Origin of the sequence: Pseudomonas farris, from assembly GCF_019145235.1 — a bacterium.
Lineage (GTDB): Bacteria > Pseudomonadota > Gammaproteobacteria > Pseudomonadales > Pseudomonadaceae > Aquipseudomonas > Aquipseudomonas farris.
Genome location: NZ_JAHSTV010000012.1, coordinates 1 through 56,030, shown reverse-complemented (window position 1 = coordinate 56,030; position 56,030 = coordinate 1). Strand labels below are relative to the sequence as shown.

Genomic DNA, 56,030 nt, shown 5'->3' with positions numbered 1-56,030 from the left:
GTGCTTGTCGCACAGGGTCCGCAGGCCTTCGAGGAAGCCCGGTGCCGGCGGTACGCAGTTCATGTTGCCGGCCACTGGCTCGACGATGATGCAGGCCACGTCCTGGCCGACTTCGGCGAGCATGGTTTCTACCGCGTCGATGTCGTTGAACGGCAGGGTCAGGGTGTGTTTGGCGAACGCCGCCGGTACACCGGCAGAACTCGGCACGCCTTGGGTCAGGGCGCCGGAACCGGCCTTGACCAGCAGGCTGTCGGAGTGACCGTGGTAGCAACCTTCGAATTTGATGATGCTGTCACGGCCGGTGAAGCCACGGGCCAGGCGGATGGCGCTCATCGTCGCTTCGGTGCCGGAGCTGACCATGCGCACCATTTCCATCGACGGCACGATCGAGCAGACCAGATCGGCCATTTCGGTTTCCATCGCGGTCGGGGCGCCGTAGGACAGGCCGTGTTCCAACTGTTTGCGCACCGCGTCCAGCACGTCCGGATGGCTGTGGCCGAGAATCATCGGCCCCCAGGAACCGACGTAATCCACATAACGCTTGTCGTCTTCGTCGGTGACGTAGGCGCCTTCGGCGTGTTTGAAGAACAGCGGCGTGCCGCCAACACTCTTGAACGCACGAACAGGCGAGTTCACGCCTCCGGGAATGTGTTTCTGGGCATTGGCAAACAGGGTTTCGGAACGAGACATGATCGGGCTCTCAGAAAATCAGGATTTGAATAATTCATTAAAGGCGCGGGCGCGGCGCGTTACTTCAGCCGTGTTCTCGGCGCCAAACAGACCATGCACCACCGCCAGCAAGTCGACCCCGTGGGCCACCAGTGGCGTAGCGTTGTCCAGAGTAATGCCGCCGATCGCGCAGATTGGCAGGTGCAGTTTGCCGCGAGCCTGATCGAGCAGATCGAGGCTGCAGGCCGGTGCGCCGGGCTTGGTGTTGGAGTTGAAGAAGCGGCCGAAGGCGACGTAGCTGGCGCCTTCTTTGGCGGCTTGTTCGGCGAGTTCGAGTTGCGCGTGGCAGGTCGAACCGATGATCGCCTGACGACCGAGCAGTGCGCGAACCGGCATCAGCGGGCCATCGGTCTGGCCCAGGTGCACGCCGACATTCAAGCGTGCGGCCAGTTCGGCGTCGTCGTTGATGATCAGATGGGTCTTGTAGCGTTCGCACAGATCGCGCAGGGCTTCGGCCTCACGCAGGCGGCGGGCTTCGTCGCTGCTCTTGTCGCGGTATTGCAGCAGGGTGACGCCGCCTTCAAGCGCCGCCTCCACGTACGAAAGAAATTTCCCGGCCAGTAACTGGCTGTCGGTAATGGCGTACAGGCCACGTAGTTTCATCGGACAAGCCTCACCGCAATACTAATAAAAAGTTACGAACAGAAGTCCAGTGGCAAGCGGCGCGGCACGAACTGGCCTTTGCCCAGCTGCTCCGCATCACGCAAGGTGCGCCAAGTGTAGTCAAGCGCGCTCTGTACGGCACTGGCAAGGTGTTCACCCTGGGCCAGGCGACCGGCGAGGGCGCTGGCCAGCGTGCAACCGGAACCGTGATAGCTGCCGGGCAAGCGCTGGCAGGTAAAGGTTTCGCGGCGACCGTCGCGGCTGTACAGGCGATTGTGTATCTCGTGTTCGTCGCCATGACCGCCGGTGATCAGCAGGTGTTTGACGAACGGCAGGAGTTTTTCAGCGCACTCGTCCGCGGTGCCTTCGGGCAGTTCTGCGAGGATGCGGGCTTCGGGAAGGTTGGGGGTGGCAATGATCGACAGCGGCAACAGGCGTTCGCGCATGGCGTAGCCGACCTCGTCCTTGCCCAGTCGTCCACCGCCACCGGCGCGCAGCACCGGGTCGCAGACCACCGGCAAATGCGGGTGCGCTGAAAGCAGTTCGACCACGGTGTCGACCATTTCCAGGGAACCGAGCATGCCCAGTTTGACGGCGGCGACTTCGGAGTCGTTGAGCACGGCGTTGGCTTGGGCCAGCACCCACTCGCGATCGAGAACGCGGAAGTCAGTGACGTTGACGGTGTCTTGCACGGTCAGGGCGGTGACGGCCGGAGCCGCATGACAGCCCTGAGCGAGCAGGGCTTCGATATCTGCCTGCAAGCCGGCGCCACCACTTGGGTCGTGGCCGGAGAGACAGAGGACAACGGGGCGAGAGCTGTAGATATTCATGGTGCGCGAGCTTACCACCAAACATGTTTTTTCGGGTGTTGTGGCCGCCATCGCGGCCGATACATTGTGGTGGGGGGGCTTGCCCTCGTTCGGCTGCGAAGCGGTCGTAAACCGGCCGATGCGGTGTTCCTGGCAGAAGGCAAAGGGGGCGCTTCGCACCCCAACAGGGGCAAGCCCCCTCGCCACAAGTAATCGCTACGCGCTGAGGCATTGTCACAACCTGACCAAGCCAACAGCTCTAACTCAATGCATAGAGCTGGAACGCTTGTTCTAGAGCCTTTGCAGGAAAAATTTCAATGGTGTTCAATGGCCATCAACGGCTATGCTAGAGTGGATCCAAACCAATAACAGGTAATACCGGTTTTACGTCTACTCAAAAGGAATGGGGGGCTTCCTGACAGAACCGGACAGGCCACGCTGGGGCTTAAATGCGCTATTTGCTGATGTTGCTGTTGTGCTTGCCCCTCCTGGCGAGCGCCGTCGAATTCGACGAGTTCACCCAGAGCCTTCCCCTGGGCCGAACGATGCAGGTTTATGAAGACGCGGGCGGTCAGGCGACCATCGCCGATGTCCGTGCGCAAGCGGCGGCCGGGCAGTTCAACCCTCACGATAAAGCCACCCTCAACGCCGGTTATTCGCGTTCGGTGTTCTGGCTGAAAATCGACTTGCAGTACCGCCCGACCAACCCGTCGGCACAACAGACCTGGTTGCTGGAGTTGGCCTATCCGCCCCTCGATCACCTCGATCTCTACTTGCCCGATGCTGGCGGTGACTATCAATTGGTCCGACAGACTGGCGATGCATTGCCGTTTACCACTCGCGAGATCCGCCAGAACAACTATCTGTTCGATCTGAACTTCGCGCCTGGGCAGGCGCAAACCGTGTACCTGCGTCTGCAAAGCGAAGGGTCGGTTCAGGCGCCCGTCACTTTGTGGTCGAGCACCGCTTACCTCGAACAGCAGCCGACCCGGCTCTATGTGCTGGGGCTGATTTACGGTGTGTTGCTGGGGATGCTGGTCTACAACCTGTTCATCTATCTCAGCGTGCGCGACACCAGCTACCTCTATTACATCGTCTATATCGCCTCGTTCGGCTTGTATCAGCTGTCGGTGAATGGCGCGGCCGTGGAGTATTTCTGGCCAAACAATCCGTGGTGGGCCAACGCTGCGACGCCGTTCTTCATCGGCTGTTCAGGATTGTTCGGCAGCCAGTTCGCCCGCAGCTTCTTGCAGACGGCCACCCACAGTCGCTGGCTCGACCGTTTGCTGCTGGTGTTGATTGCGTTCAGCGCGCTGGTGGTCGGGTTGTCATTGATGACCAGTTACGCCCTGGCCCTGCGTCTGGCGACATTGCTGGCATTGGTCTTTACTGTGGTGATTTTCGCCGCCGGGATTTTCGCCTGGTGGCGTGGCCTGCGGGTCGCGCGGTATTTCATCATTGCCTGGTCGGCGTTCCTGCTTGGGGGCATCGTCAATACCCTGATGGTGCTGGGTTATTTGCCCAACGTATTCCTGACCATGTACGCCAGTCAGATCGGCTCGGCGATCGAAGTGGCGCTGCTGTCCCTGGCCTTGGCCGATCGCATCAACGCCATGCGCGAGCAACAGGCTCAGACGCTGTTCGATGCCGGCCAGAAGCTCGAAGTGCTGAACCAGCAACTGGCTCACAGTAACAAGCTCAAGGACGAATTCCTCGCCACCCTGACCCACGAACTGCGCACACCCATGAACGGTGTTATCGGTTCGCTGGAGTTGATGCAGACCGTCGAGATGAACCCTGAGCTGGAGCAATATCAGCAAACGGCTGCCGGTTCGGCGCGGGACATGATGCGCATGGTCAATGGCATCCTCACACTGACCGAATTACAGGCCGGCAAGCTCAAGGTCTACCCGGACACATTCAGTTTGCGCGGTGTGGTCGAGGCCTTGCGCCTGCAGTTCGATGGCAATGCATCGAGCAAGTCGCTGGACTTCAAGGTCGAGGTTGCACCGGGGCTGCCGGATCGCTTGCACGGCGACAGCGGCAAGCTGACGCAATGCCTGGAATGCCTGCTGGATAACGCGATCAAATTCACCCGGATCGGCGGATTGGCGCTGCGGGTGACGGGCAAACCTGTGGCGCCCGATCGGCTGGCGCTGTCCTTTGCGGTGATCGACACCGGCATTGGTTTTACCGATTTGGACGAGGCAACGCTGTATCAACGCTTCTTCCAGCTCGACGGCTCGATGACCCGTGAATACGGTGGTTTGGGCGTTGGCCTGGCCATTTGTCGGCAACTGGTCGAATTGCTCGGCGGGCGCCTGAGCCACCGCTCGGAACCGGGACGCGGCAGTCGCTTCCAGCTGGACGTCGAATTCGAGCTGCCGATGGAATCTGCGCCTTCGATTATCCGGCAAACCTCCCACCTGCGTTTGCCCCAGGACTGCACGGTGTTGCTGGTCGACGACAACAGCATCAATCAATTGGTGATGCGTGGCATGTTGCTCAAGCTTGGGTTCCGCGTGCGCACCGCCGACAGTGGCATCGCTGCGCTTGATCACTTGCAGCGTGAAACCGTTGATGCGGTGCTGCTCGATTGTCAGCTGCCGCCACTGGATGGCGCCTCGATCTGCAGCCGGATCCGCGCCTTGCCGGGTTGCGCCGAATTACCCGTGTTCATGATTGCCCTGAGTGCGGACCGGGCCTATTGCCCGAGCGACACCTTGGTCGACTACCTGAGCAAACCGGTGAAATTCGCGGATCTGCAGGCGGCGCTTTATCGGCGGGTGCTCTGTCCGGGGCAAGGCGAAAGCGCCGACAGTTAGGCAGATATGCCACTTTGTTCAACCTCGGGGCGGTGCTTAACTGAAAGTCCCTTGGCTGACCAAAGGAGCCCCGTCATGAACCTGCATCAGTTCGCCGAAACCCACGAAGTCACCAACCAGCCTCCATCGCTGGACGGCACCAACCTCTATCGCATCGACCTGCCGTTGCAGGAGTGGTCGCGGCGTTTCGATGCCGGTTGGGCCGAGTCGCGGATCGACGCTTACGGCGCATTGGCCGGCGGGCCGCTGATGGAGGCGGGGTTTGCGGCCAATCAGAACAAACCGGTGTTCGTCAGCCATGACCGCTACGGCTATCGCATCGATTTGGTGGAATTTCACCCGGCTTACCACGAGTTGATGCGCACGGCGGTGGAGCATGGCCTGACAGGCTTGCCCTGGACCGATCCGCAACCGGGCGCCCACGTTGCCCGCGCGTCCATGACGTATTTGCACAGTCAGGCTGAAGCCGGCAGCGGTTGCCCGCTGACCATGACCTTCGCCAGTGTCCCGGCGATGCGCCTGCAACCGGATCTGGCCGAACAATGGCTGCCGAAAATCCTCGCCACCGAATACGACCCGCGCAACGTGGGCATGGCCCACAAGGCCGGGGTCACCATCGGCATGGCCATGACCGAGAAACAGGGCGGCACCGACGTGCGAGCCAACACCACCAAGGCTTATCCGGTCGGCGCCAGTGGGCCCGGTCAGGCGTATGAACTGGTGGGCCACAAGTGGTTCTGCTCGGCGCCGATGTGCGACGCCTTCCTGACCCTGGCCCAGACCGACAAAGGCTTGACCTGTTTCCTGCTGCCGCGTCATCGACCAGACGACACACGCAATCAGTTCTACATCCAGCGGCTGAAGAACAAACTCGGCAACTGGTCCAATGCCTCCAGCGAGGTGGAATTCCGTGGCGCCCTGGCCTGGATGGTCGGCGAAGAGGGGCGAGGTGTTCCAACCATCATCGAAATGGTTGCCATGACCCGCTTCGATTGCATGGTCGGCTCCAGCGCGCTGATGCGCCAGGCGTTGACCCAGGCCAGCCATCACTGCGCCCACCGCAAGGTCGGTGGCAAGTTGCTGAGCGAGCAACCCTTGATGCAAAACGTACTGGCCGACCTGGCCCTGGAAAGCGAAGCGGCGTTGGCCTTGAGTTTGCGCATGGGCCGGTCGCTGGATCATCTGGATGACGAGCACGAAGCAAAATTCGCCCGACTGGTGACGGCGGTGGGCAAGTACTGGATCTGCAAACGCGCGCCCGCGATGATCAATGAGGCTGCCGAATGCATGGGCGGCGCCGGTTATGTCGAAGAAAGCATCTTGCCGCGTTTGTATCGTGAGGCCCCGGTTAACTCGACGTGGGAAGGTTCCGGCAACGTGCAATGCCTCGACGTGTTGCGCGCATTGTCGAAAGAGCCGGGCGTGCTTGATGTGCTGTTCAGCGAATTGGGCGACGGTCATGGCGACAAACGTCTGGCCGCGCATATCAGCCAATTGCAGGCGGCGTTCAAGGACACCGCCGAAATTCAATACCGCGCCCGCCAGCTCACCGAAGACATCGCCTTGGGGCTTCAGGCCAAGCTGTTGCTGGAGGCGGGGAATGCGGCGGTCAGTGATGCCTTCATCGCCAGTCGCCTCGGGTCGGCCGGTCGGGTGTATGGAACGTTGCCGCGCGGGCTGGATGTGGAAGCGATTGTGGCCCGGTCGACCCCGCAAGGGTTCTGACCACAATTTGATCAACAGCACTGAAACCTGTGGGAGCGGGCTTGCCCGCTCCCACAGGGTTTATCTGTATCTCAGAATTGATGTGCAGCCAACACGCCACTGTTCCCGTGAAGCGACGATGCAGGCAAGATGAAGGTCTGCAAGTCAGAACACAGGAAGCTGATCGTGACCGAAGCGTTTATTGTCGTTCAAACCGCCGAGCAAGCCGTGGATCGGCTTGCTGCCTTGCACGAGCGTGCAACCACAGCGCTGAATCAGGCGCTCAAGCGTTATCTCAAGGATCGCGTCGAGCCGGACGCAGAGCAGCGTGCTCTGTTTCGTTATCCCGAGTTGCGTCTGACCTACCTTTGCCAGGGCGAAGTCCCACAGACCACTCGCGCCTATGCCAAGGTTCAACTGCCGGGAACCTACAGCGTCACCGTCACTCATCCCCGCGCTTTCCGCAAATACCTGCTGGAACAACTTGTCCCGTTGATGCACGACTTCACCGTGACCGTGGAAGTCGGCGTCAGTCAGCAGAACATTCCGTATCCGTATGTGGTCGAGCAGGGCGATGAGCTGGCCGGCTCCGGCGTCACGGCGGCGGTGCTGGCGCGCGTGTTCCCGAGTACGGATTTGTCGGCCGCCACCGATGGCATTGCCGATGGTTTGTACGATTGGGAAAACACCGACCCGTTGCCCCTGGCCCTGTTCGACGCCGCGCGAGTGGATTTCTCCCTGCGCCGACTGGTGCATTACACCGGCAGCGACTGGCGCCATGTGCAGCCGTGGATTCTGCTGACCAACTACCACCGCTACGTCGACCAGTTCATCGTTCATGGCCTTGAGCAACTGCGCAACGATCCGCGTTTTGTGCGCATGGTGTTGCCGGGCAACGTGATCATCGAAAAGAGCATGGACCACGGCGAAGCGTCGGCGATTGCCGCGGGCGTGGTCTGGCATCGTTACCAGATGCCGGCCTATCACCTGATCGCCAGCGACGGCCATGGCGTGACCCTGGTGAACATCGGCGTCGGCCCGTCCAACGCCAAGAACATCACCGACCACCTGGCGGTGCTGCGTCCGCATTGCTGGCTGATGATCGGCCACTGTGGCGGCTTGCGTCAGTCGCAGACTATTGGCGATTATGTGCTGGCCCACGCTTACATGCGCCGCGACGGGATTCTCGACCGTGTCGTGCCGCCGAACATTCCGATTCCGGCCCTGGCCGAAGTGCAGATGGCGTTGCAGCAAGCGGCGGCCAACATCACCGGTGAGAAGGGCGATGAGCTGAAGAAGCGTCTGCGTACCGGCACCGTGTTGACCTACGACGACCGTAACTGGGAACTGCGCTGGGCGCAGGAACGTCCGCTGATCAACCTGTCTCGCGCCGTGGCGGTGGACATGGAAAGCGGCACCATCGCCGCGCAGGGTTACCGCTTGCGGGTGCCATACGGCACATTGCTCTGCGTATCGGACAAACCGTTGCACAGCGAAATCAAACTGCCGGGTTCGGCCAACGCCTTCTATGAACGCGCGGTCAGCCAGCACTTGAAGATTGGCATCGAAGCGGTGGATCTGTTGCGCACCGAGCTCAACTCGCTGCACTCGCGCAAACTGCGCAGCTTCGACGAGCCGCCGTTCCGCTGATTGTCTCATGGTCATTTAGCGGTTGGGGCACTAGCATTAGCAGCCCTGACCGTTAGATGTTCTTCTCGCCATGTCTCGTCCTCCACGTCCCGTTTCCCGTCGCCCTGGCGTGAAGCCTGCGCCATCCTCTTCAGCCCCGCGCCGTGTCGCCAAAGCGCCGCCGGCCGAGCCGAAGCTGATTCTGTTCAACAAACCTTTCGATGTGCTGACGCAATTCAGCGACGGCGAAGGGCGGGCGACGCTCAAGGATTTTATCGAGATTCCGGGAATTTATCCGGCAGGGCGGCTGGACCGTGACAGCGAAGGCTTGCTGTTGCTGACCAATGACGGTCAGCTTCAGGCGCGAATTGCCGACCCGAAACACAAACTGGCCAAGACTTACTGGGTGCAAGTGGAAGGTGAGCCAACCGCTGTGCAGTTGCAGCGATTGCGCGATGGCGTCGAACTGAACGACGGCATGACATTGCCGGCCGAAGCGCGACAGCTGGATGAGCCCGAACTGTGGCCGCGCAACCCGCCAGTGCGCTTTCGTAAAAGCGTGCCGACCAGTTGGCTGGAGCTGGTGATTCGCGAAGGGCGCAACCGTCAGGTACGGCGCATGACCGCGGCGGTCGGCTTGCCGACGTTGCGTCTGGTGCGGGTCAGAATCGGCGACTGGTCGATCGAAGGGCTCGATCAGGGCCAGTGGAAGGAAGTGCCGGCGCGCTTATAGAGTGCCGGATTCGATCAGGCCGATCACCACGCTTTTGATCACGAACGCGGCCACGCCCAGCCCCAGTACGAAGAACAGAATAAACGAGCCGAAGCGCCCGGCCTTGGATTTTTTCGCCAGATCCCAGACGATGAAACCCATGAAAATGATCAGGATGCTGACCAGGCCAGTCATCATCCACTCTTCGAGTACTGCAGGATCCATCGAACATCTCCAGCGCGGGTGGGGCTAAAAGGCGCTGGAGTATACGCCATGGCGGATTGGCGGAGCATTGACCTGCGTCGGTGTGTCGCAGCTATTCGTCGCCCAGAGCACTCTTGTAGGAGCTGTCGAGTGAAACGAGGCTGCGATCTTTTGATCTTGTTTTTAAAAAGCAAAATCAAAAGATCGCAGCCTCGTTTCACTCGACAGCTCCTACAGAAGCGGGTTTCAGCTGCGCAAATGAGTCAGCGGCAACTCGGTGCTGTTGAGCACCTGATTCAACACAAAACTTGACCGCACACTAGTCACCCCTTCAATCCGGGTCAGATGCCCCAGCAGCAGTTTCTGATAGTGGTCCATGTCCGGCACCACTACCTTGAGCTGATAATCCGCATCCATTCCCGTCACCAGGCTGCATTCCAGCACTTGCGGCAAGGTGCGAATGGCGGCTTCGAAGTTCTCGAAACGCTCGGGTGTATGGCGGTCCATGCCGATCAGCACGTAGGCGGTCAGGCTCAGGCCGAGCATCTTGCGGTCCAGCAAGGCGACCTGGCGGGTGATGTAACCGTCGTCTTCCAGTTGCTTGACCCGCCGCGAGCAAGGCGAAGGCGACAGGCCGATGCGTTCAGCCAGCTCCTGATTGGAGATGCGCGCGTCGCGCTGTAATTCCGCCAAAATACTCAGGTCGTATCGGTCGAGTTTGCTCATCAATCAGGCCTTTGTCATAACTATTGCGGCGGATTATCTATCCTGAGTTAAAAATTGCGCAAGTGATGTTTATTTGAGCAATCTTCGCAATCCTCTGTCGTCGCTCCGGGCCTATTCTTATCACCAGAATCACTGCTCGGACAAACAGTCCAATGCGGCTCGCCCAATCAGGCCAGCTGCGGTCGCCACCCCCACCGGGGATGTGTTGGCCCCCGAGCTACACACTGTCCAGAAGACGGCGTGAGGTGAGCCGACGTCATAAGCGTCGAGCACGGACGAAGTTCTCAAAGGGAGGCCGACGGGTCTCCCTTTTTTATTGCCCGGAATTCATGGGCGACCCTCAATAAATAAGTTGCGTGACTGATAACCTGTTGCAGAACCGGCCTGTGCTTTCCCAGTCTTACGTACAGGCCCTAACCCGCAGTGAGGAAAAGCATGAAGTCGCGCATCTGGCGTTTGGCCGGTGTTGGTTTGCTGTGTGTGAGTGTCACTGCGCAATCGCTTGCCGACGAGCCGCAAATCCGTGGGCCCGATGGCGGCCAGCGCGGACCGGATCATCAAGGAAAGGGCCGGGGCCATGACGGTAACAACCAGCCCCGGCCGCAGAACAACGAAATCATTCGTGGCGACAACAGCCGCAAGTTCGAACTCCACGACCAGAATCAGGGCGGCGAGCGGCAGAACCGTCCCTCGCACGATCCCAATACTCAGGGCCGACCGCCGCAACAACCCAGTAACAATCTGCCGATTCAGGGCCGGCCCGACACCGTGCGCCAGACCCAGGAACCCCGGCGTGGCTACTATCAGGACGAACCACGGCGCAACAATGACAACCGGAATTGGCAGACTGGCGGTCAGGGCTCACGTCATGATGATCGTCGCTGGCCCGGTCGCCCGGATGGGCGCGGCAATGGCTGGGGCCCCGGCCCGCAGTATCGTCCGGGGTACGTGATCGACCGCTCCCCGGAGCGCAACTACCGCGTGCCGTATCGTGGCCAGGATTATTTCTATTCCGGTGGTTACTGGTATCGCCCGCACGGCCCACGTTACGTGGTGGTTCAGCCGCCTCGCGGGATTCGGGTCAGCTACTTGCCCGATTACGCGCGTGAAGTGTGGATCGGCGGTGCGTTGTTGTTCCTGGCGGCCGGTGCGTATTACGCCTATCAGGAGAGCACTCGGGATTACGTCGTGGTCGAACCACCCGTGCAGCCGCAACCGGTGAACACTGGTTATGACGTGGTGGCGTATCCGGCCAACGGCCAGTCGCCAGAGGAGGTCAGTCGGGACGGTTACGAGTGCTATCGCTGGGCCGTGGAGCAGAGCGGTTTCGATCCGCGCGCCGTCACCTATCAACCGGATCCGTCGGTGGTGCAAGCCTACCGACAGGCCCAGGGCAACTGTCTGAGTAGTCGCGGTTATCAGGTGAGTTACTGAGCCCTGGCGGCGTTCACCACTTCCTGTGGGTCGGCGTGCACCAGCACTTCGGCTCGCGGGTAGGCGGAGTGAATCGCCTCGGCGGCTTGATCGCTGATGCCGTGGGCAACTGACAGAGTCAGCTCCCCCGGCAATTCCAGATGTAACTGTACGAACCACTGGTTGCCGGAGATTCGTGTGCGCAGGTCATGTGCGCCCAAAACCCCCGGTACGCTGCAGGCCAGTTCAAGCATGTGCTGGCTGACATCCGGCGGCAGCTCTTCATCCATCAGCACCGCAAAACTTTCCCGGGCGATATGAATGGCGCTCCAGAGGATGTAGGCCGCGATCCCCAATCCGAACCAGGGGTCGACTTGATGCCAGCCAAACCCGGCCAGCACCAGCGCCACCAGAATGCTGCCGTTGAGCAGCAGGTCCGAGCGGTAATGCAAGGAGTCGGCACTCACGGCGTTGGAACCGGTTGCCTTGATCACCCGATGCTGCAACATCAGCAGGGCCACGGTCAGGGCGAGGGAGAACACAATCACTCCGATGCTGAGCCACGCTGCGCCTATCGGCTCCGGATGTTTCAATCGTTCAATCGCCTGCAAGGCGATCAGCACCGCACTGCCGCCAATGAACAGCGCCTGAGCCATACCCGCCAATGATTCGGCCTTGCCATGCCCGTAACGATGATCGTCGTCGGCCGGGCGCAAGGCGTAATGCACGGCCAGCAGATTGAGCAGCGAGCTGACGCCATCGAGTGCCGAGTCGGTCAGCCCGGCGAGCATGCTCACCGAGCCGCTCAGCCACCAGGCGATGGCTTTGGCGACGATCAGCGTGCACGCCACCGCCACCGAGGCGCGCGTCGCCAGCCGCAGCAGGCGGGCGTGTTCGGTACTGGTGGTCATAGGTGTGGCTGTTCCTTTAAGTGTCCTTTCGAACGCATGAATTATGCGGCCGGTTGCAGGCCGAACATGGCCAGTTGCTGGGCGCTGCCCTTGTGCTGGATCAGGCGTGGATCGTCCAGCGGGAAGCTGCGGCCCAACTCAGTTTCGAGAATAGTCTGCAACTTGTGGTTATCGACCTTGCCATCGACACCGATGGCTTCCTTGAGTTTTTCCGGAGCCACCTGAGCAGTCCGGCCTGGCTCGAAGTAAATGGCGCCCGTGGCGAAGTCCACCGCAAAGGCGATCAGGCCTGGGATGATGTAAAACAGCAGACCCACGGCATCCAGCGCGGCGATGGCCGGGTCGATCTTGCCGTCGATCTGACCGCGACGATCCGGGTAGAAAATCGAGCCGCAGGCCGTTACCTGGGTCAGCAAGGTCGCGACCAATACACCGCCGATCAAGCGAAAGGGAGCACGCATATGAAATCTCCTGGGTTATTACAAAACGAAGGGGTGCCTGTATGAATTAGGACCGTGATAAACACCAAGCAGTTCGCCGTTATACTCGCCGCTCTGTTTGGGAGCCAGCATGATTTCTTTGCCGATTGATGAAGTTTTACCCGCCCTGCGTGAAGCCCTCGCTACACGCCACGAAGCCGTGCTCGAAGCACCGCCCGGCGCCGGTAAAACCACCCGCGTGCCCTTGGCCTTGCTCGATGAGTCGTGGCTGGCCGGGCAGACCATTCTGATGCTCGAACCGCGCCGGTTGGCCGCGCGGGCGGCGGCGGAGCGGTTGGCCAGTGAACTGGGCGAGAAGGTTGGTGAAACCGTTGGCTACCGGATTCGTCTCGACAGCAAAGTCGGCCCCAACACCCGCATCGAAGTGGTCACCGAAGGCATCCTCACCCGGCGCTTGCAGGATGACCCGGCGCTGGAAGGCGTGGGCTTGCTGATTTTCGATGAGTTCCACGAACGCAGTCTCGATGCCGACCTGGCGTTGGCCCTGAGCCTCAATGGCCGGGAGCTGTTTCGTGACGATCAACCGCTGAAAATCCTCTTGATGTCGGCAACCCTTGAAGGCGAACGCCTGGCCGGGTTGCTGGACGATGCGCCGATTCTGCGCAGCGAAGGTCGCATGTACCCGGTGGCGATGCGCTGGGGTCGACCGTTTCAACCGGGTGAATTCATCGAGCCACGGTTGGTGCAGACCGTCCTTGAAGCCTTGAATGATGAAACTGGCAGCGTACTGGTGTTCCTGCCAGGGCAGGCGGAAATCCGTCGGGTGCATCAGCAACTCGCCGATGCACTGGGCGATAGCACACAGGTTTTGCTCTGCCCGTTGCATGGTGAATTGGACCTCGCCGCCCAACGCGCCGCGATCGATCCGGCGCCCGCCGGCAAACGCAAAGTGGTGCTGGCCACCAACATCGCCGAGACCAGCCTGACCATCAACGGTGTGCGCGTGGTGATCGATGCGGGGTTGGCGCGTGTGCCGCGTTTCGACCCCGGCAGCGGCATGACTCGCCTGGATACTCAGCGCATTTCCAAAGCGAGTGCCACGCAGCGCGCGGGCCGGGCAGGGCGCCTGGAGCCCGGCGTGTGTTATCGGTTGTGGTCGCAGGATCAGCACGAGCAACTGGCGGCTTACGCCAGTGCGGAAATTCTCTCGGCGGACCTCGCCGGGCTGGCCTTGCAACTGGGGCGTTGGGGCGTGACGCCGAGTCAATTGGTGTGGCTCGATGTCCCTCCGGCAGCGGCTTATGCACAGGCTCAAGATCTGCTTGAACGTTTGGGCGCGCTGGAGGGCGAGGCGCTGACCCGTCATGGTCAGGCGATGGCTGAACTGCCGGCTCATCCTCGCATCGCGCATTTGCTGTTACGCGGTCAGGCGCTAGGCTTGGCCGACATGGCCTGTGATGTCGCGGCACTGCTCGGCGAGCGGGATATCTTGCGTGGCGCTGGCGCGGATCTGCACAGCCGATTGGTGCTGTTGTCCGGCGAAGAACGGGCCGCACGCGGCGCTCAGGGTGGCGTGCAACGTGCCCGGCAACTGGCGCGGCAGTATCGCGGTTACCTGCGGGGTAAAGCGTCGGAACCGGTCGGCGATCCGGATCATCCGCGCTGGCTCGGTGCGCTGTTGGCGTTGGCCTATCCCGACCGCGTAGCCCAGCAGCGGCGGGCCGGTGGCGCTGAATATCGATTGGCCAACGGTCGTGCGGCGCTGTTTGCTGAAGCGGACAGCTTGATGAAGCAACCGTGGCTGGTGATCGCCGATCTGGGCAGTCGCCAAGGCCAGCGTGAGGAGCGGATTTATCTGGCGACGGATTTCGATCCAGCGTTGTTCGATTCAGTGCTGGCCGAGCAGGTGCGTTGCGTCGATCAACTGGATTGGGATGAGCGCGAAGGCGTGCTGCGGGCCGAGCGTCAGCGCAAGGTTGGCGAATTGATTCTTAGCCGTGAGCCGCTAACCGGGCTCGACGAAAGCGCCCGCTGTCAGGCGCTGGTGAACCTGGTGCGGCGCAAAGGTCTGGAACTATTGCCGTGGACTCCGGAACTGCGTCAGTGGCAGGCACGAGTTGCGTTATTGCGGCAGTTGGACCTTGGCAGCAAGGGTGAGAGTGAGTGGCCGGATGTCAGCGACACCGCTCTGTTCAAAAGTCTCGAACACTGGTTGATGCCCTATCTGGGGAAAGTCTCGCGCCTCAGTCACTTCGCTAACCTGGACTTGTCGAGCATTGTTCACAACTTGTTGCCGTGGCCGCTGCCGCAACGGCTCGACGAACTGGCGCCGCATCACCTGAGCGTGCCTTCGGGTTCATCGATCCGTTTGGATTACAGCGAACAGCCGCCGATTCTCGCGGTGCGCTTGCAAGAACTGTTCGGCTTGGCCGAGACGCCGCGCATTGCTGGGGGGCGGCAAGTGGTGAAACTGCATCTGCTGTCTCCGGCGCGGCGACCGGTGCAGGTGACTCAGGACCTGGCGAACTTCTGGCGCAGTACGTATGCCGAGGTGAAGAAGGATTTGAAGGGGCGCTATCCGAAGCATTACTGGCCGGATGATCCGCTGGTGGCCGAGGCGACCGCGCGGATCAAGCCTCGTAAATAGTCAGTCGCATCGGTGGTGCGGCATTCGCGAGCAAGCCCGCTCCCACATTAAATCTTCAGTGAGCACAGCATTTGTGTACCACCGAGATTCAGTGTGGGAGCGGGCTTGCTCGCGAAGCTTTTGACCTAAGGCGCTGCCGGCAACAGAAACCGCGCAATCACCGGCAAGTGATCGGAAATCCGTAACGTATCGTCCTGTCTCACCCTCGCCTCAACCCGTTTGATGTGCGGGCTGTAAAACAGGTAATCGACGGTCCGGTCCGGACCGTTCAAGCCCGGGTCATTCGGGTAATGGGTCAGCCATTGCGCCCGGTCGATACCGCTGGCTTCGTTGTTGGTGGGGATCATCGGGTATTTGTCCCACAGCACATGCAGCACGCTGTCGGCGGAATAGGGCGTGCGTTGTTCAGCGGGCAGGCGTCGATACTGGCCCAGCGGCAACAGGTTGAAGTCACCACCGATCAGCCACGGCGTGCCGCGGCTTTCATATTTGTCGAGGACCTTGGCCACGGCTGTCACCTGGCTTTGCAAGGTTTCGTCGAGCGCGGTGGTGGCACGGTCCAGATGGGTGTTGAACACGGCCATTTGGCCGCCATTGCTCAATGGCAAGTGAGTGACCAGCAAGGCGTTTTTCGGCTTGAACAGACGGCTGATGAAATTGGTCGGTGCGACCGGTAATTGCAGGCGTTCGGCGTGTTCGATCTGGTAGCGGCTCAGGGTTGCCAATTGCCGGCCAACGCTGCCGTAGATGTGCGGTTCAGGCACGAAGTCGGCTTTCCAGTCGAAGGCCTGCGCGCTGCACGGATACAAGTCGGTGACTCGATCCTGAAGCAATTTGAACTGGTTCTGGTAGTCACTGGCCTTGGCGCCGTCATCGAGTTCCTGCAACAGCACGATGTCCGGTTGCTCGTCGCGAATCACCCGCGCCACTTCGTCGAGGCTGAAGGCCATGTCTTCAGGTGTAGGGCGCTCGTCGTTCCCTGCGGCCAGGTCGTTCCAGAACACGTAGCGCTTGCCTGCCAGATATTGGACGTTCCAGGTCATCACCTTCAGCGCCTGGCCGGGCACCAGCGTCGGCGCTTGGGCGTTGCAACTGACTGGCAACACTTCCTTGGCTTCGGGGCGCCAGGTCAGGCTGTAGATCAGCAATGCAATCAGGCCAATGGCAATCAGCAGGCACAGCAGGGTGTAGCGCAGTAGACGGGTCATGGCTCGGCTTATAGCGTTACAAAATTGACCCCGAGCATAACCGAGAGCAGCGCCCAAGCCCAAGGGTAGAGCGCTTAGAGCGCTCCGTCAGCTTTCTCGGGCGCATCGGCGATCAGCATGAACAAACGGAACACCACCACGCTGGTGAACAGTTGCAGAAAGCTGTGGGCGCTGTCGATCAGCAGTGATATCACCGGGTTCTGCGGATCAGGGTAAACCGCCAGCGTCGCCCCCTTGAGTACCCACAGCGGGCCCATCACGCACAGAATGCACACCAGAATGCGCAGGAAATTCCCGCGGGTCAGGCGCAGGCTTTCCTTCATCGCCGCCAGCGGTGCCAGGCCGCGCAGCACCAGCAGGTACTCGCCGAACGCCAGTGTCACCATCAGCCAGATCCCCGGTAGAAAATACAGTGACAGGCCGATCAGGATCAGCAGGGTATTGAGGGCGGTCAGCAGGGCGAAGCGCGGCCACAGGGTCGCGGAGGTCGCCAGCAAGTCGCGGGTGCGCGGCGATTCGCCACGGCTGCGGGCATCGAGAAACAGGATCAGCGCGGCGGTGTACAGCGGATACACCAGCAGGCCGACCAATACACTGATGCCGGGGAAACTGTCCGGCTCGGTGGAGTGGTCGACCACTTGTTGCAGCAGCGCCTCGACAATCACCAGCGGCAGGCACAGCTGCACGATCTGGCGCAGATTGCGCTTGAAGAAATACAGAGAGTCACGCAGTACGTCGAACGGATTCATCAGTCGGTATCGCAGGTTGAAAGCAGTGACTCACTTTAACCGATGAAACCCTTGGGGGCGCAAACGTAAACGTTCGGTAAAGGTCATTGAAACATCCTGTATCAGCCCCATTACTGGTGAGCACCTTATCCACAGTGGATGAGGGCGACGATTTTCCCGGCAATCTATGAGGTCGCCATGAACAGCGAAGAACAAACCCTGATCGATGGACTGTTTTCCCGGCTGCAACAGGCCGAAACGGATTCAGCCCCGCGCGACGCCCAGGCCGAAGCGCGGATCAAGGAACACCTGACTCGCCAGCCAGCGGCGGGCTATTTCATGACCCAGGCGATTCTGGTGCAAGAGGCAGCCATCAAGAGCCTCGACGAACAGAACAAGCAACTCACCCAACAAGTCCAGCAATTGCAGGCTGAACTGCAATCGGCCAAGGCTCAGACGGCGGCTCCGGCGCCGAGCAGCGGTGGCTTTTTGTCGAGCATCTTCGGTGGTGGCTCCCGTGATCCGCAGCCTGCGCCGACTCAAAGCGCAGCCCCGTCGAATGGTGGCTGGCGTGAACCGGGGCGGCCGTCGTTCAATGCCCAGCCGCCACAGCAGAATTTCGGTGCCGCACCGCAGCCAAATTACGCACCACAACAGGCGGCCGGCAGCGGTTTCCTCGGCGGTGCATTGAAAACGGCAGCGGGCGTGGCCGGTGGCGTGATGCTCGCGCAGGGCATCAGCAGCCTGTTCCAGCACAATCAGCAGCCGGAAGTGGTTGAAGTCCTCAAGGAAGAACCGGCTCAGGTCAACGATCAGAGCGACAGCAGCAATGATCAGCGCGTGGCTGACAACTCCAGCGATCAAGGCGGATTCGCCGACGCCGACTATAGCGATGACAGCTCATCGTTCTTCGGTGGCGACGACGACTCCTTCGTCTGATACATCTGTGGCGAGGGAGCAAGCCCCCTCGCCACACGGCCGATTATTCGCGGAACAATCCTTCGGGCTGGCATACTGGGCAACTTTTCGGGCCCTGGTGCCTGATCTTGCCCGCGCTTTGGCACGCTAATGAGGATGTACGGTGAAAAAAATCGCAGTGTTCGCCGATGTCCAAAACCTTTATTACACCGTGCGTCAGGCCTATGGTTGCCACTTCAACTACGCCGCGTTGTGGGCTGACGTCAGTAAAGAAGGGCAGATCGTCGAGGCCTATGCCTATGCGATCGATCGTGGCGACAGCAAGCAGCAGCAGTTTCAGCAGATCCTGCGCAATCTCGGTTTCATCGTGAAGCTCAAGCCCTACATCCAGCGCAGCGACGGTTCGGCCAAAGGCGACTGGGACGTGGGCATCACCCTCGACATCATGGACGCCGCCGATCATGTCGACGAAGTGGTGCTGGCCTCCGGCGACGGTGATTTCGACATGCTGCTGGAGCGCATCATCAGCAAGCACGGTGTGCAAGCGGTGGCCTATGGCGTACCCGGTCTCACCGCCAATTCGCTGATCCGCGCCGCCAGTCGTTATGTGCCGATCGAAGGCGCATTGCTGCTCAAGAATTGATTTTTACGGAGTTGAAACAGGTTTGGAACGCATAGCAGTCATCGACTTTGAAACCACCGGACTCTCCCCGAGCAGCAGCTGCCGGGCCACGGAAATTGCCGTGGTGATTCTTGAACAGGGGCGCATCGTCGAGCGTTATCAAAGCCTGATGAACGCCGGCGTGCGGGTGCCGGCCTTCATTGAGCAACTCACCGGTATCAGCAACGCCATGCTGCGCACCGCGCCCTCGGCCGAGCAGGTGATGAACGAGGTCAATGAATTCGTCGGCATCACACCGCTGCTGGCGCACAACGCTGCGTTTGACCAGAAGTTCTGGGACTACGAACTCGGGCGAATCAAACGCACACGCTTGCAGAACTTTGCCTGCTCGCTGTTACTCGCCCGCCGCCTGATGCCCGCCGCGCCAGACCACAAACTCGGCACCCTCACCACGTTCGCCAGCCTGCCCAATACCGGCAAGGCTCACCGGGCCATGGCCGATGCCGAAATGGCGGCCAACCTGACGGCGCACTTGGCCGAAGAGTTGCGGCGCAAGCATGGGCTGCGGGAGTTGTCCCATGATCTGCTGGTCAGTTTGCAGAAAGTGCCGGCGGCGAAGATCAATGAGCATTTGAAGCGGTATCGCGGGTTCTGAGTACGCCGCAGATTGAGTGTGGGAGCGGGCTTGCTCGCGAAAACGGTGTGTCAGTCGACATTAATGTTGAATGATAAATCGCTTTCGCGAGCAAGCCCGCTCCCACATTGGGTCTGCGGTGACATTAGATCTACTTCCCTTCCAACTGCCCCAACGGCACGCGCTTCTCGATGGCGCTGGACAGCACGATCGAGGTCTTGCTGAACCCGAACGTGGCGATCCGGTTGATCAACTCTTCCAGCTCCGGCATCGAGCCCACCGCCGCTTGCATGATCACGCACGGGTCGCCGGTGACGCGATGGCATTCGGTGAGCTGTGGGATTTTGATCAGTTCGTCGTAGGTTTTCTGGTTGCCGTGCTGATTCAGGCGCAGTTCGATGACGCACTGGATCGGCAGACCGAGTTTGGCCATGTCGACTTTCGCCTGGTAGCCGGTGATCACCCCGCAGGCCTCAAGTTTGGCCACGCGCTCGGCCACCGCCGGAGCGGACAGGTTCACCTTGCGCGCCAGTTCGGCGTAGGACGCACGACCGTTTTCCAACAGGGCGCTGAGGAGCATGCGGTCGTATTTGTCCATCATGGCATTCCTGAAAAAAGGCTGACTTTCGAAAGCACGGTTTATAGCGCTGAACTCCGTGTTTTGAAAAGTGTACCGGTGCGATAAACAGGTTTTGTAACTTATTTTCTGCCGTTGGCCTTTCTAGAATAGCTGCTCTCTTTGTCTTGTTCTCGAGCTGCCCATGCCTGGCATACGCCGTTTTTCCTTACCGCTGATCGCTGCTTTTTTCGCGCTGTACGTGATTTGGGGATCGACCTACCTGGTGATTCGCATCGGCGTGCAGTACTGGCCGCCGTTGTTGCTCGCCGGTATTCGCTTCGTGATCGCCGGTACGTTGATGTACGCGTTCCTGCGATGGCGCGGGGCGCCGGCACCGACGTGGGCGCAGTGGAAAGCGGCGGGGATCATTGGGATTTTGCTGCTCACGTGCGGCAACGGTGCAGTGAGCGTGGCTGAACACACCGGTGTCGCCTCCGGCGTTGCCGCGTTGGCGGTGGCGACGGTGCCACTGTTCACTTTGTTGTGTGGATATTTCTGGGGCGCGCGTAATACCCGTCTCGAATGGGCCGGGATTGTGCTCGGGCTGATCGGTATCGCCATGCTCAACCTCGGTTCCAATTTGCAATCGAGCCCGTTGGGCGCGGCATTGCTGGTGTTCGCGGCAGCGTCCTGGGCTTTCGGTTCGGTGTGGAGCAAACACTTGCCGTTACCGCAGGGTGCGATGGCCAGTGCGGTGGAAATGCTGGTGGGCGGCGTGGTGTTGTTGATCGGCAGCGCGGTGAGCGGTGAGCATCTTGAGGCCATGCCGCCGATCGAAGGCTGGGCGGCGCTGGCGTACCTGACCATCTTCGGTTCGATCATCGCCTTCAACGCCTACATGTACCTGTTGAAACATGTGCGTCCGGCGGCGGCCACCAGTTATGCCTACGTCAACCCGGCGGTGGCGGTGTTGCTGGGTATCGTATTTGTTGGCGAGACCATTGGTATTGAAGAAGCGCTGGCCATGACAGTGATCATCAGTGCCGTGGTGTTGATCGGGTTGCCGCAGTGGCGTCGAGGTGCCGATCGGCCTGCGGTAGTTGTGCCGACAGAATCCCGAGCGAATTAGGGTAAACTGCGCGCCATTGCACACTCGTTTTGCACAACCGCGCTGAATTTTCCTACGGTACTCCCATGACTTTCGCCACCCTTGGCCTGATCGAACCCTTGCTGCGCGCTCTCGAGACGCTCGGCTACCAGACCCCTACGCCGGTGCAGACACAAGCGATTCCGGCGGTGCTGGCCGGTCGTGACCTGATGGCAGCAGCCCAGACCGGCACCGGCAAGACCGCCGGTTTCGCCTTGCCGCTGCTGCAATTGCTGGCCATGGAAGGTCCGAAAGTCAGCGCCAACTCCGTGCGCGCACTGATCCTGGTGCCGACCCGCGAACTGGCCGAGCAGGTTCACGAAAGCGTGCGTCAGTACGCAGAGAACCTGCCGTTGAGCACGTACGCGGTGTACGGTGGCGTCAGCATCAACCCGCAAATGATGAAGCTGCGCAAAGGCGTCGACCTGTTGGTGGCGACTCCGGGCCGCTTGCTCGACCTGTTTCGCCAGAACGCGCTCAAGTTCAACCAGTTGCAAACCCTGGTGCTGGACGAAGCCGATCGTATGCTCGATCTGGGCTTTTCCGAAGAGCTGGGGAATATCTACAAAGCGCTGCCGAAGAAACGTCAGACGCTGTTGTTCTCCGCGACTTTCTCCGACGCCATCCGCACGCTGGCCGGGCAAATGCTCAACGACCCGCTGAGCATCGAAGTCAGCCCGCGCAACGTCGCTGCCAACACCGTCAAGCAATGGGTGGTGACGGTGGACAAGAAGCGCAAGTCGGAGCTGTTCGTTCATTTGATGCGCAAAGGCAAGTGGAAGCAGGTGCTGGTATTCGCCAAGACCCGTAACGGCGTAGACGCGTTGGTGGAAAAACTCCAGGGCCTGGGCATCAATGCCGACGGCATCCACGGCGACAAACCTCAGGCGACCCGTCAGCGGGCACTGGATCGTTTCAAGGCCAGTGAAGTGCAGATCCTTGTAGCCACCGACGTGGCTGCGCGTGGTCTGGATATCGAAGATTTGCCATTGGTGGTCAATTTCGACCTGCCGATCGTGGCGGAGGACTACATCCACCGCATCGGTCGTACTGGTCGTGCGGGTGCAACCGGGCAGGCTATTTCGCTGGTGTGCGCCGATGAAGTGAATCAGCTGTCAGCCATCGAGATGTTGACCCGTCAGACGTTGACTCGCCAGATGGAGCAGGACTTCGAGCCTGAGCACCGCGTACCGGATACCGATGCCAGCGGTCAGGTTGTCAAGAAGCCGAAAAAACCGAAGAAGCCCAAGACCTCCAGTGGCGGCAAGCGCAACCTGGGTAAATGGGTTGAGAGCGGTGATGCCTCGGCGCCGGAGCCTTCGATCAAGCCTGTGCGTAAAGTACCGGTGTTCAATACCGGGCCGCGTAAGCGTAAGCCTTGATTAAACGCTGCGCCGGTTAGACCGCTTTCGCGAGCAAGCCCGCTCCCACATTAATCGCATTCTTCCTGAAAGAACTCGGTCAAATGTGGGAGCGGGCTTGCTCGCGAAGGGCGCACCTCGGTCTCAATCCTTGTGTTTCAACCACTCCACCATCCCCAACCCCGCCGCACGCCCACTGGCGAAACACGCGGTCAGCAGATAGCCGCCGGTCGGCGCTTCCCAATCGAGCATTTCCCCCGCGCAGAACACGCCAGGCAGTTGCTTGAGCATCAAACGTTCATTCATCGACTCGAACATCACGCCCCCCGCGCTGCTGATGGCCTCGTCCAATGGCCGGGTTTTCACCAGCGTCAGTGGCAATGCCTTGATCGCCTTGGCCAGCAATGCCGGATCGGTAAAGTAGTCGGCCGGTGTCAGTTCGCGCAGCAACGCCGCTTTCACGCCATCAAGTCCAAGCTGACTGTGCAGGTGTTTGGACATGGAACGGGAGCCCCGCGGTTTGCTCAGCGCAGACTGGATTTTATCCACAGGCTTGCCCGGCAACAGATCGAGGTGAATGGTTGCCGAGCCGTGTTGATTGATCGCTTCGCGGATCGGTGCCGACAGGGCGTAGATCAAACTGCCTTCAATTCCCGTGGCAGTGATCACGCATTCTCCGAGTCGCGGCACATCGTCATTGAGGCCAATGGCGATGTTTTTCAGCGGGCTGCCAGCGAATTTGCTGACCATCAATTCGCTCCAGGCCTGCACCTCGAAGCCGCAATTGCTCGGTTGCAACGGCGCCAGTCCTACACCGCGCTGTTCCAGCGGCAGCATCCAGGCACCGTCCGAACCGAGACGCGACCAACTGCCGCCGCCGAGCGCCAACAGGGTCGCGTCGGGTTGAACAGTTTTTTCGCCTTCGGGACTGTCGATGCGCAAGTCACCGTTGCCATCCCAGCCGAGCCAGCGATGGCGGGTGTGGATAACTACGCCGGCATCGCGCAGGCGTTTGAGCCAGGCGCGCAACAGGGGCGCGGCTTTCATGTCGGTAGGAAACACCCGGCCGGAACTGCCGACAAAGGTTTCGATGCCCAGGTCATGAATCCATTGGCACAACGCTTCGGCGCCGAAGGACCGTAACAGCGGCGCAATCTGCGGTGCCCGTTCGGCATAGCGTGAGAGGAACGCCGGGTAGGCCTCGGAGTGGGTGATGTTCATGCCGCCGACCCCGGCGAGGAGGAATTTTCGCCCCACTGAAGGCATGCCGTCGTACAGGTCGACTTTGATCCCGGCCTGGCTCAGCACTTCAGCCGCCATCAAACCGGCGGGGCCACCGCCGATGATGGCGACGTGAGGGGGGAGGGAAGTGGAGGGCTGGGTCATGGAATGCGCTGCGGTCTGGCGGAGTAAGCGCCGCATTCTAGCAGCCCCGACCAATGTGGGAGCGGGCTTGCTCGCGAAAGCGGTGGGTCAGTCGATATCAATGTTGATTGTTAAATCGCCTTCGCGAGCAAGCCCGCTCCCACATTTGATCTTCGGTGTTCTCAAATGGGTGGTTAAAAAACAACCACCGTTCTGAAGCCTACACCCCACATGGCCTGCAGACCCTTTCACTCAGGTTATCCACAGGCGGTTCCACAGGCATTGTGGGTAAAGACCCATAGATCAATGACAGCCTGATGACTGCCAGACCCGTTGGGCGCTGTGATGGAGGATTCCATGGCGGCGCGCCAGGGCTTTGCGGTCCTTGCTGTAACCGCCACCGATCACGCCGACCACCGGAATATCCCGGCCCAGGCAATGGCGCATTACGCTTTCATCGCGAGCGGCGACGCCTTCGTCTGTCAGCTTCAGATAACCCAGTGCGTCGTCCTTATGCACATCGACGCCAGCGTCGTACAGCACCAGGTCCGGTTGGTAGAGCGGCAGCAAATAGTTGAGTGCGTCGTCCACCACCTTCAGGTAATCGGCATCGCCCATGCCCATCGGCAACGGAATGTCCCAATCACTTTCGGCTTTGCGTGCAGGAAAATTCTTTTCGCAGTGCAGGGAAACGGTCACTGCCTCCGGAGTGTTGTGCAGAATCCGTGCAGTCCCGTCACCCTGATGCACATCGCAGTCGAAGATCAACACGCGATTCACTCGGCCACTTTCCAGAAGGTAATGGCTGATCACCGCCAGGTCATTGAAGATGCAGAACCCGGCGGGATGATCGTAATGCGCGTGATGAGTGCCACCGGCCAGGTGACAGGCCAAACCATGCTCCAGTGCCTGTTCCGCCGCCAACAGCGAACCGCCGACCGCTCGCACCGTGCGCCGGGCCAGTGCTTCGCTCCAGGGCAAGCCGAGGCGTCGCTGGTCTTCGCGGGACAATTCGCCGCCCATGTAGCGTTCTATATACGCAGGGTCATGGGCGAGGGCGAGAATCTCCGCTGGGCAGAGGTCCGGGCGCAGCAGGTCGGTGTCGCGGGTCAGGCCACTGTCCACCAAGTGATCGCGCAGCAGGCGAAACTTGTCCATGGGGAAGCGGTGATCCGCCGGGAACTCGGGACTGTAGTCTTCGTGGTAGATCAATGGCAGGGGCATGGCTGATTTATACAGGAAGGCATGTAGGAATGAGTGAAGGATCCTAGGGGCTGTATGAAAACTCGCCGAGCGGCGATCAGGCAAGGCAAAAACAGGCGAGGACGCGGAGTTTAGGGGACCTAAATGAGCATTCCGAGCCTGTTTTTAACGCAGCATGATCGTCGCGCAGGCAGTTTTCGTGCAGTGCCTACCAGCGATGTAGACTTGCGGGATAGGAAAGGGGGACGAGATGGAGCCGATACTGGAACTCGAAAGCGCACGACTGTTGTTACGGCAGTGGCGTGACGAGGATTTACCGGCGTTTGCGGCGATGTGCGCCGATCCACAAGTGATGCGTTATTTTCCGGCACCCTTGAGTCGACTGGAAAGTGCCTCGTTGATCGGGCGGATTCGCGGGCATTTTGCCGAGCACGGTTTCGGCCTCTGGGCGTTGGAGCGCAAGGACACCGGGGCGTTCATCGGGTTTACCGGGCTGGGTGTGGTCGGCTTCGATGCGCCATTCACGCCGGCCATCGAAATCGGCTGGCGCCTGGCGCGCGAGCACTGGGGGCTGGGTTATGCCGGCGAAGCGGCGTGGACCGCTCTGCGCTGCGGGTTTGACCGGTTGGCGCTGCAAGAGGTCGTCGCCTTCACCACCAAGACCAATCTGCCATCCGAGAAAGTCATGCAAGCGATCGGCATGCACCATGCTCCCGCCGATGACTTCGAGCACCCGCGGCTTGCAGCCGATCATCCGCTGCGTCCGCACGTGTTGTACCGCATCACCCGTGAGCAATGGCTGCAAACCTTGCATGGATAAGCAGGCGCGGACGTTTACAATGGCCCTCATGTTGAACCGGGCCATAAACTGAATCGACCGCCGCAGCCAAGACTGCGCGGCATTGCGTTGTGTGAGGAGAGTCTGAATGAGCCAAGTGTTGGAAGATCTGGTAGACCTGCTGACCCTGGAACCGATTGAAGAAAACCTGTTCCGTGGCCGCAGCCAGGACCTGGGTTTTCGTCAGTTGTTCGGCGGCCAGGTACTCGGCCAGTCCCTGTCGGCGGCGAGTCAGACGGTCGAGCCGGCGCGCCATGTGCATTCGATGCACGGTTATTTCCTGCGCCCGGGCGATGCCAAATTGCCGGTGGTGTATCAGGTCGATCGGGTGCGTGATGGCGGCAGTTTCAGCACGCGCCGGGTGACGGCGATCCAGAAAGGTAATCCGATTTTCACCTGCAGTGCCTCGTTCCAGTACGACGAAGAAGGCTTTCAGCACCAGACCGAGATGCCGCAAGTGGTCGGCCCGGAAAACCTGCCGTCGGAGCTGGAACTCACCCAACAGCGCGCGCACCTGATCCCTGAGCACATGCGCGAAAAACTGCTGTGCCCGAAACCGATCGAAGTCCGGCCGGTGACCGAAAAAGACCCCTACAACCCTCAACCTGCCGATCCAATCAAATACGTCTGGTTCCGCGCCGACGGTGCCTTGGCCGACACCCCGGCGCTGCACAAATACCTGCTGGCCTACGCGTCGGACTTCGGCCTGCTGACCACCTCGATGCTGCCCCACGGCAAATCGGTCTGGCAGAAAGACATGCAGGTCGCCAGCCTTGATCACGCCTTGTGGTTCCACGCCGACCTGCGCGCCGATGACTGGTTGCTGTATGCCATGGACAGCCCGTGGGCCGGCAATTCGCGCGGATTCTCCCGCGGTAGCGTGTTCAACCGTGCCGGGCAACTGGTGGCTTCGGTCACTCAGGAAGGCCTGATTCGTCATCGCAAGGATTGGGCATGAGCCTGGCTGAGGTGCGGCACTGGGTGTTCGACATGGACGGCACCCTGACGGTGGCCGTGCATGACTTCGCGGCGATTCGCGTGGCGTTGGCGATTCCCGCCGAAGACGACATCCTCACCCACCTCGCGGCACTGCCGGCCGATGAAGCTACGGCCAAACACGCGTGGCTGCTGGAGCACGAGCGGGATCTGGCGTTGGGTTCGAAGCCGGCGCCGGGCGCGGTGGAACTGGTGCGTGAGTTGGCTGGGCGCGGTTATCGTCTGGGCATTCTCACGCGCAATGCTCGCGAGCTGGCGCATGTCACGCTGGAGGCCATCGGCCTGGCCGACTGCTTTGCGGCAGAGGATGTACTGGGCCGCGATGAAGCACCGCCCAAGCCGCATCCTGGTGGGTTGCTGAAACTGGCTGAAGCCTGGAAAGTGCCGGCGAGCGAAATGGTGATGGTCGGTGATTACCGCTTCGATCTGGATTGCGGCCGGGCGGCAGGGACGCGGACGGTGTTGGTGAATCTGCCGGATAATCCGTGGCCGGAATTGGCTGATTGGCATGCAGCCGATTGCGTGGCGTTGCGAGAAATGTTGCTGGCTTGAAGGCCCCATCGCGAGCAGGCTCGCTCCCACATTTTAATCTCCATGAAATGCAAATTTGCATCCGGCGCAGATCTACTGTGGGAGCGGGCTTGCCCGCGCTAGCGTCAGATCAGGCCCCACAAAAACTCACTGACCAAACAACACCTTCTGCCCCTCTGGCGACATAAACATCCCATCACCATCATGCCCGACCCCGGGCACTTCGATCAGTTGCTGGCTCAATCCTTGAGAATGGCGTCGCTTCAGATAATTGAAATAGTGGCGCCCACGAATCAATCGAGAAGCACCCTGGGCTTTAGCCTCACAACTTTTATCCAGCGCCGGATGATTCGGGTCGATGTCCTGCTGCCCGAGTAAGTAAACGATGTCACGTTTGACGTATTTTTCTTCAAGTTGCGCAGGTGTTTGTCCATCGGCGTAAGCAGGCAGATTCGCCAGTCCATACTTCCATCGATTGAAATTCGGACACCCCGCGTGACTGAACGCCACTGGCCGTTGCTCATTGAAGTAGGCGTACGACGAAGGATTGGCGATCACATAGCGCACTTTTATGCCCTCGGTATCGAGGGCTGGCTGAGGGTGGCCCAGCAAGGCATAACGCTGAACCACCTGAGCGCCGCCGGAGTGACCGGCGATGACGATTTGCTTCACGTCCGGAAACTGTCGCCGATCACCCAGTCGAGCGATGATTTCGTCGAGCGCCGCATAGGAGCTCAGCGTAAACGGCTCAGTGGATAAGCCGCCGGCCATCCAGTCATTGCCTTGCCAGCGTAAAACGCTGTCAGACACCGGATGGCTCGCAATGTCGGTTTCGTTGAGAAACTGCGGGGCGAGTACCAACGTGTTCGCGCTTTGCCCGGCCTGCTCGGCTGCCTTTTCGGCGCTTTGGCGGTAGGTTTCCGCATTGCGTAATCGACCATGGACGATGATCAGCACGCGTTCGATTTTCGCCGGCGACGGGCCAATGCTCACTGCAATTTCCCCGGCACTCAACAGCAAGCGCCCGGAACTGATCGCCTTGACCCCTTGCTCGGCAGCCTGGGTGCTTGCGCAGGTGATTAACAGAGCCAGCAGCCACTTACGCATCACAGATTCTTCGCGGCAAAGGTATCGCACTCGCCAACTTGGCCTTGTGCGAATCCGGCCTTGAACCAGCGCACTCGCTGGGCCGAAGTGCCATGGGTGAAGGAGTCCGGCACCACGCGGCCCTGACCTTGCTGTTGCAAGCGATCGTCGCCGATGGCGTTGGCGGCGTTCAAGGCTTCTTCGATGTCACCGGGTTCCAGCCAGTTCAGACGTTTTTGCGCATGGTTGGCCCAGACCCCGGCCAGACAATCGGCCTGCAATTCCTGGCGCACCAGCAAACCATTGTCGCCTTCCATCTGCCGGCCCTGTTGGCGAGCGGTCTGAATTTTCTGGGAAACGCCGAGCAAGGTCTGCACGTGGTGCCCGATTTCGTGAGCGATCACGTAGGCCTGAGCGAAGTCGCCCGCGGCGGAAAAGCGTTGGGACATCTCTTGAAAGAAACTCATGTCCAGGTAGACCTTCTGGTCAGCCGGGCAATAGAAGGGACCGGTTGCTGAAGTCGCCAGGCCGCAGGCCGAATTGACGCGGTTGCTGAACAGTACCAGGGTCGGGTCCTTATATTGCCGATCGGCCTGCTGGAAAATCTGGCGCCAGGTGTCTTCGGTATCGCCGAGGATCGAGCGCACGAATTCGGCCCCTTCATCATTGGCCGGCGGCGCCTTGCGGGTTTGGGTGGGGGCCGGAGCTGATTGCTCGCTCATCTGTCCGGTCAGTTGGCCGAGGATCTGCATCGGGTCCTGGCCGGTGATCCAGCCGATCCCGACGATCAACAGGATTGCCGTCAGGCTCAGGCCCTTGCCTCCACCGAAGCGCATTCCACCGCCCCCACCACCGACATCATCGCCACGTGCATCGACCACGTTGTCGCTGCGTCGGCCTTTTTTCCAAAGCATGGGGGATCCTCTTTTTTACCTGATGAAGGCGCATGGTGATGAGTGTTGCCGGTGAGTAGGTATGGCGCCAGTCCGGTCGTCTGACAGCCCTTGGCGATATGGGTTCTCCGAAGTGGCGACATTAGCGGTTTCATGGACGGACGGGTACTGCAGATCGGTCAAGACAACTGCCGGACAGGTTCCAGATTTTGCTTACCTGGAGTTGTCTTTTAGAATCAGCCAAATTTCATTTTGGAATCTCCCATGGCAGGCAGTCAGATCGAACGTGTTTTCAGCGTGCTGGAAAGCCTTACCGGTGAACCCCAAGGTCTACCGATGCAGACCCTGGCCGAGCAACTGGACATTCCCAAGAGCGCGACCCACCGTCTGCTCGCCGAACTGATTCGTCTGGGGTATGTGCGGCAGAATCCGGAAAACCTGCGTTATCACTTATCGACCAAACTGGTCGCCATGGGCTTTCGTTACTTGTCCGGCAGTGGTGCGGATATTGTGCAGCCAGTACTCGATCGGCTGGCCCGGGAGACCGGTGAGCTGGTACGCCTGGGGGTGATCGAAGGGGAGCGCCAGACCTGGATCGCCAAATCCCAGGGCGCCCGATCCGGCTTGCGTTATGACCCGGACATGGGTCGCGATGCACCGTTGTTTTACACCGCGTCGGGGCATGCGTGGCTGGCGTGCATGAGCGATGCCGAGGCCTTGTCGCTGGTGGAACGCCAAGGCATTGAGCGGCCCAAGGACCTCGGGCCGAATGCACCGCGCTCCAACATCGAATTGCTCGAGCGCCTGCGTCTGGCCAGGGAGCAGGGCTATGCCTGGGTCGAGGAAAGTTCGGCGGTAGGCACGTCGGCGATTGCAGCAGTGGTGCGGCATCCGGGTGATGGCCGGGTGATCGGCGTACTCAGCATCGCTGGGCCGAGTGCGCGGATGCCGGGGGCGCGGTTGCATGAACTGGCGCCACTGTTGTTGAAGTTTGCGGAGGAGTTGTCGGCGGCGAGTCTGGCGTCGGAGTTGTTCGTTTAATTCAGCCTGCACAGAAAAACAGTGTGGGAGCGAACTATGCGAATCTGTGCGCTGATCGAACACAATTTGCCGTTACTCCTGTGAGAATCTGGAACCAGGTTCTAAATTATTGGAACCCATCCCGGCAACAATAAATCACAAGAGACCACGCCTTGACTTCAGTCCCTTCGCATTGCCCTGATCGGTGCTGACAATAATGGGCCAACAGCATTACCAGCATCTGCAATCCATGGCTGACGGTGCTGGAGTTATCGCCGCTTTTGATCTCAAGACACCAAGGGATACCCCATGACCCTCAGCACTCCGCTTTCCGGTGTCAATCAGCCCTTCAAAGGGATTCTGCTGATCGTCGTTGCCACCTTCCTGTTTTCCAGTCACGACGCTTTGTCGAAATACCTCTCGGGGTTCTATCCGGTGATCATGGTGGTCTGGGCCCGTTATGTGGTTCACACGTTACTAATGGCGGGGATTTTTCTGCCGCAGTCCGGGTTGCGTGTCCTACGGACCAAACGGCCATTGCTGCAACTGTTGCGGGCGTTGTGCCTGCTGGGGACCAGTTTGCTGTTCACCACCGGGTTGCTGTTCATCCCGTTGGCCGAAGCCACGGCGGTCAATTTTCTCGCACCGGTATTGGTAACGGCGCTGTCAGTGCCACTGCTCGGTGAACAGGTGACGCGCGGGCAATGGCTGGCGGTGATTTGCGGGTTCATCGGGGTGTTGATCATCGTCCATCCCGGCGGCGAACTCTTCACGCCTGCAGTGTTGCTGCCGTTCTGCTCAGCCCTGTTTTTCTGCTTCTATCAACTGCTCACCCGCAAGCTCAGCGAAATCGACAGCCCGACCACCAGTAACTTTTTCGCCGGGCTCTGCAATACCTTGGTAATGAGCGCGCTGGTGCCGTTCTTCTGGCAAGTCCCCAGCCTGGGTCATGGTTTTTTGATGGTGGCGCTGGGGGCGTGCGGGATGACGGCGCATCTGTTTCTGACCCAGGCCTTCCGTCACGCCGCGCCCGCGTTGTTGGCGCCGTTCGGCTATTGCCAGATTGTCTTTGCCGGTTTGCTGGGCTGGTTGCTGTTTTCACACACACCGACCCTGACCACGGTGATCGGGATCGCGGTGATTTGTTGCAGCGGGTTGGCAGCGGCGTGGCAACAACGGCGCCGACAAGAGGAGGGAGGCAGGCCTGGAATCAGGCCTGCCGGAGGAAGGGAGTTTACTCGGTGACGGTAGGAATCTTGCGCGGTGCCATGAAGTACATCCAGGTCAGCGCGATGAAGTACATCGCCGGAATCATGGTGAACAGCACGGTGTAGTTGTTGTTGGTGATCGTCAGAATGTGGCCGACCAACTGAGTCATGAACATCCCGCCGATTGCCGCGCACATCCCGCCGAAGCCGAACACCGTACTCATCATGTGCTTGGGCGTGTAGTCCATCACCAAGCTCCAGATGTTCGCGGTCCAGGCCTGGTGCGCACCGATGGCCAGGGAGATGGCAAACACTGCGAGCCACAGGCTGCTTGAGCCGGCGGCCATGACCACGCCGATGATGCAGCAGGCAAACAGGAACATGGACATCAGTCGTGCCTTGATCGGGTTGACCCCGCGACCGATCAGGAACGAGGACAGAATCCCGCCGCCGACACTGCCGAAGTCCGCGGTGAGGTAGATGATGATCAGCGGGATACCCATCTGGGTCACGTTGATCCCCAGGTTGTATTGCTGATTGAGAAACGGCGGCAGCCAGTACAGGTAAAACCAGAACACCGGCGCGGTGATCGAGTAGGCCAGGGCGAAGGCCCAGGTGCCACGCATGCGCAGGATTCGTGAGAACGGCACGCGGGATTGTTCCGGCTCGACTTCCTTCTGGATGTAGTCCAGTTCCGATTGTTTAACGCTCGGGTGATCTTCCGGGTTGAAGTACTTCAGGCCCCAGAACAACAACCAGATGCCGCCCAGTGCCGCCATGCACAGGAACGCGGCTTGCCAGCCCCAGGCGTGGAGAATCAGCGGCAACAGCATCGGCGTGAACATCGCCCCGACGTTGGTGCCGGCGTTGAAGATGCCGGTGGCCACGGCACGCTCACCGGCGGGGAACCACAACCGGGTGGTTTTCACGCAGGCCGGGTAATTCGCCGCTTCGGTCAAACCGAGAATGAACCGGCAGACCATGAAGCCCACCGCCGAAGTGGCCAGGCCGTGAGCACCGGTGGCCAGGCTCCAGAGCAGCACCGCGCAGAAGAACACGCGTTTAACGCCGACCCGGTCGATCAACCGGCCCTGCAGCACAAAGCCGATGGCGTAGCCGACCTGAAACCAGAAGTTGATGTTGGCGTAGTCCATCGCCGTCCAGCTCATTTCCTTGGCCAGGATCGGCTGCATGACGCCTAGGGCGGCGCGGTCGATGTAGTTCAGAGTGGTGGCGAAAAACACCAGCGCCAGCATCCCCCAACGGGTTTTGCCGACCGCCATGGCGCCGCGGATTTTGTCGCCGATACCGCCAGTGGCGACGCCCATGGCCGGAGCCACGCGAGAGCTTTGAGAAGGAAACATGTATGTGCCATCCGTTCAATGACTGACAAGCGAGGCTTGTCGGGACTTCAAGGGCGCGTGATCAATCGACGGCGACAGGCGCGGGTGTGATTGATCGGCTGAGGTGTTTTCGTCGAACTGACGACAACGGTTATTCAGCGAGCGGCACGGTTCGGCCGATGGGGCGCAAGGTTCGGATGGATGCCAGGTACGGCGGGAGGGCGATGGAGCAAGCAAACAAGGCGTTGAATGAGCGCATGAGCGTGTACCCGTTTTTTGAAATTTTTATGTGGTGTTCAGGGTCTTTGGTAACCGAGTCCATGGGGGCGTGACCGGACTCAATGTGGTGTCGATGTTGCGCAGTGGACGAAAAATCGTCAATTCGCCAACCGCCATTGTGTTCGATAATCGCCCGCAAAACTAACCGGGTAGTACACTTTGAATTGCTGTGTGGATTCGTCAAGCCAATAATTTGCCCAACAAGAATGTCCCCACCACCGGGAGTCGACACATGCAGCGTTCCATTGCCACCGTTTCCTTGAGCGGCACCCTGCCGGAAAAACTCGAAGCCATCGCCGCCGCCGGTTTTGACGGGGTGGAGATTTTCGAGAATGACCTTCTCTACTACGACGGCAGCCCACGGGAAATCAGACAGATGTGCGCCGATCTCGGGATCGCGATTACGCTGTTTCAACCCTTTCGGGATTTCGAAGGTTGCCGCCGCGATCGTCTGCCACGCAATCTGGAGCGGGCCGAGCGCAAGTTCGATTTGATGCAGGAACTGGGCACCGACCTGGTGCTGGTATGCAGTAACGCCTCGGCCGATTCGATCGGCGATGAGCAGATTCTGGTTGATGATTTGCACCAGCTCGCAGAGCGGGCCAGCATTCGTGGCCTGCGGATCGGCTATGAAGCGCTGGCCTGGGGCCGGCATGTGAACACCTGGCAACAGGTGTGGAACATCGTTCGCCAGGCCGATCATCCGAGCCTCGGCGTGTTGCTGGACAGTTTTCATACGCTGTCGCTCCAGGGCGACCCGAGCGCCATCGCCGAGATTCCCGGCGACAAGATCTTCTTCGTGCAAATGGCCGACGCACCGATCCTGGCCATGGATGTGCTGGAGTGGAGCCGACACTTCCGCTGTTTCCCGGGCCAGGGTGAATTTGATCTGCCGGGCTTCCTCGCTCCGATCATCAAGAGTGGCTACACCGGGCCGCTGTCGCTGGAGATCTTCAACGATGGCTTTCGAGCCGCACCGCCACGGGCCAACGCTGCCGACGGTTTGCGTTCGTTGCTGTATCTGGAAGAGAAAACCCGCCAACGTCTGGAACAGGAAGCCACGCCCGCAACCAATCGCGACATTCTGTTCGACACCCCCAGCGCCAGCGAATACAACGGCATCGAGTTTCTTGAATTCGCAGTAGATGAAAGCCTCGGTGCCAAGCTGTCCCATTGGCTGGAGCGGCTGGGTTTCGTCAAGGCCGGGCAACACCGTTCCAAGAGTGTCAGCCTGTTGCGTCAGGGCGATATCAACCTGATCCTCAACTCTGAGCCTTATTCCTTCGCCCACAGTTTTTTCGAGGCTCACGGCCCATCACTGTGCGCCACCGCCGTGCGGGTCAAGGACAGCGCCAGTGCGCTGGCCCGTGCCATTGCGTACAAAGGCCAGCCCTATCGCGGACTCGTAGGCCCCAATGAGCTGGAACTGGCAGCGGTGCGTGCGCCGGATGGCAGCCTGATTTACCTGGTGGACAAGAATGCTGACGTCTACGGCACCGACTTCAACCTGCAACCGACGGCCGTGACCAGCGGTGGCCTCAAGCGCATCGACCATATGGCGATGGCGCTACCGGCCGACAGCCTCGACAGTTGGGTGCTGTTCTATAAAAGCCTGCTGGATTTCGAAGCCGACGATGAAGTGGTGTTGCCTGATCCGTATGGTTTGGTGAAGAGCCGCGCATTGCGCAGTCGTTGCAGTTCGATCCGCCTGCCGCTGAACATTTCCGAGAACCGCAACACCGCCATCTCACACGCACTGTCGAGTTATCGCGGTTCCGGCGTGCATCACATCGCGTTCGATTGCGACGACATCTTTGCCGAAGTCAGCCGCGCCAAGGAGGCGGGCGTACCGCTGCTGGATATCCCGCTCAACTACTACGATGACCTCGCCGCGCGGTTCGATTTCGACGATGAGTTCCTCAGCGAGCTGGCCTATTTCAACGTGCTCTATGACCGCGATGCTCAGGGCGGCGAGCTGTTTCATGTGTACACCGAGCCGTTCGAAGGGCGGTTCTTCTTTGAAATCATCCAGCGCAAAAACGGCTACGCGGGTTACGGCGCGGCCAACGTGGCAGTGCGACTGGCGGCCATGGCTAAATCGCGAAGTGGTGGCGTACGTCAGGCAAAGTTGTAGGAAAATCGTAAACACGGGTACAAAACCGCTGCCTCGCGGCTTCCTTCACTGCGCGCGGCAGCCCATAATCGCCTGCTTGTGCAGTGATGGCCGTGAGCCCGCAATGACAATAATTACAGAACTCTCCGTAGCGCCCGAAAAGCCAATTGCCGAGCCTCGCAAGAGTCGCAAGAACAATCCGGAAAAGACCCGCGAGAACATCCTTCAAGAGGCCATTGTCGAGTTCGTTCAGCAGGGGCTTTCCGGTGCGCGCGTTGATGCGATCGCCGAACGCATCCACACCTCCAAACGCATGATCTATTACTACTTCGGCAGTAAGGAACAGCTCTACGTCGAGGTGCTGGAGAAACTCTACGGGGATATCCGCAGCACCGAAAACCGTCTGCACCTGGCCGAACTGGCGCCGGTGGAAGCGATTCGGCGGCTGGTGGAATTCACCTTTGATCACCATGATCGCAACGTCGATTTCGTGCGTATCGTCAGCATCGAGAACATTCACAACGCCGAGTACGTGAAGCGCTCCGATGCGATCAAGGCGATGAACAACACCATCCTCGATTCACTGGGCGAGATTTTGCGTCGTGGCTCCGAAGAAGGTGTATTCCGCACCGAGCTCGATCCATTGGATGTGCATCTGCTGATCAGCTCGTTTTGCTTCTATCGGGTGTCGAACCGCCATACCTTCGGTGAGATCTTTCAGATCGACTTGCCGGACGAAAGTATCAAACAGCGTCATCGAGAGATGATTTGCGAGTCGGTTTTGCGGTATTTGCAGGCCTGACGTCTTCGCGGGCAAGCCTCGCTCCTACACAGATCACGCGACCTGAGTAGGAGCGAGGCTTGCCCGCGAAGGCTTTTCAACCATTCATGCTCTGAAAATGCGCCAGCATCCGCTGAGCATCCGGCACCACCCCGCTGAACAGTTCAAACGCCTTCACCGCCTGAAACACTGCCATGTTGCCGCCATCCAGCGTTCGGCAACCCAACGCACGAGCGTTGCGCAGCAGTTCGGTTTCCAGCGGGAAGTAAACGATCTCCGCGACCCACAACTGCGCCCGAAGCAGCTCCACTGGCACGGGCATGCCCGGCAGTTTTTTCATGCCCATCGGCGTGGTATTCACCAAACCGTCAGCCTGACCCAGCGTGCCTGGCAAATCATGCCCGGCCACGGCGCGACCGAAGCCGAAATGCTGATTGAGGTTGTTCGCCAGCGACTGAGCACGACTTTGATCCACATCGAAAATGCTCAGCAGCTGTACGCCTTCGCTCAATAGCGCGTGGGCCACTGCCGCGCCTGCGCCACCGGCGCCCATTTGCACCACACGCTCACGGGCAACGTCCTTCAAGCCACGGCGAAAGCCTTCGGCAAAACCCAGGCAATCGGTGTTGTGGCCGATGCGTTTACCGTCCTTGAGCACCACCGTATTCACCGCGCCAATACCGCGGGCTTCCGGCGACAATTCGTCAAGCAACGGGATGATCGTCTGCTTGCACGGGAAGGTGATGTTCAGCCCGGTGAAGTTCATTCGTTCGGCGGCCATCAGCAGGTCGGGCAGGGCACTGCTGTCGAGTTTCAATTGATCCAGATCGATCAACCGATAGAGGTAACGTAAACCCTGCGCATCGCCTTCATGCTCGTGCAGCGTCGGAGTGCGGGAAGCCTGAATGCCGGCACCGATCAGCCCGGCCAATACAACGGTGTTCTGTGTCATGACGCTTAACCTTCCAAACGTTGGCTGAAATGCTCCAGCGCCAAACGATAGCCGTGGCTGCCGAAACCGCACATGACCGCGGTGGCGATGGACGAAACAAAGGAGTGATGCCGGAAGGGTTCGCGGGCATGGACGTTGGACAGGTGTACTTCGATCACCGGCAGTTCGCTGGCGACCAAGGCATCGCGAATGGCAACCGAGGTGTGAGTCCAGGCGGCCGGGTTGATGACGATCCCGGCGCAACGGCCACGGGCGGCGTGAATCCAGTCGAGCAGTTCGCCTTCATGGTTGGTCTGGCGAAACTCCACGGTCAGGCCGAACTCTTCGGCAGCGCGACCGCACAGCGCTGAAATGTCCGCCAAGGTTTCGTGGCCGTAAGTCGCCGGTTCACGGGTGCCCAGCAGGTTCAGGTTCGGGCCGTTGAGCACCAGAACGATAGGGGACATCGGGTCTCTCCACATATTATTTTTGGCATTGGCCGAGGGTTTCAGCCTGTGGGGAGAAATTGTACCAACTGGTTAATAAGGTCAATTGAAGAGGGCGTCAGGCCTGGATTATTTGTGCGGTGATCGGACAGATGCAAAAGATCGTAGCCTTCGGCAGCGCCTACAGGTGCGATCTTTTCAGCGCGGCAAATGCTCAACCAGAAAATCGATAAACGCTCTTAGCCGCAACGGCACATGGCGGCTTTGCGGGTACAGCAGAGTGAAAGGGCGGGAGCGTCCGCCGTAGGGCTTGAGCACTTCCACCAGCGAACCGTCCGCCAGTTGGTTTTCGACGATGAAGCGATAGGTTTGAAAGATCCCGGCGCCGCTTTTTGCCAGCGTCACGCCACCCAATACGTCATCGGAACAGCAGTAGTTGCCCTCGGCCAGAATCTCCAGCGGCACACCGTTGTCGTTGAACAGCCAGGCAATCCGCCGGCCGCTGCTGGGCAGTTCGTACTGAATGCATTCGTGCTGAGCCAAGTCATCCAGTGTTTGCGGGGTGCCGGCGCGCTTCAGGTAATCAGGGCTGGCAATCATCACCAGCCCGGCGTCTTCCAATGGCCGTGCGATCAGCCCTGAGTCGGGAATGGCCCGCACACGGATTGCCATGTCATAGCCTTCGCCGACGAAATCGATGTTGCGATTGCTGATGTGCGCCTCGACCTTCACGGCAGGGAAGCGAGCCCGAAACGCAGGCAGCAAGGGCAGGATCCGATGATGGGCATAGGTCGTGGGAATGCTGATGCGCAAGGTGCCGGAAGGTTCTTGCTGCTGCCCCATCACCTCGCGCTGGGCCTCGACCAGCTGGGCAAGAGCCTCGCGACACTCCTCGAAATAACGCCGGCCACTATCAGTCAGCTTGACGCTGCGGGTGGTACGCGCAAATAGCCGTACACCCAAACGTTCTTCCATGCGCGACACCGAGCGGCTGACGGCGGCCGGGGTCACGCCCGCTACAAGTGCTGCTGCGGTAAAGCTGCCGGCCTCTGCGGCCAGGCAAAACAGTTCGATGCTGCCCAATTGAAGATCGTCGAAATGTCGCTGCATGATTGATTACACCGGGAATCAAATGAAGTGCCAGTGGCTGTATTTATCAAATCAGGACGCACAAATACAGGGCGTTTCAATCGCCCACAAAAAAGCCGTCCTGTGGACGGCTGATTTGTATATGGAGGCTGCAATCAACGACGGGTCAACAACACTCCGGATTCCATGTGATGGGTCCACGGAAACTGGTCGAACATCGCGCATTGAGTAATGCGGTGGGTGTCGTGCAGTTGGGCGATGTTGGCCGCGAGGGTTTCCGGGTTGCAGGAAATGTAGAGGATGTTGTCGAAGCGCCGGGTCAGTTCGCAAGTGTCCGGGTCCATGCCGGCGCGGGGCGGGTCGACGAACACGCTACCGAATTCGTAGCTCTTGAGATCGATGCCATGCAGGCGGCGGAACGGGCGAACTTCGTTCAGGGCTTCGGTCAGTTCTTCGGCAGACAAACGCACCAGCGTGACGTTATCCACCGCGTTTTCACTCAGGTTGCTGAGTGCTGCGTTGACCGAGGTCTTGCTGATTTCGGTGGCCAGCGCTTTGCGCACGCGGGTCGCGAGCGGCAGGGTGAAGTTGCCGTTGCCGCAATAAAGCTCCAGCAAATCGTCGGAGCGATCGCCGAGGGCGTCGTACGCCCAGTTGAGCATTTTCTGGTTCACCGTGCCGTTGGGTTGGGTGAACGCGCCTTCCGGCTGGCGATAGCTGAAAGTGCGGCCGCCAACTTCGAGTTTCTCGACCACGTAATCGTGACCGATCACTTCGCGTTTGCCCTTCGAGCGACCGATGATGCTGACGTTCAGGTCGGCTGCCAGTTTCGACGCCGCTGCGTGCCAGTGCTCGTCCAGCGGGCGGTGATAGCACAGGGTGATCATCGCATCGCCAGCCAGGGTGGTGAGGAACTCTACCTGAAACAGCTTGTGGCTCAGGGCCGCACTTGCTTGCCACGCCGCCTTGAGTTGCGGCATCAACTGGTTGATGCGCAGGCTTGCGATCGGGAACTCTTCGATCAGGATCGGCGTGCGTTTGTCTTCCTGGGAAAACATCGCGTAATGGCGCTCGCCGGCTTCGCGCCATAGGCGGAATTCGGCACGCAGGCGGAAGTTTTTCAGCGGCGAATCGAATACCGCAGGTTCGGGGGCACCGAACGGGGCCAGCAGATCACGCAGGCGCGTGACCTTTTCTTCGAGCTGAACGGCGTAAGCCTGGGAATCAAAAGTCATGCGTTGAACCAACCCAACTTGATCACGAACAGAATCGACAGAATCACCAGCGCCGAATTCAACTCACGGCCGCGACCGGACAACAACTTGATGGCAGTCCAGGAGATGAAACCGAAGGCGATGCCGTTGGCGATGGAATAAGTGAATGGCATGGCCAGGGCGGTGACCACGACCGGTGCGGCGACGGTGATGTCATCCCAGTCTATTTCGGCCAGGCCGGATGTCATCAGTACGGCGACGAACAGCAAGGCAGGCGCGGTGGCGAAGGCTGGAACGCTGGCCGCCAATGGCGAGAAGAACAGCGCCAGCAGGAACAGAATCGCGACCACGATGGCAGTCAGGCCGGTGCGGCCACCGGCACTCACGCCGGCTGCGGATTCGATGTAGCTGGTGGTGGTCGAAGTGCCCAACAAAGAACCGGCCATGGCCGCGGTGCTGTCGGCGATCAGGGCGCGGCCCATTTTCGGCATGTGGCCGTCCTTGCCCATCAGGCCGGCACGCTTGGCGACGCCGATCAGGGTGCCGGAGTTGTCGAACAGATCGACAAACAGGAAGGCGAAGATCACGCTGACCAGACCGATGTCCAGTGCGCCTTTGATGTCCAGTTGCAGGAAGGTCGGTGCCAGCGACGGCGGCATCGACATCACGCCACCGAACGGGGTGAAGCCCATTACGATCGAAGCGATGGTCACCGCGAGAATACCGATCAGCACCGCACCGCGTACTTTCAGGGCCTCTAGGGCGACGATCAGGGCAAAACCGAGGGTCGCGAGAATCGGCGCCGGTTGCTTCAGGTCGCCGAGGCCGACCATGGTCGCCGGGTTGCTGACCACGATGCCGGCGTTGTGCAGGGCGATCAGTGCCAGGAACAGGCCGATACCGGCAGCAATCGCCGAGCGTAGCGCCAGCGGGATGCTGTTGATGATCCATTCGCGGATGCGGAAGATCGACAGCAGGAAAAACATCACCGCCGAGATGAACACCGCGCCCAGCGCCACTTGCCAGGTGTGGCCCATGTGCAGGACCACGGTGTAAGTAAAGAAGGCGTTCAAGCCCATGCCCGGCGCGAGGGCGATCGGGTAGTTGGCGATCAGACCCATGGTCGCCGAGCCGATGGCGGCTGCCAGACAGGTGGCGACAAACACCGCACCCTTGTCCATGCCGGTCTCGCCGAGAATGCTCGGGTTGACGAACAGAATGTAGGCCATGGCCAAAAAGGTCGTGACGCCCGCCAGAATCTCGGTCCGCACGTTGGTGTTGTGTGCCTTGAGTTGAAACAGCCTTTCCAGCATGTCTGCTCCCCGTGGCGCGCCCGGCGCCGTGAATGTATCGACCTCAACAGCAAAGCACAGACCGCTGCAGGCGCCTGGGAATTTTCTGTGGGTCGGAAAAAGCCGCGCATCATACCAGCAGCGTGGGGCTATGGCTGCTTATGGCTGCGATCGTCGTCGATGTTTTGCACAAAAGGGAACTGCGCCATACTGCGCGCTGTTTTTTTGGGGGAGGGAGGGGGTAGATATGTATTGCATTAATAAGCGTGTGATTGCGGCATTTGGATTACTGCTCACCTGTTTCATCGGAGCGCAAACAGCCAATGCGGCCACGGCGCAACCGTTGAGCCAGGTAAAAGTACTCAAGGTCGAATCGCCAGGCTGTGGCTTTGAAAATATCGCGGACGGCCAGGCGCAAACCCGTTGCGACCACAAAGGGCCAAACATCAAGGTGTACGTGCTGGAAGTCGGCTACGGCCGTGCAGCCCATGTCGCACTGGACGGTTTCGAGGTGAACGGCACCCGAACCCCTGTCTGTGCTTTTGATACCGGCAACCTGACCGAGTGTTCCGCCGGGAAAAAAACCGTTGGCTATCTGTACATCTTCAACCTGGCAGGCAAGCAGGACGGCACCTTCACGTTTAGCAACACCTCGATCAACGCACCCGGCAATACGATGTCGACGCAGCTTTACATCAAGTAACGGCTGGGCTCGAACAAGGGGCAGGAAAGCTGACTACGCTTTAAAGATTATCCTGTGGACCGCACCCATGACCTTTAGAGCCCTGATTACCCTCGCCGAGGGCATCGACGATCTGCAAACCGTGACCCTGATCGATGTGCTGCGCCGCGCCAAGGTTGAAGTGGTGGTGGCCAGCATCGAGGCACGGCGCATGCTTACCTGCGCTCGCGGCACCCGTTTGACCGCCGATGCGATGTTGGTGGATTTGCTCGCCCAACCCTTCGACCTGATCGTGCTGCCTGGCGGTGCCGTAGGGGCGCAGCATTTGGCGGCCCACCAACCCCTGCAACAATTGATCAAGGACCAGTCCGCCGCCGGGCGTCTGTTCGCCGGTATTGCTGAATCTCCGGCGCTGGCGCTGCAAACCTTTGGCGTTTTGCGTCAGCGACGCATGACTTGCCTGCCCATGGTCAGCAATCAACTGTCGGGCTGTAACTTCATCGATCAACCGGTGGTGGTCGATGGCAACTGCATCACCGCCCAGGGTTCAGGCGCCGCGCTGGCGTTTGCGCTGACGCTGGTGGAGCAACTCTGCGGCAAAGCCACGCGGTCGACGGTGGCGGGGGAATTGGTGGTCTAGTGAATGTCAGGCGTGGATAGCAATCGGTTCGATAAAGGGTTGCTCACGCTGCTCCGCTTGCCAGAGATCGTAGTCGGTCTGAACCCCTAACCACATCCGGGCCTTACCGATTCCAGCCCGCTCCAGACGTACCGCCAAGTCCGGACTGATGGGCGCATGGCCGTGCAGCACTCGCGAAAGATGCGGGCGGGCGAATCCAAGGTGCCTGGCCAATTCGGTGACGCTGATACCAAGCTCGGGCAATACATCCATCAAGAGTGTTTCACCAGGGTGTGGCGGGTTGTGCATGGGCATGGTCCTGCCTCCTGTCAGTGGTAATCCAGATAGTCGACCAGTTCGATATCCGAACCAATAAAACGAAAAATCACCCGCCAGTTCCCCGAAACGCTGAGTGACCAATATTCGGTCAGCTCGCCCTTGAGCGGATGTAACCGCCATCCCGGAAGGTCGAGGTCGTCGGGCGCCACTGCACGATCCATGAACTGCAGCATGCGAGCCAGACGTTTCGCATGATCTGCTCGAATCCCACGAGTCGAACCGGTTTCGTAGAAGCCACGAAGGCCTTTGTGCTGAAAGGATTTGATCATGCTCGAAGTGTAAGGCGATACATTACACTTGATGCACTATCTATGTATTGCACTTGGTCGGAGAATTTATGCTTTGTGCTGATTTCCGGTCTTTTGGAAGCAGGTACGGGACCTCCGTATCCTGAGTTACGTCAGGCCCTGACCTCTTCCACCGGCACATGCATGCGGTCGCGGTTGGCCAGGGTCGGGAACAGTTTGATCCAGGTCCCGGTCACCATCAGCGTGCCGATGCCGCCCATGACCACTGCCGGCACGGTGCCGAACCAGTGGGCCGTCAGACCTGATTCGAACTCGCCGAGCTGATTCGAAGCGCCGATGAACAAGCCATTCACAGCACTGACCCGGCCGCGCATTTCGTCGGGGGTTTCCAGTTGCACGAATGAGGCGCGGATCACCATGCTGATCATGTCCGCTGCGCCCAATACCACCAGCACGGCGAGAGAGAACCAGAACGAAGTCGACAGGCCGAAAGCGATGGTCGCCACGCCGAATACACCCACGGCCGTGAACATGACCCGCCCGACGTTGCGCTCCACGGCAAATCGCGCCAGGAATAGCGACATCAGCAGCGCACCGACTGCCGGAGCTGAGCGCAGCAGGCCCAGACCCCAGGGGCCGGTCAACAGAATATCTTTGGCGAACACCGGCAGCAGCGCGGTCGCGCCACCCAGCAGGACAGCAAACAGATCCAGGGAAATCGCCCCGAGAATGTCCGGGCGACTGCGAATGAAGCGGATGCCCGCCAGCAGCGAATCCAGGGTCGCCTTGCCTTTGTTCAGAGGTGTCTGCCGGGCCGGGAGGTTGAGCATCAGCGCACAAGCGATGAGGTAAAGGATCACCGTCGGGCCATACACCCACACGCTGCCGAAGGCATAGAGCAAACCGCCCAGCGCCGGGGCGACGATGGTCGCTGATTGTTGCGCAGATTGCGCGGCGGCAACGGCACGGGGAAATAACGCGCTGGGCACGATGCTTGGCAGCAAGGCCTGGGTGGTCGGCATTTCGAAGGAGCGGGCGGCGCCGAGCAGGAACGCGAGGATGAAGATCATCTCTCGGGTGACATGGTCGGTCGCGCTACCGATGGCCAGCGACAGGGCGATCAGCGCTTGCAGGAACTGACAGGTCGCCGCGACCTTGCGCCGGTCATAGCGGTCTGCGACATGCCCGGTGTGCAGCATGAACAACACTCGAGGGGCAAATTCCACCAGCCCCACCAGGCCCAGATCGAGCACATTGCCGGTCAGTTGATACAGATTCCAGCCAATGGCCACGGTCAACATCTGAAAACCGCTGGCGGTAAACACCCGCGCCAGCCAGAACGCGATAAACGGGCGGTGATGACGTAACAGCAGGGGCGCTTGGCTGGGCATCTGAAGGCAGGTCTGGGCAAGGGAAGGGCGAGATTATCACCAACCTGTAACTAGAAGTTGCAAGGCTGGGAAATTTAGTTAGCTAGACACCGATCTATGGAACATACGAAATCCCTGTGGCGAGGGGGCTTGCCCCCGTTGGGCTGCGAAGCGGCCCCAGACCTAGGCAACTCATTTCTGCCAAGTACACCGCAGTAACCGGATTTACGACTGCTGCGCAGCCGAACGGGGGCAAGCCCCCTCGCCACAGTTAGTCCACCCATAAAAATGTATTGCAGCCCATGACCAAACCTATGAGGCAACCTGTCACGCGGCAAAAGACCACACCGTCCATCGGCAAAAATGCGACTACTCTTTCAACGTTGCTTGATCCAGATCAAGACCCTTCGTGGAATTGATCCGGTGGCCAGATGGCCAGACTCCCTACGTTTGTGATGATGGTACAAAAAGAACGAATTCGAATTCGCCACACTCCATATCCGTGGGGGCAGTGGGTGTAGGCCGCAAGCCTTCAGCCGGTATTACCTGACAGAGGAAGACTTATGTTCGGTTTGGAGGCACTTGATCTCGCCCGGATTCAGTTCGCATTTACCATTTCGTTCCACATCCTGTTCCCGGCTATCACCATTGGCCTGGCGAGTTACCTGGCGGTGCTCGAAGGCCTGTGGCTGAAGACGCACAACGACACTTACCGCGATCTGTACCATTTCTGGTCGAAGATCTTTGCCGTCAACTTCGGCATGGGCGTGGTTTCCGGCTTGGTCATGGCCTATCAGTTCGGCACCAACTGGAGCCGTTTCTCGGACTTCGCCGGTTCGGTGACCGGGCCATTGCTGACCTATGAAGTGCTCACTGCCTTCTTCCTTGAGGCCGGTTTCCTCGGCGTCATGCTGTTCGGCTGGAACAAGGTCGGGCGCAAGCTGCACTTTTTCTCGACGGTCATGGTAGCCATCGGCACCCTTATTTCGACCTTCTGGATTCTGGCCTCCAACAGCTGGATGCAGACCCCGCAAGGTTACGAAATCGTCAATGGCCAGGTTATTCCGGTGGACTGGCTGGCGATTATCTTCAACCCGTCGTTCCCCTACCGCCTGATGCACATGGCCACGGCGGCGTTCGTTGCGACGGCCTTCTTCGTCGGTTCGTCGGCGGCCTGGCACTTGCTGCGCGGCAAGGACAACCCGGCGATCCGCACCATGCTTTCGATGGCGATGTGGATGGCCCTGATCGTGGCGCCGATTCAGGCGGTTATCGGTGACTTCCACGGCCTCAATACCCTCAAGCATCAGCCGGCGAAAATCGCTGCGATCGAAGGCCACTGGGAAAACCACGGTGATGAACCGACCCCGCTGATCCTGTTCGGCTGGCCGGACATGAAAGCCGAAAAGACCAAATTCGCCGTCGAGATTCCATACCTGGGCAGCCTGATCCTGACCCACTCCCTGGACAAACAGGTGCCGGCGCTCAAGGAGTTCGCGCCTGAAGACCGGCCGAATTCGACCATCGTCTTCTGGTCGTTCCGGATCATGGTCGGTCTGGGCATGCTGATGATCTTCACTGGTTTGTGGAGCCTGTGGCTGCGCAAACGCGACAAGCTGTATACCTCGCGGCCGTTCCTGTACCTGGCGCTGTGGATGGGCCCGTCTGGCCTGATCGCAATCCTCGCCGGCTGGTTCACCACTGAAATCGGCCGTCAGCCATGGGTGGTTTATGGGCTGATGCGCACGGCAGACGCGTCCTCCGGGCACAGCTTCGTGCAGATGAGCATCACCTTGATCATGTTCGTCGTGGTCTATTTCGCGCTGTTCGGTGCCGGTCTTGGCTACATGATGCGCCTGGTGCGCAAAGGGCCGAAGATCGACGAAGGCAAGGAAACCAACGAAGGTGGTCCTGGCCAGAAACGCACACCGGCCCGTCCGCTGTCTGCAGCCGATGACGATGGTACCGAAGCTGATAACAGCCCCAGCCTGACCAAGGAGATTTGAATCATGGGTATTGATCTTCCGCTGATCTGGGCCGTGATCATCATCTTCGGCATCATGATGTACGTGGTTATGGACGGCTTCGACCTGGGGATCGGGATTCTCTTCCCGTTCATCAAGGGCAAGAGCGACCGTGACGTGATGATGAACACCGTCGCCCCAGTCTGGGACGGCAACGAAACGTGGTTGGTATTGGGTGGCGCGGCATTGTTCGGCGCCTTCCCGCTGGCTTATTCGGTGGTGCTCTCAGCGTTGTACTTGCCGCTGATCTTTATGCTGATCGGGTTGATTTTTCGCGGTGTGGCCTTCGAGTTCCGCTTCAAGGCCAAGGACGAAAAGCGCCATCTCTGGGACAAGGCATTCATTGGTGGCTCGATCGCCGCAACCTTCTTCCAGGGCGTGGCATTGGGGGCGTTCATCGATGGGCTACCGGTAGTCAATCGTCAGTTTGCCGGCGGTTCACTCGACTGGCTGACACCGTTCACGATGTTCTGCGGTGCGGCGCTGGTGGTGGCTTACGCACTGCTCGGTTGCACCTGGCTGATCATGAAAACCGAAGGTAAATTGCAGGAGCAAATGCATGACCTGGCGCGGCCATTGGCCTTCGTGTTACTGGCGGTGATTGGCATCGTCAGTATCTGGACGCCGTTGGCCCATGCTGAAATCGCTGCACGCTGGTTCTCCCTGCCGAACCTGTTCTGGTTCTTGCCGGTGCCGATTCTGGTGCTGGTGACCCTGTACGGTTTGATTCGCGCGGTGGCCCGCAATGCGCATTACACGCCATTCCTGCTGACCCTGGTGCTGATCTTCCTCGGCTACAGCGGTCTGGGTATCAGCCTGTGGCCGAACATCGTACCGCCGTCGATTTCGATCTGGGACGCCGCAGCACCGCCGCAAAGCCAAGGCTTCATGCTGGTGGGCACGCTGTTCATCATCCCGTTCATCCTGGGTTACACCTTCTGGAGCTACTACGTGTTCCGCGGCAAGGTCACCCACGAAGATGGTTACCACTAGCCCATATGACTACGGCGCGGGATTGATACCTGCGCCGTTCCAGAGGAGATCACGATGATGGCTGGTAAACCTGATTTGCAGGAAATCGAAGCTGCCGAGAAAAAGCCGCTCTGGCAGCGACTCGGCTGGCTCGCGATGATCTGGACCGGCAGTGTCGTGGCACTGTTTATTGTGGCCTCGCTGATGCGCATGTTCATGAATGCCGCCGGTTTGAGCACCCACTGAAATTCCCATCCCGTTGCCTTGCGGCACGGATTTATAACCCTCCCGATGGAGGGTTTTTTTTCGCTTTTATTTACGTGCTTTGAGAATGACGAACTTGGGGGTGGCCGCTACTTGCTCGACGCCGCGGAACAACCGCGCCAGCTTGCTGTGATAACCCAAGTGACGGTTGCCGACGATGTACAGCGCGCCCCCCACCACCAACGATTCACGCGCCTGCTGGAACATCCGCCAAGCCAGGAAATCGCCGACCACTTGCTGTTGGTGAAATGGCGGATTGCACAGCACTACGTCCAGGGATTGAGGCTCCTGCTCTGCCAAGCCATCGCCGGCCCGCACGATCACGTCACGATCACCCAGCGCCGCGCGCCAGTTTTCAGCGGCCGATTGCACGGCCATGAACGATTCGTCCACCAGCGTGTAGTGGGCCTCAGGGTTTTGCAGGGCACTGGCAATCGCCAACACACCGTTGCCACATCCGAGGTCGGCAACTCGCGCTGCGCCGAGGTTCTTCGGCAAGTGCGGCAAAAAGGCCCGCGTACCGATATCCAGCCCTTCGCGGCAGAACACGTTTGCGTGATTGAGCAGTTCGATTGCAGGGGCGTCGAGTCGATAGCGGGTCGGGTAGGGGGAGACCGCAGGGGCTTTGGCTTCGGCTGTGGCGATCAGCAGTCGAGCCTTTTTCACTGCCAGCGAGGCTTGCACCGGGCCGATGTAACGCTCCAGCAGATCGCCCGCAGCGCGTGGCAAATGCTTCACCATCGCGGCCGCAATCACTTGAGCGCCGGGAGCCAGTTGCCCTTGTAGCCGGATCAGTTGCTCTTCCAGCAGGGCCAGGGTTTTCGGTACCCGGATCAATACCCGGTCGAACGGCCCGATGAACGCTTCGCTGGCAGGCACCTTCGGCACTGCATCAAACGCCTGGCCGTTGCGTATCAGGTTTTTTTCCAGCCCCTGAAAAGCCAGAAACGAATCGCCGCTGCTGGTCACCCGAACCTTGCCCACCAGGCTGGCTGCCAAAGCACCGAAGCTGTCGTTGAGCACCAGCACTCGGGTATCGGCTGCCGGTTGTTGCTCGGCCAGATGAGTCAGCAGGTATTCGTCTGCGGCATCAAACGCTTGTAATGGTTCGTTCTGCTGTTCTGGCTGGCGGATAAGATCGAGTTGAGCGAAGGGGGTTTCGAGCAGAGGCATGAGGCGGGGGCTCTGGGTAGTCAACGGAAGATGAACAACGAGTGGCCCGGCGCTCAGGGGCGTTGTAGCGGGCGGAACCATCCGAGCGAACTGCGTCGTGGAACTTCACACGGCATCACTCAGGATGGATCGCAGATGGTACGTTTTTTTGGTCTGGATTACTCGCAGGGATTACCTGATTCGAGCAGTTTCAGATAATGCCCGCTCTCGCTGCTTTGATCACTGCGGACATTTTGTTGTTGGCGCCGAATTTGTGGATGGCGCCCCGTATATGGAACTGTACCGTGCTTTCACTCAGGCTGAGGATGATCGCGATCTCGCCTGCGGTCTTGCCGTCGGCTGAATATTTCAATACCTCGACTTCTCGGGTTGATAAATGCACTGTGCCCGGTTTCGGGGGGGTAGGCAGATCTTTCGCGACAAGCCCGTGCAGGTGGCGGCTAATGAACAACGCGTAGCCCAGATTTTTGTACAGATCATGCGTAGTAACCGGGCAGTGGCTTCTGGCCAGGCTCAGCATACTGCAAAGCCCATTCTGATCATGAACGGATTGGGACCAGCCATAGCGCAAACCTTGCTGTTTTTGTGCTTGCCACAATATCGGTGTCTTGGAGAAGAGCTCTTCCTGCCAAAGAATCGGCAGTTCGCAATGATTGCAATGGGCTAGTATCGGGTCGACTTCACTGAAATGCTCTTGTTCATATTTCGTGTTCCATTCGATGGGATAATTATTCAGGCTGATCGTATGGCGATGTATCCCTCTTGTTTGGGAGGTTATTGAAAATGCACAGAAATTAAAGCCAAGATTTTTAACGAGATTGAGAGAAATCTCGTACGCGGTCTCTATTTTCTGAGCGTAAGAAAGCTGCGTTAACTGTGATTCCTTCCACACTTTCATTGGGTGGCTCCATGCGGACTTACTTGTTTGGCGTTGATTGGATCCAAGATCCGGCACGCCACGAGTGTAGGAGAATTCCTACTTGTATGCTGGATTTTTTTGCTCTTGAAAAAGCTTGCAACTGCATAGCCGGTTCTTAGGTTTGTTACTAGCGGAGAAACAGAATTGTATGGGTACTGTTAATGATAGGGGCAAAAGCCATTACAAATCACCGGTGTTTATGTCATCTGCTTTGCGGGACACTGGGGTTATCTGTTGAATGGAGCGACCCATGACCGCCAGTGCAGAAAAATTCACGCGCCAGACGCTGCTTGATGTCCAGACGTTGACGCCAAACCTGTTCACCCTGCGTACCACCAGGGATCCGGGCTTTCGTTTTCGCGCAGGGCAATTCGCCCGGCTGGGCGTTACCAAGACGGACGGCAGTACGGTATGGCGGGCTTATTCCATGGTCTCGTCTCCCTATGACGAGTTTCTGGAGTTCTTCTCCATTGTCGTGCCGGAAGGGGAATTCACCAGTGAACTGAGTCGGCTGGAAGTCGGCGATACGCTGCTGGTCGACCGGCAGGCCTTTGGCTATCTGACGCTGGATCGCTTCGTCGATGGCCGTGACCTCTGGTTGTTATCCACAGGCACTGGGCTGGCGCCGTTTCTGTCGATCTTGCAGGACTTCGAGGTTTGGGAAAAATTCGAGCGAATCATCCTGGTCTACAGCGTGCGCGAAGCGCGGGAGCTGGCGTATCAGGAGCTGATTGCAGGGCTGGCACAGCGCGACTATCTGGCTGAGTACGCGTACAAGCTGCAGTTCATCGCCACCGTTACCCGCGAGCAGCATCCGGGTGCCCTGAATGGGCGGATCACGACACTCATTGAAAGTGGTGAGCTAGAGCGGACGGCCGGTGTAGCGCTGACAGCCGAGCATTCGCGGGTGATGCTCTGCGGTAATCCACAGATGATCGATGACACGCGCAAGTTGCTCAAACAACGGGACATGCACCTGAGCCTTAGTCGACGACCCGCCCAGGTGGCAGTGGAAAACTACTGGTAAACAAACGGCGCCCAAAGGCGCCGTTTCTTGGGGCAATCAGTCATCAGGGCTGATTGTTCTGAGCCTTGAGCAGATCGCGAATCTCTTCCAGCAGCTCTTCTTCCTTGGTCGGAACCGGCGGCAGGGTTGGCGCAACGGCCTCTTCACGTTTCAGGCGGTTGATGGCTTTGACGCCCATGAAGATCGCGAAGGCGACGATGATGAAGTCGATCAAGCTCTGGATGAACTTACCGTACGCCAGCGCCACCGCCGGGACGTCACCGTTGGCGTCCTTGAGCGTAATGGCCAGGTCACTGAAGTCGACCCCACCGATCAGCAAGCCGATTGGCGGCATCACCACGTCACCGACAAACGACGAAACGATTTTGCCGAAGGCCGCGCCGATGATAATACCCACGGCCATGTCGACCACATTCCCTTTGACCGCGAAGGCCTTGAACTCACTTATCACGCCCATAGGTTATTTCCTTGTTACAGATGAGGTTGGTGAGCGCAGTGTAAATCAGCAAAACGGCTCGTGCTCGAAACACCGTCTTACAATGCTCGCTCTTATCGACACATCTTCCGGCAATTAGTTTACAAAGTGCCACCAGTCGCGCGCGACTACCCGCTCTAGACCGGGCTTTCCAGAACCTTTTCGCTATCGGCTCGGTACGGGATTTCTATTTATGTTTTGGCCTTTGGGTCACTAGCCTCTGAGGGGCGCACCTGGATGCGCCTTATAAAACCAGAGGAAACTTCCATGACAACTCCCCTCGGCCTCGGGGCTTTGCCCCTCCGTCGTACGTTTGGCGTTCTGACCGCCAGCCTGCTGTCCTTCTCCGTCAGCGCGGCGACGTTGACCCGCGATAACGGCGCTGCCGTCGGCGACAACCAGAACTCGCAAACCGCTGGCGCGACCGGGCCGGTGCTGTTGCAAGACATACAACTGATCCAGAAACTCCAGCGTTTTGACCGCGAACGCATTCCCGAACGCGTGGTGCATGCCCGTGGCACTGGCGCCCATGGCACGTTCACCGTGACCGACGATCTCAGTGACCTGACCAAGGCCAAGGTTTTCGCCGGCGGCCAGAGCACGCCGGTATTTGTACGTTTCTCCGCTGTGGTCCATGGCAACCATTCGCCGGAAACCTTGCGTGATCCGCGGGGATTCGCCACCAAGTTCTACACCGCAGACGGCAACTGGGACTTGGTTGGCAACAATTTTCCGACCTTTTTCATCCGTGACGCGATCAAGTTTCCAGACATGGTCCACGCCTTCAAGCCGGACCCGCGCACCAACCTTGACGACGATTCCCGTCGTTTCGACTTTTTTTCCCATGTTCCGGAAGCCACTCGTACCTTGACCGAGTTGTATTCCAACTCCGGCACGCCAGCCAGTTATCGGGAAATGGACGGCAATGGTGTACATGCCTACAAGTTAGTTAACGCCAAAGGTGATGTGCACTATGTAAAGTTTCACTGGAAAAGTTTGCAGGGGATAAAAAATCTTGACCCTAAAGAAGTGACGGGTGTTCAAGGTCAAGACTACAGTCATATGACTAACGACTTGGTTTCACATATTAACAAGGGTGACTTCCCGAAATGGGACTTGTACATCCAGGTTCTAAATCCTCAAGACTTGTCCAAGTTTGATTTCGATCCATTGGACGCGACCAAAATCTGGCCAGGTGTGCCAGAGCGAAAAGTTGGACAAATGGTGTTGAACCGTAATCCAGCGAATGTTTTCCAGGAAACCGAACAAGTGGCCATGGCCCCGGCCAATTTAGTTCCGGGTATCGAACCTTCGGAAGATCGCTTATTGCAAGGACGAGTGTTCTCGTATGCCGATACCCAACTGTATCGTCTGGGGGCCAACGCTCTGCAGTTGCCGATCAACGCACCCAAAGTCGCCGTGAATAACGGTAATCAGGATGGCGCAATGAACATCGGCGCCAGCAGCACAGGCGTGAATTACCAGCCGAGTCGCCTGCTGGCCCGTGAAGAGCCGCAAACCGCGCGTTACAGCCAGTCGACCCTGTCGGGCAGCACGCAGCAGGCGAAGATTCAGCGTGAGCAGAACTTCAAGCAGGCCGGTGATCTGTATCGCTCGTTCAACCCAAAGGAACGTCAGGACCTGATCGACAGCTTTGGTGGCTCACTGGCCACCACCGATGACGAGAGCAAGCACATCATCCTGTCCTTCCTTTACAAAGCCGATCCGGAATACGGGACCGGGGTGGCCAAAGTAGCCAAGGGTGATCTGGCTCGGGTCAAGGCGCTGGCGGCCAAACTGGTCGACTGATCCATCCGCCTGAAGCGGGACCTCATGCGAGGTCCCGTCTGATCAAGGAGTTGCGCCATGCGTTTTTATCTGTCTGTGTTTCTGGCGTGCTGGTCGCTCAGTGTGTTCGCTGGGCCCGACGTGCAAACCTCGAAGAACCCCCAGGCGCTGAAAGTCCAATTACAGGATTTCTACTTCGATGCCGCTCGACGCGGTGATGTGCCCATGCTCGATACCTTCATCGAGGCCGGCTATTCCCTCGATACCCGCGACAGCAAGGGTTACACCGCACTGATTCTGGCCGCCTATCACGGCCAGAGCGCCGCAGTGGAGCGTTTGCTCGCTGCCGGGGCGGACGCCTGCGCTCAGGATCAACGTGGCAACACGGCGTTGATGGGGGCGATTTTCAAAGGCGAAGTGCAGATTGCCAGAACGCTGCTGGCCGCCCAGTGCAACCCCGACCAACGCAACGGCGCGGGACAGACTGCCGCGATGTATGCCGGGTTGTTCAAGCGCGTTGAGTTGCTGGACGCACTCAAGGCCAACGGGGCGGACATGAACGCCGAAGATCCGCTGGGCAATAGTGCCGCGCGTCTGGCCAGCGGTGAAATCCGTACGGTGGCGCCGCGCTGATCCGCGCGAGCTGAGCTATCATCGCGGTTTTTGCCGGGAGTTCAGATGGCCAAGGCCAAGCGCATGTACGGCTGCACCGAGTGTGGCTCAACCTTCCCCAAGTGGGCCGGCCAGTGCGGCGAATGCGGGGCCTGGAACACGCTGACCGAAACCATGGTCGAGAGCGGCGGCGCCGCAGCCCCCAGCGGGCGCACCGGTTGGACCGGCCAGCAGGCGCAGATCAAAACCCTGGCCGAAGTCAGCGTTGAAGAGATTCCGCGTTTCTCCACGGCATCCAGCGAGCTGGATCGGGTTCTGGGCGGCGGCTTGGTGGATGGCTCGGTGGTGTTGATCGGTGGTGATCCCGGCATCGGCAAGTCGACCATTTTGTTGCAAACCTTGTGCAACCTCGCCAAGAGCATGCCGGCGCTGTATGTCACCGGCGAAGAATCCCAGCAACAAGTGGCCATGCGCGCCCGGCGCTTGGGCTTGCCACAGGATCAGCTGCGGGTGATGACCGAAACCTGCATCGAAACCATCATCGCCACCGCCCGGCAGGAAAAGCCCAAGGTGATGGTGATCGACTCGATTCAGACGATTTTCACCGAGCAACTGCAATCGGCACCGGGGGGCGTTTCCCAGGTGCGCGAAAGTGCGGCGTTGCTGGTGCGTTATGCCAAACAAAGCGGCACGGCGATTTTCCTCGTGGGCCATGTCACCAAAGAAGGCGCGCTGGCTGGCCCCCGAGTGCTGGAACATATGGTCGACACCGTTCTGTACTTCGAAGGCGAATCCGATGGGCGCCTGCGCCTGCTGCGAGCGGTGAAAAACCGTTTCGGCGCGGTGAATGAATTGGGCGTGTTCGGCATGACCGACAAGGGCCTGAAAGAAGTCTCTAACCCTTCGGCGATTTTTCTGACTCGCGCCCAGGAAGAAGTCCCGGGCAGCGTGGTCATGGCCACGTGGGAAGGCACCCGGCCAATGCTGGTGGAAGTCCAGGCGTTGGTGGACGACAGCCATCTGGCCAACCCCCGCCGGGTGACGCTCGGTCTGGATCAGAATCGCTTGGCCATGTTGTTGGCGGTGTTGCATCGCCACGGCGGCATTCCGACTCACGATCAGGATGTATTCCTCAACGTGGTCGGCGGGGTGAAGGTGCTGGAAACCGCTTCCGACCTGGCGCTGATGGCGGCGGTCATGTCCAGTTTGCGCAACCGGCCGCTGCCCCATGATCTGCTGGTGTTCGGCGAAGTCGGCTTGTCGGGTGAAGTGCGCCCGGTGCCCAGCGGCCAGGAACGCTTGAAAGAGGCGGCCAAGCACGGCTTCAAACGCGCCATCGTGCCCAAGGGTAACGCGCCGAAAGAGGCGCCGCCGGGATTGCAGATTATTGCTGTGACGCGTCTGGAGCAGGCGCTCGACGCGTTGTTTGAGTAGTTTTCAATGTTTGCACATTCCCTGTGGGAGCGGGCTTGCTCGCGAAAGCGGTCTGACAGTCAGCATTGATGTTGAATGTTGAGCTGCCTTCGCGAGCAAGCCCGCTCCCACATTAGAATGGGATTGGCCTTCAGATTTCGATCAGCGCTCCCAGTTCACGCTCCAGCTCTTGCGGATCGCCCAGGTTGAACTCGATCAACCGCCGCAGCCGTTCAATCGATTCCAGGCTGATGTGTTTGCAGACAAACCCGAGTTGACCATGGTCATCGTGGGTCAACATCACATCCATCTTGATCTCGACGTCTTCGTTAAGGTGGATATCAACCAGGAAATGCCAGTCTGGATTACCCAGCCACGGCTCGGGCTTCTCGATAAGCAGCCCCTTGAGCGACAGGTCGATCAACTTCACTGGCCAGATGTATTCCCCTTGGCTCAGCTCGGTTCGGGCATCGAACGCAATACGTTTGAAGCGGCGGCGATCAGCAGGGAGGTCACTCATGGCGCAATCCTCTGAATGTCCGCTGACTATAGACCCGCATCGTTAAAGCCCGCCAGCAAAGACAGGCTCTGGATCAATGTCGGGGTATGGCCTTTGCCGTCAGTAGCGCTAAACTCCGGATGGCTGTCTTTCTTGTCCACTCTGGCTGGAATCATAAAATGAAAAATAATAATAGCCTGCTACGCCACCTACCTTGGCTGCTGCTGGCAATCCTGGGAGCGTGCGCCCTGGGCGTAGTGGCATTGCGCCGAGGCGAGGCGATCAACGCCTTGTGGATTGTGGTCGCCGCCGTGGCCATTTATCTGGTCGCGTACCGTTACTACAGCCTGTTCATCGCTAACAATGTGATGCAACTCGATCCGCGTCGGGCTACACCTGCCGTACTCAACAATGACGGTCTGGACTATGTGCCGACCAACAAACATATC

General features: G+C 59.4%; 55 protein-coding genes (1 of these 55 running past the window's edge). 28 read left to right on the top strand and 27 right to left on the bottom strand.

Features of this window, described 5'->3' with window-relative positions:
- The 3 genes in view from hemL to KVG95_RS23615 are tightly spaced (at most 32 nt apart) and all read right to left on the bottom strand, a layout consistent with a single transcriptional unit that may run on beyond the window.
- Positions 1-690, bottom strand: the 5' portion of a protein-coding gene (gene hemL, locus KVG95_RS23625; protein ID WP_052967419.1) for a glutamate-1-semialdehyde 2,1-aminomutase. Its footprint begins 594 nt before the window's first position; the window shows 690 of its 1,284 coding nt (coding positions 1-690); it begins with the start codon at positions 688-690; its stop codon lies off the left edge, out of view.
- 18 nt (positions 691-708) lie between these two features.
- Complete coding sequence (thiE, locus tag KVG95_RS23620) at positions 709-1,332, bottom strand: thiamine phosphate synthase (RefSeq protein WP_217858150.1); 624 nt, start codon at positions 1,330-1,332, stop codon at positions 709-711.
- 32 nt (positions 1,333-1,364) lie between these two features.
- A complete protein-coding gene (locus KVG95_RS23615; RefSeq protein WP_019581334.1) occupies positions 1,365-2,162 on the bottom strand; it encodes a hydroxymethylpyrimidine/phosphomethylpyrimidine kinase in 798 nt (265 codons plus the stop codon).
- 428 nt (positions 2,163-2,590) lie between these two features.
- Between KVG95_RS23615 and KVG95_RS23610 the strand changes: the two genes are divergently transcribed.
- The 4 genes from KVG95_RS23610 to KVG95_RS23595 all read left to right on the top strand — a co-directional run bounded on the left by KVG95_RS23610 (position 2,591) and on the right by KVG95_RS23595 (position 9,032).
- Positions 2,591-4,966: a hybrid sensor histidine kinase/response regulator gene (locus KVG95_RS23610; protein ID WP_217858149.1), complete on the top strand. Its 2,376-nt coding sequence runs from the start codon at positions 2,591-2,593 to the stop codon at positions 4,964-4,966.
- Positions 4,967-5,041: 75 nt separating this feature from the next.
- On the top strand, positions 5,042-6,691 hold the full coding sequence (locus KVG95_RS23605) for an acyl-CoA dehydrogenase family protein (protein WP_217858148.1): 1,650 nt from the start codon (positions 5,042-5,044) through the stop codon (positions 6,689-6,691).
- Positions 6,692-6,820: 129 nt separating this feature from the next.
- Positions 6,821-8,320 (top strand): AMP nucleosidase, encoded by a 1,500-nt coding sequence (gene amn / locus KVG95_RS23600; RefSeq protein WP_217858147.1) that lies wholly within the window; start codon positions 6,821-6,823, stop codon positions 8,318-8,320.
- A 70-nt stretch (positions 8,321-8,390) separates the two neighbouring features.
- Positions 8,391-9,032: a pseudouridine synthase gene (locus tag KVG95_RS23595; RefSeq protein WP_225923286.1), complete on the top strand. Its 642-nt coding sequence runs from the start codon at positions 8,391-8,393 to the stop codon at positions 9,030-9,032.
- On the opposite strand, the gene KVG95_RS23590 is transcribed toward KVG95_RS23595, so the two are convergent.
- Positions 9,027-9,236: a DUF2788 domain-containing protein gene (locus KVG95_RS23590; RefSeq protein ID WP_007894445.1), complete on the bottom strand. Its 210-nt coding sequence runs from the start codon at positions 9,234-9,236 to the stop codon at positions 9,027-9,029. The genes KVG95_RS23595 and KVG95_RS23590 overlap by 6 nt on opposite strands.
- 225 nt (positions 9,237-9,461) lie before the next feature.
- Positions 9,462-9,941: an Lrp/AsnC family transcriptional regulator gene (locus KVG95_RS23585; protein ID WP_007894448.1), complete on the bottom strand. Its 480-nt coding sequence runs from the start codon at positions 9,939-9,941 to the stop codon at positions 9,462-9,464.
- Between the two features lie 435 nt (positions 9,942-10,376).
- Between KVG95_RS23585 and KVG95_RS23580 the strand changes: the two genes are divergently transcribed.
- Positions 10,377-11,375, top strand: a complete 999-nt coding sequence (locus KVG95_RS23580; protein WP_217858146.1) for a DUF6515 family protein — start codon at positions 10,377-10,379, stop codon at positions 11,373-11,375.
- On the opposite strand, the gene KVG95_RS23575 is transcribed toward KVG95_RS23580, so the two are convergent.
- Together KVG95_RS23575 and pmcY are read right to left on the bottom strand one after the other, a co-directional pair.
- Positions 11,369-12,265: a cation diffusion facilitator family transporter gene (locus KVG95_RS23575; RefSeq protein ID WP_217858145.1), complete on the bottom strand. Its 897-nt coding sequence runs from the start codon at positions 12,263-12,265 to the stop codon at positions 11,369-11,371. The genes KVG95_RS23580 and KVG95_RS23575 overlap by 7 nt on opposite strands.
- Positions 12,266-12,306: 41 nt before the next feature.
- A complete protein-coding gene (gene pmcY, locus KVG95_RS23570; protein ID WP_217858144.1) occupies positions 12,307-12,726 on the bottom strand; it encodes a periplasmic Zn2+ metallochaperone PmcY in 420 nt (139 codons plus the stop codon).
- Positions 12,727-12,835: 109 nt separating this feature from the next.
- Between pmcY and hrpB the strand changes: the two genes are divergently transcribed.
- Entirely contained in the window at positions 12,836-15,352 is a 2,517-nt protein-coding gene (gene hrpB / locus KVG95_RS23565; RefSeq protein ID WP_217858143.1) for an ATP-dependent helicase HrpB, read from the top strand.
- A 125-nt stretch (positions 15,353-15,477) separates the two neighbouring features.
- On the opposite strand, the gene KVG95_RS23560 is transcribed toward hrpB, so the two are convergent.
- The gene (locus KVG95_RS23560) at positions 15,478-16,560 is read right to left on the bottom strand and encodes an endonuclease/exonuclease/phosphatase family protein (protein WP_217858142.1); all 1,083 of its coding nucleotides are present in this window, start codon (positions 16,558-16,560) and stop codon (positions 15,478-15,480) included.
- Positions 16,561-16,634: 74 nt separating this feature from the next.
- The gene (locus tag KVG95_RS23555; RefSeq protein WP_201062083.1) at positions 16,635-17,309 is read right to left on the bottom strand and encodes a YciC family protein; all 675 of its coding nucleotides are present in this window, start codon (positions 17,307-17,309) and stop codon (positions 16,635-16,637) included.
- Between the two features lie 177 nt (positions 17,310-17,486).
- On the opposite strand from KVG95_RS23555, the gene KVG95_RS23550 reads away from it, so the two are divergent.
- From KVG95_RS23550 to KVG95_RS23540, 3 genes are all read left to right on the top strand, one after another.
- Positions 17,487-18,227, top strand: coding sequence for a DUF2076 domain-containing protein (locus KVG95_RS23550; protein ID WP_217858140.1), 741 nt, complete (start codon positions 17,487-17,489; stop codon positions 18,225-18,227).
- A 142-nt stretch (positions 18,228-18,369) separates the two neighbouring features.
- Positions 18,370-18,849, top strand: coding sequence for a LabA-like NYN domain-containing protein (locus KVG95_RS23545; RefSeq protein WP_030129509.1), 480 nt, complete (start codon positions 18,370-18,372; stop codon positions 18,847-18,849).
- Between the two features lie 22 nt (positions 18,850-18,871).
- On the top strand, positions 18,872-19,483 hold the full coding sequence (locus KVG95_RS23540) for a 3'-5' exonuclease (RefSeq protein ID WP_007895390.1): 612 nt from the start codon (positions 18,872-18,874) through the stop codon (positions 19,481-19,483).
- A gap of 130 nt (positions 19,484-19,613) precedes the next feature.
- Here the strand turns inward: KVG95_RS23540 and KVG95_RS23535 are convergent, their stop codons facing one another.
- Positions 19,614-20,060, bottom strand: a complete 447-nt coding sequence (locus KVG95_RS23535; RefSeq protein ID WP_217858139.1) for an Lrp/AsnC family transcriptional regulator — start codon at positions 20,058-20,060, stop codon at positions 19,614-19,616.
- Between the two features lie 163 nt (positions 20,061-20,223).
- Between KVG95_RS23535 and yedA the strand changes: the two genes are divergently transcribed.
- Both yedA and rhlE1 read left to right on the top strand, forming a co-directional pair.
- Positions 20,224-21,150 (top strand): drug/metabolite exporter YedA, encoded by a 927-nt coding sequence (gene yedA / locus KVG95_RS23530; RefSeq protein ID WP_201062086.1) that lies wholly within the window; start codon positions 20,224-20,226, stop codon positions 21,148-21,150.
- Between the two features lie 65 nt (positions 21,151-21,215).
- Positions 21,216-22,550: an RNA helicase RhlE1 gene (rhlE1, locus tag KVG95_RS23525; RefSeq protein ID WP_038981420.1), complete on the top strand. Its 1,335-nt coding sequence runs from the start codon at positions 21,216-21,218 to the stop codon at positions 22,548-22,550.
- Positions 22,551-22,673: 123 nt separating this feature from the next.
- Here rhlE1 and KVG95_RS23520 read toward each other — a convergent pair whose 3' ends face one another.
- Complete coding sequence (locus KVG95_RS23520) at positions 22,674-23,915, bottom strand: TIGR03862 family flavoprotein (RefSeq protein WP_217858137.1); 1,242 nt, start codon at positions 23,913-23,915, stop codon at positions 22,674-22,676.
- 282 nt (positions 23,916-24,197) lie between these two features.
- On the bottom strand, positions 24,198-25,118 hold the full coding sequence (locus tag KVG95_RS23515) for a histone deacetylase family protein (RefSeq protein WP_217858136.1): 921 nt from the start codon (positions 25,116-25,118) through the stop codon (positions 24,198-24,200).
- Positions 25,119-25,347: 229 nt separating this feature from the next.
- Here KVG95_RS23515 and KVG95_RS23510 point away from each other — a divergent pair, with 229 nt between their 5' ends.
- From KVG95_RS23510 to KVG95_RS23500, 3 genes are all read left to right on the top strand, one after another.
- Positions 25,348-25,917, top strand: coding sequence for a GNAT family N-acetyltransferase (locus tag KVG95_RS23510; RefSeq protein ID WP_123498613.1), 570 nt, complete (start codon positions 25,348-25,350; stop codon positions 25,915-25,917).
- A 106-nt stretch (positions 25,918-26,023) separates the two neighbouring features.
- Positions 26,024-26,893, top strand: coding sequence for an acyl-CoA thioesterase II (gene tesB, locus KVG95_RS23505; RefSeq protein WP_007895344.1), 870 nt, complete (start codon positions 26,024-26,026; stop codon positions 26,891-26,893).
- Entirely contained in the window at positions 26,890-27,483 is a 594-nt protein-coding gene (locus KVG95_RS23500; protein WP_217858134.1) for an HAD family hydrolase, read from the top strand. Before tesB ends, KVG95_RS23500 begins: the two co-directional genes overlap by 4 nt.
- A gap of 126 nt (positions 27,484-27,609) precedes the next feature.
- On the opposite strand, the gene KVG95_RS23495 is transcribed toward KVG95_RS23500, so the two are convergent.
- Together KVG95_RS23495 and ypfJ are read right to left on the bottom strand one after the other, a co-directional pair.
- On the bottom strand, positions 27,610-28,569 hold the full coding sequence (locus tag KVG95_RS23495) for an alpha/beta fold hydrolase (protein WP_217858133.1): 960 nt from the start codon (positions 28,567-28,569) through the stop codon (positions 27,610-27,612).
- Positions 28,569-29,462 carry a KPN_02809 family neutral zinc metallopeptidase gene (ypfJ, locus tag KVG95_RS23490; RefSeq protein WP_217858132.1) on the bottom strand — a complete coding sequence of 298 codons (894 nt, stop codon included), beginning with the start codon at positions 29,460-29,462 and terminating at the stop codon, positions 28,569-28,571. The genes KVG95_RS23495 and ypfJ overlap by 1 nt, the downstream gene beginning before the upstream one ends.
- A 243-nt stretch (positions 29,463-29,705) precedes the next feature.
- Between ypfJ and KVG95_RS23485 the strand changes: the two genes are divergently transcribed.
- Positions 29,706-30,482, top strand: coding sequence for an IclR family transcriptional regulator (locus KVG95_RS23485; RefSeq protein WP_217858131.1), 777 nt, complete (start codon positions 29,706-29,708; stop codon positions 30,480-30,482).
- A 288-nt stretch (positions 30,483-30,770) separates the two neighbouring features.
- On the top strand, positions 30,771-31,706 hold the full coding sequence (locus KVG95_RS23480) for a DMT family transporter (RefSeq protein ID WP_217858130.1): 936 nt from the start codon (positions 30,771-30,773) through the stop codon (positions 31,704-31,706).
- On the opposite strand, the gene KVG95_RS23475 is transcribed toward KVG95_RS23480, so the two are convergent.
- Positions 31,696-33,033 (bottom strand): MFS transporter, encoded by a 1,338-nt coding sequence (locus KVG95_RS23475; protein ID WP_052967452.1) that lies wholly within the window; start codon positions 33,031-33,033, stop codon positions 31,696-31,698. The genes KVG95_RS23480 and KVG95_RS23475 overlap by 11 nt on opposite strands.
- A gap of 490 nt (positions 33,034-33,523) precedes the next feature.
- Here KVG95_RS23475 and quiC point away from each other — a divergent pair, with 490 nt between their 5' ends.
- Both quiC and KVG95_RS23465 read left to right on the top strand, forming a co-directional pair.
- A complete protein-coding gene (gene quiC, locus KVG95_RS23470) occupies positions 33,524-35,425 on the top strand; it encodes a 3-dehydroshikimate dehydratase QuiC (protein ID WP_217858129.1) in 1,902 nt (633 codons plus the stop codon).
- A gap of 103 nt (positions 35,426-35,528) precedes the next feature.
- Positions 35,529-36,206: a TetR/AcrR family transcriptional regulator gene (locus KVG95_RS23465; protein WP_052967454.1), complete on the top strand. Its 678-nt coding sequence runs from the start codon at positions 35,529-35,531 to the stop codon at positions 36,204-36,206.
- A gap of 76 nt (positions 36,207-36,282) precedes the next feature.
- Here the strand turns inward: KVG95_RS23465 and KVG95_RS23460 are convergent, their stop codons facing one another.
- The 5 genes from KVG95_RS23460 to KVG95_RS23440 all read right to left on the bottom strand — a co-directional run bounded on the left by KVG95_RS23460 (position 36,283) and on the right by KVG95_RS23440 (position 41,178).
- Entirely contained in the window at positions 36,283-37,137 is an 855-nt protein-coding gene (locus tag KVG95_RS23460) for a shikimate dehydrogenase (RefSeq protein ID WP_217858127.1), read from the bottom strand.
- Positions 37,138-37,142: 5 nt separating this feature from the next.
- The gene (gene aroQ / locus KVG95_RS23455; RefSeq protein ID WP_030129491.1) at positions 37,143-37,583 is read right to left on the bottom strand and encodes a type II 3-dehydroquinate dehydratase; all 441 of its coding nucleotides are present in this window, start codon (positions 37,581-37,583) and stop codon (positions 37,143-37,145) included.
- A gap of 177 nt (positions 37,584-37,760) precedes the next feature.
- Positions 37,761-38,672, bottom strand: a complete 912-nt coding sequence (locus KVG95_RS23450) for a LysR family transcriptional regulator (protein WP_217858125.1) — start codon at positions 38,670-38,672, stop codon at positions 37,761-37,763.
- Between the two features lie 134 nt (positions 38,673-38,806).
- Complete coding sequence (trmA, locus tag KVG95_RS23445) at positions 38,807-39,886, bottom strand: tRNA (uridine(54)-C5)-methyltransferase TrmA (RefSeq protein WP_217858124.1); 1,080 nt, start codon at positions 39,884-39,886, stop codon at positions 38,807-38,809.
- Complete coding sequence (locus KVG95_RS23440; protein ID WP_038981444.1) at positions 39,883-41,178, bottom strand: NCS2 family permease; 1,296 nt, start codon at positions 41,176-41,178, stop codon at positions 39,883-39,885. The genes trmA and KVG95_RS23440 overlap by 4 nt, the downstream gene beginning before the upstream one ends.
- A gap of 226 nt (positions 41,179-41,404) precedes the next feature.
- Here KVG95_RS23440 and KVG95_RS23435 point away from each other — a divergent pair, with 226 nt between their 5' ends.
- Entirely contained in the window at positions 41,405-41,860 is a 456-nt protein-coding gene (locus KVG95_RS23435; RefSeq protein ID WP_217858223.1) for a DUF4879 domain-containing protein, read from the top strand.
- Positions 41,861-41,927: 67 nt separating this feature from the next.
- Positions 41,928-42,479 carry a DJ-1 family glyoxalase III gene (locus tag KVG95_RS23430; RefSeq protein WP_217858120.1) on the top strand — a complete coding sequence of 184 codons (552 nt, stop codon included), beginning with the start codon at positions 41,928-41,930 and terminating at the stop codon, positions 42,477-42,479.
- Positions 42,480-42,485: 6 nt separating this feature from the next.
- Here the strand turns inward: KVG95_RS23430 and KVG95_RS23425 are convergent, their stop codons facing one another.
- From KVG95_RS23425 to KVG95_RS23415, 3 genes are all read right to left on the bottom strand, one after another.
- Positions 42,486-42,773, bottom strand: a complete 288-nt coding sequence (locus KVG95_RS23425; RefSeq protein WP_038981447.1) for a HigA family addiction module antitoxin — start codon at positions 42,771-42,773, stop codon at positions 42,486-42,488.
- Positions 42,774-42,787: 14 nt separating this feature from the next.
- Complete coding sequence (locus KVG95_RS23420; RefSeq protein WP_038981449.1) at positions 42,788-43,066, bottom strand: type II toxin-antitoxin system RelE/ParE family toxin; 279 nt, start codon at positions 43,064-43,066, stop codon at positions 42,788-42,790.
- A gap of 131 nt (positions 43,067-43,197) precedes the next feature.
- Positions 43,198-44,436, bottom strand: a complete 1,239-nt coding sequence (locus tag KVG95_RS23415; RefSeq protein WP_217858119.1) for an MFS transporter — start codon at positions 44,434-44,436, stop codon at positions 43,198-43,200.
- 542 nt (positions 44,437-44,978) lie between these two features.
- Here KVG95_RS23415 and KVG95_RS23410 point away from each other — a divergent pair.
- The 3 genes from KVG95_RS23410 to KVG95_RS23400 are packed head-to-tail and all read left to right on the top strand — an operon-like array spanning position 44,979 to position 47,657.
- Positions 44,979-46,421, top strand: coding sequence for a cytochrome ubiquinol oxidase subunit I (locus KVG95_RS23410; protein ID WP_052967965.1), 1,443 nt, complete (start codon positions 44,979-44,981; stop codon positions 46,419-46,421).
- A gap of 3 nt (positions 46,422-46,424) precedes the next feature.
- Positions 46,425-47,432: a cytochrome d ubiquinol oxidase subunit II gene (gene cydB, locus KVG95_RS23405; protein WP_217858117.1), complete on the top strand. Its 1,008-nt coding sequence runs from the start codon at positions 46,425-46,427 to the stop codon at positions 47,430-47,432.
- A gap of 57 nt (positions 47,433-47,489) precedes the next feature.
- Positions 47,490-47,657: a DUF2474 domain-containing protein gene (locus tag KVG95_RS23400; RefSeq protein WP_052967973.1), complete on the top strand. Its 168-nt coding sequence runs from the start codon at positions 47,490-47,492 to the stop codon at positions 47,655-47,657.
- 66 nt (positions 47,658-47,723) lie between these two features.
- Here KVG95_RS23400 and KVG95_RS23395 read toward each other — a convergent pair whose 3' ends face one another.
- Positions 47,724-48,848 carry a methyltransferase gene (locus tag KVG95_RS23395; RefSeq protein ID WP_217858116.1) on the bottom strand — a complete coding sequence of 375 codons (1,125 nt, stop codon included), beginning with the start codon at positions 48,846-48,848 and terminating at the stop codon, positions 47,724-47,726.
- Positions 48,849-49,038: 190 nt separating this feature from the next.
- Positions 49,039-49,746, bottom strand: a complete 708-nt coding sequence (locus KVG95_RS23390; RefSeq protein WP_217858115.1) for an autoinducer binding domain-containing protein — start codon at positions 49,744-49,746, stop codon at positions 49,039-49,041.
- Positions 49,747-50,017: 271 nt separating this feature from the next.
- Here KVG95_RS23390 and KVG95_RS23385 point away from each other — a divergent pair, with 271 nt between their 5' ends.
- Positions 50,018-50,794, top strand: coding sequence for a ferredoxin--NADP reductase (locus KVG95_RS23385; RefSeq protein ID WP_217858114.1), 777 nt, complete (start codon positions 50,018-50,020; stop codon positions 50,792-50,794).
- A 43-nt stretch (positions 50,795-50,837) separates the two neighbouring features.
- Here KVG95_RS23385 and mscL read toward each other — a convergent pair whose 3' ends face one another.
- Entirely contained in the window at positions 50,838-51,251 is a 414-nt protein-coding gene (gene mscL, locus KVG95_RS23380; protein WP_123721377.1) for a large-conductance mechanosensitive channel protein MscL, read from the bottom strand.
- A 285-nt stretch (positions 51,252-51,536) separates the two neighbouring features.
- Here mscL and katB point away from each other — a divergent pair, with 285 nt between their 5' ends.
- The 3 genes from katB to radA are packed head-to-tail and all read left to right on the top strand — an operon-like array spanning position 51,537 to position 55,103.
- A complete protein-coding gene (katB, locus tag KVG95_RS23375; protein WP_217858113.1) occupies positions 51,537-53,078 on the top strand; it encodes a catalase KatB in 1,542 nt (513 codons plus the stop codon).
- Between the two features lie 57 nt (positions 53,079-53,135).
- Positions 53,136-53,690 (top strand): ankyrin repeat domain-containing protein, encoded by a 555-nt coding sequence (locus KVG95_RS23370; protein ID WP_217858112.1) that lies wholly within the window; start codon positions 53,136-53,138, stop codon positions 53,688-53,690.
- Between the two features lie 45 nt (positions 53,691-53,735).
- The gene (gene radA, locus KVG95_RS23365; RefSeq protein WP_007937264.1) at positions 53,736-55,103 is read left to right on the top strand and encodes a DNA repair protein RadA; all 1,368 of its coding nucleotides are present in this window, start codon (positions 53,736-53,738) and stop codon (positions 55,101-55,103) included.
- A gap of 130 nt (positions 55,104-55,233) precedes the next feature.
- Here radA and KVG95_RS23360 read toward each other — a convergent pair whose 3' ends face one another.
- A complete protein-coding gene (locus KVG95_RS23360) occupies positions 55,234-55,602 on the bottom strand; it encodes a PilZ domain-containing protein (protein WP_217858111.1) in 369 nt (122 codons plus the stop codon).
- Between the two features lie 158 nt (positions 55,603-55,760).
- Here KVG95_RS23360 and KVG95_RS23355 point away from each other — a divergent pair.
- Positions 55,761-56,030 (top strand): carbon starvation CstA family protein (locus KVG95_RS23355; protein ID WP_302470656.1); only part of this gene is annotated, 270 nt, incomplete at its 3' end.

Bases quoted from the DNA above. Each gene is read 5' to 3' on its own strand.
- KVG95_RS23385 (WP_217858114.1), top strand. From the start codon at position 50,018: ATGACCGCCAGTGCAGAAAAATTCACGCGCCAGACGCTGCTTGATGTC.
- KVG95_RS23415 (WP_217858119.1), bottom strand. From the start codon at position 44,436: ATGCCCAGCCAAGCGCCCCTGCTGTTACGTCATCACCGCCCGTTTATC.
- KVG95_RS23575 (WP_217858145.1), bottom strand. From the start codon at position 12,265: ATGACCACCAGTACCGAACACGCCCGCCTGCTGCGGCTGGCGACGCGC.
- KVG95_RS23480 (WP_217858130.1), top strand. From the start codon at position 30,771: ATGACCCTCAGCACTCCGCTTTCCGGTGTCAATCAGCCCTTCAAAGGG.
- ypfJ (WP_217858132.1), bottom strand. From the start codon at position 29,462: ATGCTTTGGAAAAAAGGCCGACGCAGCGACAACGTGGTCGATGCACGT.
- KVG95_RS23475 (WP_052967452.1), bottom strand. From the start codon at position 33,033: ATGTTTCCTTCTCAAAGCTCTCGCGTGGCTCCGGCCATGGGCGTCGCC.
- yedA (WP_201062086.1), top strand. From the start codon at position 20,224: ATGCCTGGCATACGCCGTTTTTCCTTACCGCTGATCGCTGCTTTTTTC.
- KVG95_RS23550 (WP_217858140.1), top strand. From the start codon at position 17,487: ATGAACAGCGAAGAACAAACCCTGATCGATGGACTGTTTTCCCGGCTG.
- mscL (WP_123721377.1), bottom strand. From the start codon at position 51,251: ATGGGCGTGATAAGTGAGTTCAAGGCCTTCGCGGTCAAAGGGAATGTG.
- KVG95_RS23460 (WP_217858127.1), bottom strand. From the start codon at position 37,137: ATGACACAGAACACCGTTGTATTGGCCGGGCTGATCGGTGCCGGCATT.
- hrpB (WP_217858143.1), top strand. From the start codon at position 12,836: ATGATTTCTTTGCCGATTGATGAAGTTTTACCCGCCCTGCGTGAAGCC.
- KVG95_RS23585 (WP_007894448.1), bottom strand. From the start codon at position 9,941: ATGAGCAAACTCGACCGATACGACCTGAGTATTTTGGCGGAATTACAG.
- trmA (WP_217858124.1), bottom strand. From the start codon at position 39,886: ATGACTTTTGATTCCCAGGCTTACGCCGTTCAGCTCGAAGAAAAGGTC.
- KVG95_RS23590 (WP_007894445.1), bottom strand. From the start codon at position 9,236: ATGGATCCTGCAGTACTCGAAGAGTGGATGATGACTGGCCTGGTCAGC.
- thiE (WP_217858150.1), bottom strand. From the start codon at position 1,332: ATGAAACTACGTGGCCTGTACGCCATTACCGACAGCCAGTTACTGGCC.
- KVG95_RS23430 (WP_217858120.1), top strand. From the start codon at position 41,928: ATGACCTTTAGAGCCCTGATTACCCTCGCCGAGGGCATCGACGATCTG.
- KVG95_RS23520 (WP_217858137.1), bottom strand. From the start codon at position 23,915: ATGACCCAGCCCTCCACTTCCCTCCCCCCTCACGTCGCCATCATCGGC.
- quiC (WP_217858129.1), top strand. From the start codon at position 33,524: ATGCAGCGTTCCATTGCCACCGTTTCCTTGAGCGGCACCCTGCCGGAA.
- KVG95_RS23400 (WP_052967973.1), top strand. From the start codon at position 47,490: ATGGCTGGTAAACCTGATTTGCAGGAAATCGAAGCTGCCGAGAAAAAG.
- KVG95_RS23560 (WP_217858142.1), bottom strand. From the start codon at position 16,560: ATGACCCGTCTACTGCGCTACACCCTGCTGTGCCTGCTGATTGCCATT.
- KVG95_RS23360 (WP_217858111.1), bottom strand. From the start codon at position 55,602: ATGAGTGACCTCCCTGCTGATCGCCGCCGCTTCAAACGTATTGCGTTC.
- tesB (WP_007895344.1), top strand. From the start codon at position 26,024: ATGAGCCAAGTGTTGGAAGATCTGGTAGACCTGCTGACCCTGGAACCG.
- KVG95_RS23440 (WP_038981444.1), bottom strand. From the start codon at position 41,178: ATGCTGGAAAGGCTGTTTCAACTCAAGGCACACAACACCAACGTGCGG.
- KVG95_RS23435 (WP_217858223.1), top strand. From the start codon at position 41,405: ATGTATTGCATTAATAAGCGTGTGATTGCGGCATTTGGATTACTGCTC.
- KVG95_RS23450 (WP_217858125.1), bottom strand. From the start codon at position 38,672: ATGCAGCGACATTTCGACGATCTTCAATTGGGCAGCATCGAACTGTTT.
- KVG95_RS23425 (WP_038981447.1), bottom strand. From the start codon at position 42,773: ATGCCCATGCACAACCCGCCACACCCTGGTGAAACACTCTTGATGGAT.
- aroQ (WP_030129491.1), bottom strand. From the start codon at position 37,583: ATGTCCCCTATCGTTCTGGTGCTCAACGGCCCGAACCTGAACCTGCTG.
- KVG95_RS23515 (WP_217858136.1), bottom strand. From the start codon at position 25,118: ATGCCCCTGCCATTGATCTACCACGAAGACTACAGTCCCGAGTTCCCG.
- KVG95_RS23485 (WP_217858131.1), top strand. From the start codon at position 29,706: ATGGCAGGCAGTCAGATCGAACGTGTTTTCAGCGTGCTGGAAAGCCTT.
- KVG95_RS23370 (WP_217858112.1), top strand. From the start codon at position 53,136: ATGCGTTTTTATCTGTCTGTGTTTCTGGCGTGCTGGTCGCTCAGTGTG.
- KVG95_RS23500 (WP_217858134.1), top strand. From the start codon at position 26,890: ATGAGCCTGGCTGAGGTGCGGCACTGGGTGTTCGACATGGACGGCACC.
- KVG95_RS23410 (WP_052967965.1), top strand. From the start codon at position 44,979: ATGTTCGGTTTGGAGGCACTTGATCTCGCCCGGATTCAGTTCGCATTT.
- KVG95_RS23510 (WP_123498613.1), top strand. From the start codon at position 25,348: ATGGAGCCGATACTGGAACTCGAAAGCGCACGACTGTTGTTACGGCAG.
- rhlE1 (WP_038981420.1), top strand. From the start codon at position 21,216: ATGACTTTCGCCACCCTTGGCCTGATCGAACCCTTGCTGCGCGCTCTC.
- KVG95_RS23390 (WP_217858115.1), bottom strand. From the start codon at position 49,746: ATGAAAGTGTGGAAGGAATCACAGTTAACGCAGCTTTCTTACGCTCAG.
- KVG95_RS23615 (WP_019581334.1), bottom strand. From the start codon at position 2,162: ATGAATATCTACAGCTCTCGCCCCGTTGTCCTCTGTCTCTCCGGCCAC.
- amn (WP_217858147.1), top strand. From the start codon at position 6,821: ATGAAGGTCTGCAAGTCAGAACACAGGAAGCTGATCGTGACCGAAGCG.
- KVG95_RS23395 (WP_217858116.1), bottom strand. From the start codon at position 48,848: ATGCCTCTGCTCGAAACCCCCTTCGCTCAACTCGATCTTATCCGCCAG.
- KVG95_RS23595 (WP_225923286.1), top strand. From the start codon at position 8,391: ATGTCTCGTCCTCCACGTCCCGTTTCCCGTCGCCCTGGCGTGAAGCCT.
- KVG95_RS23465 (WP_052967454.1), top strand. From the start codon at position 35,529: ATGACAATAATTACAGAACTCTCCGTAGCGCCCGAAAAGCCAATTGCC.
- KVG95_RS23555 (WP_201062083.1), bottom strand. From the start codon at position 17,309: ATGAATCCGTTCGACGTACTGCGTGACTCTCTGTATTTCTTCAAGCGC.
- katB (WP_217858113.1), top strand. From the start codon at position 51,537: ATGACAACTCCCCTCGGCCTCGGGGCTTTGCCCCTCCGTCGTACGTTT.
- KVG95_RS23420 (WP_038981449.1), bottom strand. From the start codon at position 43,066: ATGATCAAATCCTTTCAGCACAAAGGCCTTCGTGGCTTCTACGAAACC.
- pmcY (WP_217858144.1), bottom strand. From the start codon at position 12,726: ATGCGTGCTCCCTTTCGCTTGATCGGCGGTGTATTGGTCGCGACCTTG.
- cydB (WP_217858117.1), top strand. From the start codon at position 46,425: ATGGGTATTGATCTTCCGCTGATCTGGGCCGTGATCATCATCTTCGGC.
- radA (WP_007937264.1), top strand. From the start codon at position 53,736: ATGGCCAAGGCCAAGCGCATGTACGGCTGCACCGAGTGTGGCTCAACC.
- KVG95_RS23580 (WP_217858146.1), top strand. From the start codon at position 10,377: ATGAAGTCGCGCATCTGGCGTTTGGCCGGTGTTGGTTTGCTGTGTGTG.
- KVG95_RS23610 (WP_217858149.1), top strand. From the start codon at position 2,591: ATGCGCTATTTGCTGATGTTGCTGTTGTGCTTGCCCCTCCTGGCGAGC.
- KVG95_RS23605 (WP_217858148.1), top strand. From the start codon at position 5,042: ATGAACCTGCATCAGTTCGCCGAAACCCACGAAGTCACCAACCAGCCT.
- KVG95_RS23535 (WP_217858139.1), bottom strand. From the start codon at position 20,060: ATGGACAAATACGACCGCATGCTCCTCAGCGCCCTGTTGGAAAACGGT.
- KVG95_RS23495 (WP_217858133.1), bottom strand. From the start codon at position 28,569: ATGCGTAAGTGGCTGCTGGCTCTGTTAATCACCTGCGCAAGCACCCAG.